Genomic DNA, 57,671 nt, shown 5'->3' with positions numbered 1-57,671 from the left:
ATAAAAGTGAGTAGAGTCATTTCTTTAACATATGAAACGGAATTTTTTCAAAAGTGCGGGTTTGATTTTGTGAATAGAGAGGCGTTACCGGAGAAAATATGGATTGATTGTAGACATTGTCCAAAAGTTGATCATTGTGATGAGGTGGCGATGATTCGATATGTTGGGTGAAATTTTCAGAGAGAAAAAAGTCCCACTATTATTTACGTAATAGTGGGCATCTATATTTTAGGGGAAATTAAGAACTTGAATTCGTTTTTCTTACTGCAAAATTAAAAATGGGGTTTTTAAGCTCATAGTTATAAGTATAACCATCGACAATCCCTACAACTTTATCACTGTCGTAAAGATCAAGCATAAATTGTGCCATTTGTTTTGCAGTGTGGAATTTCGGTACAACATTATCGTATTGGAACTCATCAATATCAAATGAGCGTTTCGCAAATTCTGTTTCAGTTGCAGCAGGTGCTAAAACCTTTGCTTGCAGTTTTGCACCTTGTTCTTTCAATTCGTGAGATAAGCCTTCTGTAAATGCACTTACATAGAATTTCGTAGCGCAATACGTAACAGCATCAGCAACGATCGTGTATCCACCGCCTGATGAAACGTTAATAAGTTGTGTGCCATCAACCATTGAATAATCTCGAACGAAAAGGGAAGAGAGTATTGTTAATGCTTCTATATTTACATGTAACATCGTTTCTATTTTATTTAAATTTTGTTCAGCAATTGAGGCAAAGTTACCAAACCCTGCGTTGTTAATCCACGTTTCAATTTGAAAAGATTGTAGGCCTTCATAAAGCTTATAAACATTTTCCGTTATAGATAAATCCGTTCTTCGAATGACAACATCCAATTCTGGATTCATTTCGTTAATTTTTAATTTTAATCCATCCAATTCTTCTTGTCTTCGAGCTACAAGTATTAAGTTCTTTCCGCGAGATGCAAAAGCTAAAGCTGATTCATAGCCAATTCCAGAACTTGCACCAGTAATAACAGTGTATTTCATATAAAATCCCCCTAAGTTCAAATGAATGTATTATGGTTAGATTGTATTTGTTAGAGTATACTCTAAGTCAAATGTTTTTTTATAAATTTGATAAGGCTATAAAATATATGAGGGTAAGCACGTGGAGGGAGTTAGAGTATGTATACAATTAGTGAGGTAGCTACATTATTAGGAGTGAGCACACATACACTACGTTATTATGAAAAGGAAAATATATTAATTGCAAATCGCGATACAAATGGGAATCGACTGTATGAAGAGTCACATATAAAGTGGTTGCAGTTTGTCATGAAATTAAAACAAACGCAAATGCCAATAGCGAAAATAAGAGAATACGCTAGGTTATATTTAGAAGGAGAGCATACGACTGAAGCTCGTTTACAGCTCCTAGAAGATCATAGGAGATCTATTCAGATTCAAAGAGAAAACTTAGTAATTACAGAAAAGATGCTTGAGAATAAAATTATTGCATATAAGGCCTCTTTGGAAAATAAATAGAAAACATAATCTGCTCCTTAGTTATATGATAAAAATGGATTTAATCTCACAGTGTGCTGGAAAATAAAAAAGAGCAGTTAGCAAAAGCTAACTGCTCGGTAAATTGGATGTGAAGATTTAGTGTTTATATTTTCATAGTAGATAAATTATGATTTCTTGAATGTAATTTTTTACTGAAAATCGCATCTTAATACAAGGTACATAAACGAAGAAGAGCCTGATATGGCTCTCAGGCTCTTCCCTCAATAGCAAAGAGTAAGTCTTTTAATTACTCTTCTCCTACATAATACACAAGATGTATTTGGATGTGTAGAACAAGAAATTCCAATATAATTATCTGAATATAGTGTTTAAAAATGAAAACTAGCTGATTTAAATAAGGAATTAAATTACAAATGTTGATTTATCGCATAATAGGAACCCATTTATATAAAATGAAGGTTAATAAAGTGATATTGCGATAATAAAATATGAAATATTGCATATCGAATTGTAGAACAAAAAAGTGAAATGGTAATTGAATAAATTAAACAGCTCATTACCGATTTAGAACGAAGAAAATCAGATCTAAAACGAATCTGAAATGACTTTTCGGGAATTCATGGCGAAGAATATCGTGATAGTATTGCATAAGCAAATATTTATTTTGGATCAAGTGAACATGCGATTGAATTGGATTATGAAAGATGAAAAATAAAAAGAGCAGCTAGCAAAAGCTAACTGCTCTATTAAAGGGATCTCTCCAAGGGGGAGTGGAGAAAATATTATGTTACTAGCAGTATTAACAGATTATTAGGAAATATACAAATCGGATGAAAGAAATTTTAAATAATCTTTTTGCATTGACAGTTCTTAAAATATTCATGTACAATATTTATGAATGACATTCAGTCATTTTTTCTGTGGAAGGATGTAGTTAGCTTGGAAATGGAAAGAATATAATGATAAATGAGGATGATAGCTGTTTTTATATAGTAGTGATTAAGGAGTATATTTTTTTAAAACAAAAATGACTGATAGTCAGTCATAAGAGGTGAGAGGTATGAAAAATAGAGCTTGGTTATATGTCATATTAACATGTATCTTTGAAATTTTTTGGGTGTTTGGTTTTAATACAGCCCATACTTGGTGGCATTGGATTATTATTTTAGGAGTTATCGCTGTTGATTTTCACTTTCTTTCTAAAGCGTGTGAACATCTTGCGACAGGGACTGTATATGCCATTTTTGCCGGAGCTGGTACGGTAGGTACTTTCTTAATGGATGTATTCCTTTTCGGCGGAAGTTTCAGCGTCGGAAAACTATTTTTTATCGTGATGGTTGTAGCTGGCGTTATCGGTTTAAAGCTAGCTGATAATAAAGAAGAAACTGTGGAAGGAGCTGCTTAAAGATGGGTTGGTTTTTCGTATTTTGTGCCGCAATTAGTGAAATAGTCGGTGTGATTGGTCTTAAAATGTATAGCAAAGATAAAACGTTAGCAAATGGAGCGCTTTATATAGGTGGATTTGCTACATCCTTCGCATTCTTGTATACATCTTTCTTATTCTTACAAGTAAGCGTCGCGTATGCGGTTTGGATTGGTATTGGAACAGCAGGTGCCGTTTTATTAAATATGTTCCTGTTTGGTGAGTCGAAAAGTAAAACACGTATCATTAGTGTGGCTCTTATTGTATGCGGCGTGACAGGATTAAAGGCTCTGTCATAAAGGTATACTGCATCTCCTAACAAGTCGTTAGGAGATTTTTATTATAAAAAGTGCACGATAATTGACAGTATAGCTAGTTATTTTATAAAATGAGTGACAGTCATTCAATACGCGTGTGAAAGGGTTTAGATGATGAATAAAAAAGAGAAAATTGTCTATGCAGCTATTGAAGTGTTTCAGGAAAAGGGCGTTGAAAAAACGAAGATTTCTGATATCGTGAAATTGGCGGGCATTGCACAAGGAACTTTCTATTTATATTTTCCTTCTAAGTTATCTGTTATGCCTGCAATAGCAGAAGTGATGGTTGAAAAGATGATACTTGCAGTAAAGGAAAAAGTGCAAAATGATGCGCCTTTCTCAAGTAAAGTGACGCAAGTAATAGATGCGGTATTTCACTTTATAGAGGAATATCGTGAAATACAAGCTTTAATGTATGCGGGGCTTGCATCTACAGAACATATAAAAGAATGGGAAGCTGTGTATGAGCCTCTTTATAAGTGGCTAAGCGAGTTTTTAAATGAGGCAAAAGAAGCTGGTGAAATTCGTGATTCGGTTCATGCAGAGCGAACAGCGAAGTTATTTATTGCTCTTGTTGAATCAGCAGCGGAACAAGTTTATTTATATGATCATAAAGATGATGAGCAAGTCGAGCTACAAAAGGCAGAAGTACTAGATTTTTTAACACATGCACTACATATAAAGAAATAGTGGGATGAACCTGTCTGAAAAGGTAGGTTCATTTTTGAGGAAAACTGAATGATAGTCATTCACCTAATGCTTATGTATGTGTGGAAGGATAGAGTGAAATTCTAATGGGTGGAGGCATTTCTACTCATGATTAGCCCACAAATAGCAGGATAAAGAAAAAGCTTCTTAGGCATTTTTTTGAGAGGAACTTACGGGAAGAGGTGTTAAAAGTGAAGAAACCGATAAAAGAACAAAAGATGGTATTGGTCATTCTTTTGAGTAATATATTTATCGCTTTTTTAGGGATTGGATTAATCATTCCGGTTATGCCGTCCTTTATGAATGATATGGGTTTAACAGGGAAGACGATGGGATATCTCGTTGCAGTGTTTGCAATGGCTCAGCTTATTGCTTCACCTATTACAGGCCGGTGGGTCGACCTTTATGGTAGGAAGAAAATGATCATCATTGGATTATTTATTTTTGGTGTTTCAGAGCTTCTTTTTGGTTTAGGAACAGATGTATGGATGCTCTATGCAGCGAGGGTGTTAGGCGGAATTAGTGCTGCGTTTATTATGCCTGGTGTTACGGCATATGTTGCGGATATTACATCTATGCAGGAACGTCCAAAGGCGATGGGATATTTATCTGCTGCGATTAGTACCGGCTTTATTATAGGACCTGGAATTGGCGGATTTATTGCAGAATACGGTATACGTGTGCCGTTCTTTGTAGCTGCAGCAATTGCTTTTATAGCATGTGTAATTTCTATCTTTATTTTAAAAGAACCGTTAACAAAAGAAGAGCTTGCAGAGATTTCTGCTAATACGAAAGAATCAAGTTTTATTGGTGATTTAAAGAAATCATTACATCCAATGTATGCAATTGCATTTATTATCGTATTTGTACTTGCTTTCGGTTTATCGGCGTATGAAACTGTGTTTAGCCTGTTTTCTGATCATAAGTTTGGTTTTACACCGAAAGATATTGCGGCAATTATTACAATTAGTTCAATCTTTGGGGTAGTTGTGCAAGTATTTATGTTTGGCAAATTAGTCGACATGTTCGGTGAAAAAGTGTTGATTCAAATATGTTTAATTGTAGGTGCGGTATTAGCGTTCGTTTCAACTATAGTCTTTAATTATTGGATTGTACTTCTTGTTACTTGTTTTATTTTCCTAGCATTCGATTTACTGCGTCCAGCTTTAACGACGTTTTTATCAAAAGCAGCTGGAAAAGAGCAAGGATTCGTTGCTGGTATGAACTCGACTTATACGAGTTTAGGAAATATCGCAGGGCCAGCGATGGGTGGAATATTATTTGATATGAATATTCATTATCCATATGCATTTTCAGGAGTTGTTTTAATAGTTGGTCTCGGTATTACATTTATGTGGAGAGAGAAGCAACTAGCTGAAAGTTTTGCGAAGTAATCAAACCCCTTACGACGGTAAGGGGTTTTTGTTTTATAAATTTAATCCAAACCGTTTTAATTCAATAAAAATCCCCTCTAATTGCTTTCCTTTATCCGTTAATGTGTACTCTACACGAGGCGGAACTTCTGGATATACTTTTCTCGTTATAATGCCTTGAGATTCTAATTCTTTTAGTCGAAGCGATAATGTTTTCGGACTAATCCCGTCCATTGATTTTTGCAAATCACTAAAGCGTAATGTTCCTTCGATAAGAAGGTCACGAATAATTAAAAACGTCCATTTTGTACGAATTACATCAAGTGTTTTAGCGATAGGACAAGGTATGCCAGGTAAACCTTTCGTTAATTCAACTGGATCTATATTGTTCATGGAACTAGCCTCCATAAAATTTTTTTGAATGAATTTGCTTTATAGTATCACAAAACTATACTTTTGGTAACTATATGAAAAAAATATCACTACTTCCATAAAGGAAGTTAGTACATATACAATAGCAATAAGAAATATAAAGGGTTTGTATGAGGGGGAGGTGATTTTCATGGAGATAAAAAAGTTGTTTGGGTTCCTTAGTTTGTTTGTTATTTGTATTGTACTTGTAGCATGCGGCGGGGAGCAAAAAACTGAAGTCCAGTTATTAAAAGAAATGCCACAGCCAAAAGCAATGACAATTGATCCTTCAATCAGTAAAAAGGAAGCGACCGAAATGGTTCATGCCGCGCAGCGTTTTTACGCATTTTGGGATACAGGTAAAGAGGAGCTTATTCCGCAGACTGTTGCTGAAAATTTTTTCGATAATACATTGCCGAAAGGGCGACCACAAGGCACGGAAGGATTAAAGTTTGCGGCACAAAATTTTCGTAAAGTTGTGCCTGATATACATTGCGAGATTGAGGATTTATTAGTCGTTGGAGATAAAGTAACAGCTCGTCTTTCTTTTACAGGAACGCATAATGATAAGAAAATCAATTTTTTTGCAATTGATATTTTACATGTGAAAGACGGAAAGATAACAGAAGACTGGCATTTAGAAGATAATCTTACGCTGAAACAGCAACTTGGGTTAATAGCTGAGGAATAAAATAAGGGAGAGAAAAGCGATGGAAAATATATTGATTATAAATGGACATGAAAAATACGGTACGAAAGAAGGGCGATTAAATAGAACGTTAGTGGATCATATGGTAACGGTATTAAGCGAGAATCATCATGTGAAAACAACAACGATTCAAGATGGCTACAATATGAAAGAAGAACAAGAGAAGTTTTTATGGGCGGATGTTGTAATTTATCAAACACCGATTTACTGGTTTAGTGTACCGGGCTTATTTAAAACGTATATGGATGAAGTATATGAATACGGTTTGTTCTTTAAAGGTGCTGATGAATATGGAACAGGTGGTTTATTAAAAGAGAAGAAATATATGTTCTCTACAACTTGGAATGCACCTGAGAAAGCATTTGGAGATAAGACGAAGTTCTTTGAAGGAGAAAGTTTAGAATCAGTGCTTAGTCATTTACATCGCGTGCAAAAGTTTCTCGGTATGAGTCCGTTAAAGAGTTTTGCTTGTTATGATGTGGTGAAGAATCCAAATATTGAGCAATATTTATTGAACTTGAAAGATCACTTAGATGGAGTAATGAAATAATAGTTTGGATCTGTATGTGAAGAAGGTACTACTAAGGATGTAGTACCTTCTCTTTCATGAAATACGTTGAAAATCTTTACTTATACAGGACTGTTTTAGTTTTTTTGATTTGATTAAATGTTTTATATCAGAGATGTTATCGTATGAAAGCTGAGTATGATAATAGTTAATGTACTCAAGTAATGCAAAAATATAAACAAATAGAGTGAATGATAGCCCGCCTAAAGGTAAGTGGGGATACCAAATTACAAAATCAATAGTAAACGTAATAAATCCCGTGATAATGAATGCTATATTTATCTTTTTAAGTACTTTTAAATATTGAATCATTCTAATAGGCGTAACAGATGTTTTCTCTTTCTTTAGTCGTTTCCACTTTACGTACCAGTAAATTGTTCCTTGTAATAAGATAAACTCTAAAAGAAGAAATGAGACCCAAAAAGAATATAGGGAATATAAATGTAACGTAGGATAAGCATAATTAAGTAAGTAACTTGTGAAAATAAAAGTAATGACTGAAAATAATTCACCTGTGTATAGATAGGAAAGTCTTTTTTCTAGGTTGCGTTTCATGGTTCTTCTCCTTTTATCCCGCATTAACGGGCAGTAAGACCCCCACCTCAAAATTCAGCGGAAGCAAAGAAGTTAGGTGGGGGTCGGGGGCTGCCCGTAAAAGCCCGATTGGTGAAGGCTAATAATCAGTGGGGATGAACAAAACCCCCACTGATTAAAGTTTCACTTTATAAAAACTCACATTTTAATACGTGGATGGCTGTATCCATAACTTCGCAAAATTTGCCCAGCCGAATGAATCAATTGTTACGTTTTTCAAAGAAGAAGGGTATGTTTTTCTTTTTAAAACGTGATAGTTAAATAAAATGATGTGTTCTGCTTGTAAAAATTCTTCGATCTCATACATAAGCTTATAGCGCTTCTCTTTATTTTCTTCTAATAAAAAGGTATCAAGTAAACAGTTAATTTGGTTTCCATAGTGTGAGTCCATGAACCGATTTACGAAGCAACTTTTATTTTTAAATACATTTAAGAATGCAAGTTCATGATCAGCAGCAAACACTTCTCCCATGAAAATAATATCGGCATGTTTATCAATAGAACGATCCATATAATCTGAAACGAGAAATGGATGAAGTTCTACGTGTACTCCTAATTGTTCACACCGTTCTTTTAGGAAATATGCGTCATTTGCACTATCTTTAAATGCGAAGAAGTAAATATGTATCGTTTCTCCATTATAGGTGCTCTTGTTTACATACTCTTTCGCTTTTTCTAAAGAGTAGGACCTTTTAGAAGCTTGGCGACTCCTTTCAGGGAAAAAGCTTGATGCAGAAATTGTTCGTCTACCCTCTATGTTACGAAGTATCGTTTCAACATCATATAGTTCTCTCCAAGCTTTTCGAAAGTAAATGTCGTGATGAGGGCCAGGTTTTGTAAAGTTGAAGCTAGCATAAATACAACCTATTTCCTCTATTTGTATATCATGCCTTTCATTTTGCTCTTCATTTGGTAGTTCATAATCAGCATCTATTTGTACATGATCAGGAATACCCCAAAATTCAATACGGTCTAATAACGCACGCTCTTTAAAATAATGAGTGAACGCTTCTAGTACGATATTATCTTCAGAGTAATAAGCAAGTTTGAAAGGTCCAGTACCTATATAATGATGATTTTGAATACTCGCATCACGCGGCAAAATTGCTAGTTGCATGGAACTAACATAGTGTAAGAAAAAAAAGTTGGTTTTTGCTAAATGAAATCGAATTTGCAGTGGTGATGGTGTTTCAATTTGAACAATTTCTTCTGTTAACCATTCGAAAGGAGATTGAACTTGTTTTAGTCTTTCAAATGAAAATTGTACATCTTTAGAAGTTAAAATTGTTTCGTTATGAAAATATATATCTTTTCGTAAATAAAAGGTCCACGTCAGCCCGTCTTCACTTAATTCCCACGTATGCGCAATGTGTGGTTCCATTTTTTCAGTAACATCGTTATAAACGACTAACGTGTCAAAAATTTGACTCGTAAGATGGCTCTCCGTAGTTACAGCCACAAAGGCCGGATCTAATGGGAATATCTTTCTCGATATAGGAATCTTTAATATATCGTACATATCGTTTGAAGGTTCGTATCCAAAATGATGATGCAGTTTATTTTCTATCTTTTTTTGAAGTGCAAGAGGTAGGGGTTCTTTTAAAAGAAGAAAAATATCCTTTAACTTTTCTTGCGTTAACAGTTCATCTGTATAGGATTCAATCGCTTCTAGGAAACTATGCGCAAATTTAATTTCCGTTTTATTCCCGCGGCCTCGCCCTGGAGTCCAGTGAATTAATTGTTCCTCGCTCATTTTCTTTAATAAAATCTTTACGTTTTTCGTACTGCAATATAAAACATCCGCTAATTCTTGTAAGCTATTTCGGATATGTTGTTGATCTTGTGCGTGTAATCTTAACCGAATGTAATAGTCCATAATCTTCATGCATATACACTTCCTTTTATAAAAGGGGAAACTCTTTAGAATATTCTAACCTTTTTCTTCCTCTTTTTCAAAGTAAAATAAGTAAGCATAAGGAGGGGGAACAATGGGATTTTGGAGTATGCATCGAAATATCAAAATTAGAATTATAACTTCGTTTTTAACACGTACTGTGTCCACGATGATTTTTCCATTTATGGCGATTTATTTTTCCATAAAGTTAGGTAGTGCGATTGCTGGTGCTTTACTACTCATTAATGTCATAGCTTCATTAGTAATAGGTTTATATGGTGGATATGTTGGAGATCGGCTCGGTCGTAAAAAAGTGATGATTATTGGCCAAAGTATACAAGTCATTTCCATTGCTTGTATGGGAGTTGCGAATTCAGATTATGTAGACTCACCGTGGTTAACGTTCGTATTTATGTTAGTGAATAGCTTAGGATCTGGACTTATGAATCCAGCGACTGAAGCGATGTTAATTGATGTGAGTACACCTGAGAATCGAAAAGTGATGTACAGCATTAACTATTGGGCTATTAATTTATCAATTGCAATTGGAGCAATATTTGGCGGATTACTATTTGAAAACTATAGATTACGACTGTTTATCGTATTAACGCTTGTTGCAGCCATTACTTTATATGTGATGGCTGTATATATGGAAGAAGTGTATGTAGCACGAAAAACGCTGGAGAAGAAAAATGTATTAAAAGATATGGCGGATAGTTATAAAGTCGTGATGAAAGATAGAGCGTTTTTAATTTTTTGTGCAGCAAGTATATGTACATTATCTTTAGAGTTTCAAATAAATAATTATTTAGGAGTGCGTTTGCAGAAGGAATTTGAAACGGTGCACTTTTTATTTGGGAATGGTTTTACGTTTGATTTAACAGGTATTCGCATGCTGAGCTGGATTTCAGCAGAGAATACAATTTTAGTTGTGTTATGTTCAGCACTTCTTATTAAAATGCTGAAAAGCTTCAACGATTTGAAAATTTTATATGTAGGCTTATTCATTTACACGATTGGCTTTACAATACTCGGAACGAGCAATACTTTATGGATTTTATTAATTGCAGGGCTTTTCCAAACGGTAGGCGAGATGATGTATGTGCCAGTGCGCCAATCTATTATGGCAGATAGGGTGCCAAATGAGGCGAGAGGTTCATATATGGCGATTAACGGAATGGTCTTTCAAGTGGCAAAAATGAACGGGGCATTAGGTGTTATGCTAGGTTCATTTCTTGCATCTTGGGGCATGAGTGCCCTGTACTTTATTGTTGGTATGAGCAGTATTGTATTATTTATGAAGGCGATAGGGAAAGAGAAGTATGAGGATGAGAGAAATGTTTCTCAGATTGGATGAAACTATATAAAAGCGAACCAGTTATACTGGGACTCGCTTTTTATATAATTTTTAAAACGGATCAACTTCAGCTAAATTTGGAGTAGTGCTAGGCTGTAGCAAAAGATTTTTTAACGTTCCTACTTCAGAAAGAGCTACTAATATGTAGCCGCTAATCAGTACAATAAGTCCAATGACGCGTAACGTTTGCAAGCTTACTTCACGATTATTTGTTTCTGTAGGATTTGGGGGCGTTGAAGGTGGATTGTTATTCATAAATAAGGCTCCCATCTTTTGTATTTATATATGTGCAAAATGATTATTTAAATTATGGATTGGAATGGTATAGTCATTTTCACTATATGAGAACTGCCTATGAATAGTGATTAGAAATTTTGGGACGAAAAAAGGAGGGATCCAAAAAATTATTAAAACTGAACTTTTAGATTCCCTTCTTTTTATTTATTCCGCTGTTTGTGGAGGTCTGTTTGCCTGTAAACGACCAGTTGGTGAGGGCTAATAATCAGTGGGGGATGAATGAAACCCCACTGATTAAATTTTTTCATATAAATAAAAGGAGGTTAATCAAAGTAGCTATCCTAATATACGCAACGATTCTTCAATAAACGCTGGGATGTCCTCTGGTTGTCTACTTGTTACTAGCTGATTTTGGCATACGACAACCTCTTTGTCATGAAAATTTCCACCGGCATTTTTCAAATCGACTTCAATAGATTTATATCCAGTCACATCACGTCCTTCAAGTGTTTGTGCAGTGATGAGTAGCTGAGGTCCATGACAAATAGCAAAAACAGGTTTATCCGCATTCATAAATGCTTTACTAAAGCGAACAAACCGTTCATCTGCACGAAGTATATCTGGGGAAAACCCGCCTGGTATGAAGAGGGCATCAAAGTCCTCTGGAGAAACATCATCAATACTTTTATCAATCACGACTTCACTTTTTCCTTGTTTACCGTGTACCGTTTTCCCTTTTTCCGTTTCAATAGTTGTTAATTCATATCCCTTTTGATTAAAAGCTTCTACTGGCTCTGTGTATTCTGTATCCTCGAAATAATCCGTTATTAAAATAGCAATTTTTTTACTCATTGCAGTCAGCTCCTTACATTATAGTATCGGTTCCAGAATCTTCTTTGAGCAATGCCTTTTATAAAGTGAAACTTTAATTCATGTTTTTTCATTCCCTCCAGTTCCTTTGCCCTGTTAATTTAATACATACCCTTTTTATTAGGACGTAAACATGTATTATCGTTTTTGTATGTAAAAATCATAATTAAGCTATAAAACACCGGAGGGGAAGGCGGGGTGTCTAGCACTCTATGCTTAAGAAAAAACAGGACGAACCTACCGGGATTTTTGATAGGTGTAGAATTAAAAATAAAAAGCCAAGGAGAAAATTTATTCGCTCCTTGGCTTTTAAGATATTTCTTTTCGTTAAAACGAAGAAATACGTTGCTTCGTTTTTGGTACAATAATAAATTTGATCCAGATTACCCCGATCACCATAATAATCAAAGCATGCAGTAATTGTCCCGTAGCAATGAGTATAACAATTGAAAATACAATGAGTTGAATACTTAACAATATAAAGATTAAGCGAAGAAATTGATGCATTCGTTTTTCAGTATCAATTGGATATAATGCTACAATAATATTTCCTGAAAAATATTTCCATAGAGAACGAAGCTGCATAGAAATCATATATAGGACGATGTAAGCAATAGCACCTTTTACGTATATATTTGGAATAAAGTATAGGGCGAAAGCACCGATTAACCCTAAGCGAATATATATACCAAAATAATCATTTCCACGTAAAAATGCTAGTGTATGTAAATAGAAGAAAGTTGCTCTTTTTTTATGTAATAAAGGTTCAATCCAATTTGTAAGCCATTTTCTTTTATTTACTTGCTTATTCAGTTGCGGAACATCGGTGAAAATGCTAGCAAATTGATAAAAACGAACGTCCATTTTCTCTTCTTGTTCGATTATGTAATCCCACGGTATTCGTTTTGTAGGCTGTTTTTTCGTGTATAGAAGCAGGAAAGCAAGTAGCAAGAGCAATCCGCCTAATATGAGAACATTTGCCGAATAAAACAGCATGTAAATGAGTAAGGCGTTACAAGTAATACGGATGATCAGCCATATATTTTTTTCATAACCATCACGCCACATCCAATGTATGTACATGTTCCAAGCTTTCGTAATCATTAAAACGATAAAGATTGTACATAAGAAAGGTACAGTTAATTGTAATGATTGCAGTGCAAGTGGTACGAGAATAAGGAACGTAAATAATAATGGGAAAAGCTGAATGATGTAATTATATAGAAGAGATTTTTTAAAATAAGATGTTAATTTCTCTTCTAGTGCGAGTAAATAGACAGCATCAGGTTTCTGAATAAATGTACGGATAGGGCATCTCGTTATAATGAATGTAAGTACAATCGTGATGAGTAGTAAAGATAGTCCTTTAGAAGGAGCTGTCTTAAGAAACTTTGCGTAATAGTAAGCACCTATACAGGCAACGAAGATAAAGCTATATAGTAAACCGTTAATCATACGTGCAAAGTATGTAATGATATTTTGAATATGTTGTTGGAAGCGACTGCTCCATAACGATTCAATTGACATGTTTTCACCTCTTTGTTCTATTATATATGTTTTACAAAAGAAAAAACGAGCAAATTGCGTTATGCAACTTGCTCGTTTTTCTTTTCGTTATTTTTTTTCTGATCACGATTCATTAATGGATAGAAAGCAAAGCCGATTACGAATAAACCAATTCCGAGAAGGAACGTTTTTATATCGGATGCTCCTGTTTTAATAACCCATAGTGCGTAGCAAAGTGCGATTACTGCGACTATACCATCTGTAATTCTTGCCCGCATTTCATTTTTATATGTTTCACCAGTTGCGACTAGTTTTAACTGGAAGATTGGTGAAACGAGATATGGAATGAGGTAGGCCAGTGTTGATACGGTAATAACGAATGTATAAGCTTCCGCAATAGTTCCTGATAACGTTGAGAATAAGAACACTTGCGACATAATGTTTGTTAATCGTAATGAGTAAATTGGACTTCCTTTTTTATTTGTTTTTGTGAAGAAGGAAGGGAAGAAACCTTCTTTTGCTGCTTGATACGGTACTTCTGAGCTTAATAAAATCCAGCCTAATATAGAACCGAATAGGGAAGTAAGAGCAAGTAATGCCATCAGTTTCCCGCCGCCATGACCCATTGCAGCGTTTAATGCATCTGCTAATGGACGTTCAGAAGCTTGTAATGTATCAACGTGAAGTACACCCATTGTTAAAATTGTAATTCCTAAGTAAATCGCAACTGTAATAAGTAATCCTGCAACTGTTGCGCGTTTTACTGTTTTAGGAGAGGTAGCACGGTTTGATAAAAGTACTGCCGATTCAATTCCGATAAATGCCCAAAGCGTTGTAAGAGCAGCTAAGTTTACTTGTGAAAGAAGGCCGTGTGATACACCTGATTTATCGATCATCGGTGTGTACCATTGTCCAAACTTAGAAGCTTCGAATGCAAATAACGTAACGACGATGAATAAAAGGAATCCAGTTACTTTCGTTGTTGTTGCTAAGAAGTTTAGCTTTCCAGCTCCGCTTACACCGTTTGTTAATATAATATGAGTTCCCCAAAGTAAGATGGAACAAATCGTAAATGTAATTAGTTTTCCGACTTCTATATCGAACGAGCCGATTGAAAAGAGTAGTCGTGTATCTTTCATAATTGGGAAGAAGAGTGATAAATATCCCGCGAAAGATGTAATGATGGCAACGTTACTTGCCCAGTTTGCAACCCAATATCCCCATACCATACTGAAACCAGCCATTTTTTTCTTTTTTGGTGTTGAGAATAAAGCATATGCATGACTTTGTGGTCCTGTCGTTAAATCAGGACGACGAATTGCTAAATTACCGAAAACAAGAGCTAGCATTAAAACACCAAACCCTGTTGTTAACCAAGCTAAAGTGACACCGAGAGGGCTTGCTGTTTGTGCCAACGTACTTGGCACCATGAAAATCCCAGCGCCAACCATGTTACCGACAACGAAAGCTGTTAGTACCCAAAAGCCCCATTTTTTTTGTTGCATAGAAAATACCTCCAAAGTTAGTATAACCAAGTCAAGCGAGGAGATATGTATGTCTTCTTAGTAGAGAAGAGAAGTCCCAAACAAAACAAAAAAAGCACGTAATTTGCCGCTACATGCTTTCTATCTTATAAGAAACCCACGACATACCTCTCGATAGCTCTCCACAAACGAAACGTTTCGTTTGTGACAGTTCTGCACTTATTAAATGCAGACCCAGCAAGCGTGCATGGTGGACACGGGCTTACTTCGGCAATCATTCCTTTCTCATTCCTTCATCAATGCCACTACATCTCCAGAAATGATACTCTTAATGACTGCAACCTCTACCTCACCGAGATACGAATGAGGATTTAAATATTAAATTAACGTCTTTAAGAGTAACAAATGAATTTTTATACGTCAATGGATATAGAAATAATCAGATTATAGGGAAGAGTTTGTGATTAAAAGGGAGAGGGATTGTTATGTAATATTGAATTTTCATAATATAATAAATGTTATTGGCGCTAGAAGATTGAGAAGGGGATGAAGTATATGTCTGTATGTCATAAACATTCAGTAATAGGTGTATTAGATTCGGGAGTTGGGGGATTAACAGTTGCGAGCGAAATTATAAGACAATTGCCTAAAGAGAGCATTTACTATATTGGTGATAATGATCGTTGTCCGTATGGGCCGAGAAGTGTAGAGGAGGTACAATCTTTCATATTTGAAATGGTTGAGTTCCTCAAGCAGTTTCCATTAAAAGCTCTAGTTGTAGCATGTAATACTGGTGCAGCTGCAGCATTGACCGCGTTGCAAGAAGCACTTCCCATCCCGGTTATTGGTGTTATACATCCGGGAGCAAGAGCTGCAATTAAAGTGACAAAGAAAGGGAGAATTGGAGTAATTGGAACTGTAGGTACGATAAAATCTAATATGTACGAACAAGCATTACACGAGCTGGATACATATTTGGAAGTGCATAGTCATGCATGTCCGACTTTAGCTACAGTTGTAGAAAATCAATTAGAAGACACAGCATATGTCATGCAGCAAGTGAAACAAGCTTTACTGCCATTAACGAAGGAAGATATAGATACGTTAATTCTTGGGTGTACGCATTATCCACTTTTAGAGTCCTATATAAAAAAGGAGTTAGGAGAGGCTGTAACGATTATTAGTTCTGCAGAAGAAACAGCGATAGAGTTAAGCACAATTTTACAGCACAAAGGAATTCTGTCTGACAATCTTAATCCGAAGCATCGATTTTTTACAACAGGCTCAGTTTCATCATTTGAACATATTGCTGAGCGATGGCTAGGGTATCAAATTTCTGTAGAAGGTGTGAATTTACCTATGGAAAAACAAATCGTGAAATAAAAAGAAGCTGATCTAAAACTAGATCAGCTTCTACATATAAGATTAAACTAAGTTTAATACAGTTACTTTTTCACGTGTCATAGACTCAAGGCTCTTACGAATACCTTGTGCGCCCATACCTGAACCTTTTACACCGATGAATGGGAAGTGGTCAGGGCCGCGCTCTGTGCGTCCGTTAATTTGAACAGAACCAGTTTCGATTTTGTTAGCAATTGCAAATGCTTTGTTAATGTCTTTTGTGAAGACACTTGCTTGCAAGCCGAACTCTGATTTGTTAGCAATTTCAATTGCTTGCTCATCTGAAGAAACACGGATGATTGGAAGGATTGGGCCGAATGGCTCTTCCCAAGCAACTTTCATTTCTTCTGTTACGTGGTCGATTAATGTTGGGTAAATTAAGTTACGCTCACGTTTGTTACCGATAACGATTGTTGCACCCTTTTCAACAGCGTCGTCAACTAAGCTTTGGACGAAGTCAGCAGACTTGTCGTCGATTAATGGAACGATTGTGCTGTCTTGTTCTGGAGATCCAACTGATAGTTCAGCTACTTGCGCTTTTAATAAGCCAACAAGCTCATCCGCTACGTTTTCGTGTACAAGTACACGTTTAATAGCTGTACAACGTTGACCAGAGTAAGAGAATGCACCACTTACGATATGGTTTGCAGCATCTTGTAAGTCAGCATCTTCGCGAACGATACCAGGGTCTTTACCACCAAGTTCTAATACAAGTGGAATCATTGCAGCTTTTTTCGCTAAATGTTTACCTGTGTTTGTACCACCTGTGAACGATACCATATTGATGCCATCATGTTCTACTAAGTAGTCACCAATTACAGAACCACGTCCTGTCGCTACGTTTACAAGACCTTTTGGAAGGCCAGCTTTATGAAGTGCTTCAACCATTTTAATACCACTAATTGCACCTTGAGTTGCTGGTTTGAAAATAACAGCGTTACCCATAATTAATGCTGGTGCAAGTTTTGCAGCAGATAAGTTTACTGGGTAGTTAAATGGTGCGATTGCTAATACAACACCAAGTGGTGCGCGTTGGATGATCGCAAGTTTAGACTTCGTTCCGCCAGGGAAGCTATCGCCCATCATGCTTTCTCCGTGCATATGTAAAGCTTCTTCGATTGTGTAACGAATGAAGTCAGCTGTACGAACAACTTCTTTTTTCGCATCTTTATATCCTTTACCGACTTCTTTCATAATGATATCGGCAATTTCATCTTGCATATTTACGAGCTCATCAGCCCATTTATATAAATATTTTGCGCGATCTTGTAGAGAAGCTTCCGCCCATGATTTTTGAGCTTCTTTTGCAGATGCAATTGCTTCATCTACTTCTCCGCGAGTAATTGCTTGTACTTGTCCAATTACTTCGTGTAAGTATGGAGATGGAATTTCGATTGTTTCTCCTGAAGAGCTTTCTCTCCATTCTCCGTCTAAATAAAATTTGTACGTATTGCTAGTTGTCATGATTAGTCCTCCTAAAATAGCAACTTGTAAGAGTGAGTATAAGGTGATTGTAGGGGGTTTGATAACATTTTTCAAATGAAATGTTTGTGAAAACGATTTCTTATTCTTTTTTTGTTGTGTATGCCCTTTCTTACAGAAGATTCTCTTATTTCAAACGGATGTATCGTATTATGAACCTCCTTCATTTTTGGTGATAAAAAATTATTTTATTCTATAGCTAAAAAAATAATTGACAGAATACTCAATAAAGTTGTAAGATTATAAATGGAAAATAAATGAAGGGGGTGTGCGTAATGATTGTAATCGTAAATGTAATGAGTTTAGCTCTGTTAAATGGCAGAAAACATTCATATCATTACGCAACCCGTACGGATATATAGGGCATCTTTGTCTTATAAAAAGCGTACGTTGCGTATATCGTAACGTACGCTTTTATGCATTTTTGTGCATATCGTCAAGCGGCGGTATGCTTTTTTTTGTCTAATTTGCTTGTTTCCATACTTTGTATGGTTACGATAAAACAAACTTTGGAAGGTGGAAAAATGTGATGAGATTGTATGGGTTACGAAATGTAAATATGATGGGTCTGGATAGTGGATAAAGACATGAGAGTGAAACGAGAACGAGAAGGGAGAGGTTACATTGTTATCAGTATTACTAAAGTTAAAATGGTTTTTTCAAGAGCATTGGAAGAGATATAGTATCGCCATTGGAGCTCTTTTAATTGTGAATATAGTTGAGGTTATTCCCCCGAAAGTGTTAGGGGTTACGATTGATAATATAAAAACAGGAACGTTAACGAACGAAGCAATTATGCAATCTATTCTTATTTTAATAGGGGTTACGATAGTTGGATATGGCCTCACATTCGTTTGGCAACATCAATTGTTTGGCGGTGCATTCGTACTGGAGAAGACGATGCGCTCTAAATTTATGGGGCATTTACTTAAAATGACACCGACGTTTTATCAAAAAAATCGTACTGGCGATTTAATGGCGAGAGCAACGAATGATTTAAAAGCAATTGCTATGACGGCTGGTTTCGGTATATTAACGCTCGTGGATTCGAGTTTATATATGCTTACGATTGTCTTTATGATGGGATTTACAATTAGTTGGGAGCTTACATTTGCGGCACTTATACCGCTTCCAATTATGGCGTATGCGATGAATATATATGGAAAGAAATTGCATGAAAGATTTACAGTTGCGCAAGATGCGTTCGGTGATATGAACGATAAAGTATTAGAATCAATCGCTGGTGTGCGCGTTATTCGTGCATACGTACAAGAAAATGCAGATCAAGAAAGATTTCATCAGTTAGGAGATGACGTCTACGAAAAAAATATGAAGGTAGCCAGAATTGATGCATTATTCCAGCCAACTGTGAAAATGCTTGTTGGCCTTAGTTATTTAATTGGTTTAGTGTATGGCGCATATCTTGTATTTCAATCGAAGGTGACACTTGGTGAACTCGTCTCTTTTAACGTGTATTTAGGGATGATGATTTGGCCGATGTTTGCAATTGGCGAATTAATTAATGTTATGCAAAGAGGAAACGCTTCGTTAGACCGAGTAAATGAAACGTTAGCGTACGAACCGGATGTAAAGAATCCAAAAAATCCAAAGCTTGTACAAGAGCCGAATTATATTCAGTTTGATGAAGTTACCTTTTCATATCCCTCATCAACTGAAACAAATTTAAAGAAGGTTTCGTTTACCTTAAAACAAGGAGAAACGCTTGGGGTTGTTGGAAAAACAGGAAGCGGAAAAACGACGCTTGTACGTCAGCTTCTTCGTCAATATCCGCTTGGAGATGGGGATATTGCAGTCTCTGATGTGACGTTAGATAAAATGACGAATGAAAATGTACTCGGCTGGATTGGGTATGTACCTCAGGAACATATTTTGTTCTCAAAAACGGCGAGAGAAAATATTTTATTTGGAAATAGGAAAGCGACGGAAGAAGAACTCGAGAAAGCAATTGAAATTGCGGCGTTTAAAAAGGATTTAGAGTTTTTACCAGAAGGGTTAGAAACGCTCGTTGGAGAGAAGGGTGTTTCTTTATCAGGAGGGCAAAAACAAAGGATTTCGATTGCGCGAGCGGTTATTCAAAATCCGGAAATTTTAATTTTGGACGATTCTTTATCAGCTGTTGATGCTCGTACTGAAGCAGCGATTATTGAGAATATAAGAACAGAGAGAAGCGGAAAGACGACAATTATTACGACGCACCGTTTATCTGCCGTACAACATGCGGATTGGATTCTCGTTATGGATGAAGGCGAAGTTATGGAAGAAGGTACGCATGATCAGCTTATTAAAAGCGGAGGCTGGTATGCGGAGCAGTTTGAAAGACAACAAGGGGAAAGTGAAAGTGCGGATAGTGGGGTGAAAATATGAGTGTTTCAAAACGATTGTTTCAATATGCGATGAAAGTGAAAGGGGCAATTTTTGCAGCGATGCTAATGTTATTTATTTTCGTCATCGCAGAGCTTGCGGGTCCTCTCGTCGCGAAAACGATGATTGACGATCATATCGTCGGGATAGAGAAACCTTGGTATGAAACAGAAAAGAGTGCAGAGGCTGTTTCGTATAATGGCACCTTTTATAAGCGAAGTGATCGCTTTGAGGAAGGTGAGAAAAAAGGAAAAGAAGTACGCGTGATGCAAGTCGGTTTTCAATACTACTTTGTACCGAATAAAGTGAATGTTGAAGGGTCACGTTCTGTAAAAGGTGATATGATTACCGTTCAAAATGGTAAGGCGGTGCAAGTGTATAAAGCGAAAGCATTAACGAAAGAAGAAGTGTTTGCTTTTTATAAACCAGAAATAAACCCCCTATTATTACTTGGTGGTGGTTATTTCGCTTTATTAGTAGTTGTCTCATTATTTGCATACGGAAAGCAATTTTTCTTACAGAAAGCAGCGAACAAAATTATTCAAATTATGAGGGAAGATGTCTTTTCTCATATTCAAACATTGCCGATTCGTTATTTCGATCATTTACCAGCAGGAAAAATTGTATCGCGTGTAACGAATGATACGGAAGCCATTCGTGATTTATATGTAACGGTACTCGCGACATTCGTTTCTAGTATCATCTATATTATTGGAATATTTGCTGCGCTATTTTTACTAGATGTGAAGCTTGCGTCGTTATGTTTATTAATTATCCCGATTTTAATTGTTTGGGCGATTCTTTATAGAAAATATGCGTCTGTATACAATCATAAAATGCGTTCACGTTTATCTGATATTAACGGAACAGTGAATGAATCCATTCAAGGGATGCCAATAATTCAAGCGTTCCGTCAAGAGCGTGAAACGAAAAAAGAGTTTGAAGAATTAAATGGCGATTATTTTAAGTATCAAAATAAAATTTTGAATTTAAATGCAGCAACTTCGCATAACTTAGTGTCTGTATTAAGAAATATCGCTTTCACAGGTGTGATTTGGTATTTCGGTGGTGCTTCATTAAGTGCTTCAGGCGTCATTTCTCTAGGGATACTGTATGCGTTCGTTGATTATTTAACACGATTGTTCTCACCTATTACAAATATGGTAAATCAGCTTGCAAACTTAGAACAATCGCGTGTTGCATCAGAGCGCGTTTTTGAACTGTTAGAGGAAAAAGGGGAAGCAGTAGAAGAAGAACGTATGCCTCGCTTACAAGGAAATGTGAAGTTTGATAATGTGTCATTTTCTTACAATGGAAAAGATGAAGTGCTAAAAAATATTTCTTTTGAAGCGAAACAAGGAGAGACAGTGGCACTTGTCGGTCATACTGGATCAGGAAAAAGTTCGATTATGAATGTACTCTTTCAGTTTTATGAGTTTGAAAAAGGAAAGCTTACAATTGATGGACACGATATAAAAGAGATGCCGAAACAAGCAACGCGTGAGCATATGGGAATCGTACTGCAAGATCCGTTTTTATTTAGCGGGACAGTTGCTTCTAATGTAAGCTTAGAGAACGAAAAAATTTCAAAAGAGCGTATCGTAAAAGCATTGCGTGATGTTGGTGCTGAACGGTTTGCAAACAATATAAATGAAGAAATTACAGAGAAAGGAAGTACACTTTCAACCGGAGAACGTCAGCTGATATCGTTTGCTAGAGCGCTCGCTTTTGACCCGGCCATTTTAATTTTAGATGAAGCAACGTCTAGTATTGATACAGAAACAGAGGCGATGATTCAACAAGCGCTAGAAGTTGTGAAAAAAGGAAGAACGACATTTATTATCGCTCACCGTCTTTCAACCATTAAAAGCGCGGATCAAATTATTGTGCTTGATAGAGGAACGATTTTAGAAAAAGGCTCTCATGAAGAGCTAATGAAAAAGCGCGGGCGTTATTACGATATGTACAAAACGCAAATGGAAGGTAATCAGAGTGCTTAATAGGTAGAGGAGAACTTGTGATTTTCACAAGTTCTTTTTTTAGTGAATCAGGGCAGTTAAATAAGAAGTATTGTTTTACCTTTTTCTTTATAAATGCTATATTAAAAAATGTTACTTATTTTTTGTATGTAGCGTTATTTTTCCATTTTGTTTGATTATGAAGAAAAAGGATAAACTAAATAAGAACATTTTCATTGAAAAATTGTTCAAGATTGCATACAATCAATATAGTTTTTAAATTCCTATCAGAATACTTGGAGGATTACCATTATGAAAAAATTATTTTCAGTACTTGCAGTAACTACATTAGCGATCGGGATTGTAGCGGGCTGCGGTAAAGAAGAGAAAAAAGATACAGCTAATCAAGATGCGTTACAAAAGATAAAACAAAGTGGTGAACTTGTAATTGGAACAGAAGGTACATATCCACCGTTCACATTCCACGATTCAAGTAATAAATTAACTGGATTTGACGTTGAATTAGCAGAAGAAGTTTCAAAACGTTTAGGAGTAAAACCTGTATTTAAAGAAACACAATGGGATAGCTTACTTGCTGGTTTAGATGCAAAACGTTTCGACATGGTTGCGAATGAAGTTGGTATTCGTGAAGATCGTCAAAAGAAATATGATTTCTCTAGTCCATACGTTTCATCTTCAGCGGTATTAGTTATTGCGAAGGATAAAGATAAACCTGCTACATTTGCTGATGTAAAAGGGTTAAAAGCAGCACAATCTTTAACAAGTAACTATGCAGATATTGCTAAGAAAAATGGTGCGGAAATCACGAATGTAGAAGGCTTTAGCCAAGCGGCAGAATTATTAAATACTGGCCGTGTTGATTTCACAATTAATGATAAATTATCAGTGTTAAACTATTTAGAAACGAAAAAAGATGCAAAAATTAAAATTGTAGATACAGAAAAAGAAGCGTCACAAAGTGGATTCTTATTCCGTAAAGGTAGCGACAAGCTAGTACAAGAAGTAAACAAAGCGTTAGAAGATATGAAAAAAGACGGTACGTACGACAAAATAGCGAAAAAATGGTTCGGTGAAAATGTATCTAAGTAGTGCATTGGTTTCAGATCGATTGTCTACTTGGATAGATATTATGCAGTCTTCCTTCATGCCTATGCTGAAGGAAGCTGTGTTTACGACAATTCCATTAACGCTTATTACATTTATTATCGGGATTATACTTGCGACGTTAACTGCGCTTGCACGTATTTCAGGTAGTCGTATTTTACAATGGATTGCTCGTATCTATGTATCTATCATTCGCGGAACGCCACTTCTTGTACAATTATTTATTATTTTCTATGGTCTTCCAACTCTTAATATTGAAGTTGAGCCATATACAGCAGCAGTTATTGGATTTTCATTAAATGTCGGTGCATATGCATCAGAAATTATTCGTGCTTCTATCCTTTCTATTCCGAAAGGGCAGTGGGAAGCAGCTTACACAATTGGGATGACATACCCGCAAGCGTTAAAACGTGTTATTTTACCGCAAGCAACGCGTGTATCCATTCCGCCGCTTTCCAATACATTTATTAGCTTAGTGAAGGATACTTCGTTAGCATCGTTAATTTTATTAACAGAAATGTTCCGAAAAGCGCAGGAAATTGCGGCAATGAACTACGAGTTTTTAATTGTTTATTTCGAAGCAGGTCTTATTTATTGGGTAATTTGCTTCTTATTATCTATCGTGCAACAAATATTAGAAAAACGTTCAGAACGTTACACTCTAAAATAACCCTTTCATAAAAGGAGTTTTTGTTTTTATGATTTCAATTCAACATTTACAGAAAAGTTTCGGAGATAATACCGTACTAAAGCATATAGATTTATCAGTTGAGAAGGGGGAAGTTGTTGTTATTATCGGGCCATCGGGATCTGGTAAAACGACATTCCTGCGTTGTCTCAACGTGCTAGAAACGCCGAACGCTGGTAGTATTCGTATCGGTAATAAAGAGCTCGACTTCGCTCAAAAAGTATCGAAGAAAGATATTGTCAATCTTCGTACACAAACAGGTATGGTATTCCAGCACCATAATCTATTTCCGCATTTAACAGCACTTCAAAATGTAATGGAAGGGCTCGTTACAGTGAAAAAGATGGGGAAAGAAGAAGCGAAGAAAAAAGCAAACTATTTCCTTGAAAAAGTTGGTCTTGCGGATAAAATAGACTTATATCCGTTCCAATTATCAGGCGGACAACAACAGCGCGTTGGAATTGCTCGCGCGCTTGCGATGGAGCCGGAAGTATTACTATTTGATGAGCCGACGTCAGCGCTTGATCCTGAACTCGTTCAAGAAGTTCTGAAAGTAATGAAAGAACTTGCTAAAGAAGGCATGACGATGGTTATTGTAACGCACGAAATGCGTTTTGCGCATCAAATTGCGAACCGCGTTATTTTCATGGATGGCGGTGTCGTTGTCGAACAAGGTACACCAGAAGAGGTATTTACAAATCCAAAAGAAGAACGTACGAAAAAGTTTTTACAAATGTTGCAATAAATGAAGGAAGGTCTCAAGGCATATGCCTTGAGACCTTTTTGCCATATATATTTATTTTTGGAATCCGCCAAGGCTTTGCTCAGCCATTGCAACTAGACGTTTTGTAATTTCTCCACCAACAGAACCGTTAGCACGAGCCGTAGAATCTGCTCCTAATTGTACACCAAATTCTTGAGCGATTTCGTACTTCATTTGATCGATTGCAGCTGTTGCTCCTGGTACTACTAATTGATTGTAAGAACTTTGGTTTGCCATAGGAATATATCCTCCTTAGAGTTATAAAAATTTTTTTTGGTTGGACTAGCTGGATTTGAACCAGATTATCGCCCCGTTTGGCGCTAATCCATCGGTAATTAAGTTTGTACTCATAGTATGGATGTTACCTAGAAAGATATACGAAATAATAATTTGTAAATTTTGTAAAAAAATCTTAGTGATTTCGTAAATTATGAAATAAGAGTAATCGTTGTATTTTTTAGAAAGAAGGCTAAACTAAGAGCGATATGAAATATGTTTTTCTTTTTGTATCCTGTTATTTGGGGGCAAATCATTAACTTCTTATTTATGACTTATTACAATTAAATCGATAGCAATTTCATAGTTCTATTTTTAAGTAGGGATGGGGCAGAAAAAGGAACTGGCCGCCGCTATACGTGGCTAGATACTCTCTTCGATCTGCTTGTAAATGATAACGTATGGAGGAATCATGATGGGAATTTGCCCGCTTTGCAACGCATTAGAATCACAAACATATTCTTGTCAAAATTGCCAAAGTATACTCCAAGATTATGGGAAGGCTGTAGATTACATAGACGATTATAGTGCGTATATGGATCAAGAATTATTAAGTGCAGTAGATGGATTCACACATAATAATTCAAATGAATACTGCAATCATGTTTTTTATTGCGGGGTGTGTAATGTGGAAACAGAGGTTGTAGTGAAACTGGTATAAATAGAAAACTTCCACCTTATGAATGAGGTGGAAGTTTTTGTTTTCGTATTTGTGAGTGAATCATAGGGGACGGGATATGCTCGTTGTTTGAGGAAGTCTCTGATTTTATTTGAGACATTTTTTCTTTTGCATCGCGCAAAGAATGTTCAGTTAAGTAGATGGCATATTCGTAAAATAATTGGCGCGTCAGTTCACTTTGTTCTTTTAACTTTTCATCTTGGAATACAGTTCGCCCAGGTTTAGAGTTTGCTTCAAAGAGCCACGGATTTTCCTGCGTGTCTAAGCCGATATCAAAACCAATTTCTCCAATATTTCCGGTTACTTGTTCATCGAGCGCGTAACTGATTTGTAAGGCTGTATGTTTTAATTTATTTTCAATTTGAACTTGTTTCGTTGAGTCTGGAAAAAGTTCTTGCAGTAATTTTGTATCACCACCGCTATTTACATGCGTTGTTAAGCTACCTTTGCCAGCAATTTTTGCAACGATTGCACTGACCATCCATTGACCGAAATGATTTTTATTTGTATGAATGCGGAAATCAACAGGTTGCCCATCGAAGCGAAGTAAGGGAATACCTTGTTGTACGATAAACTTTTTTAAATCGTGTCCTTTCAACACATGGTTCAGAAGCGTTTCTAATGATTGGTACTTTCTTAGTTTATTTTCTTCATTTTCGCGATAACGACAGTAGTAGCAATTCTCTGCTTGAGAATAAAATAGTTGATGAATATTTCTACCGAAGCTGCCGTGAATCGGTTTCATGTAAATGGATTTATACGTACCGAGAAATCGTTCTACTTGTTCGAAGTGTTGAAATGTTTCTGTGTTTGGTAATAATGGCATGATTGAATCGTCTTTCATAAGAAGTTGATGCACTTCCCATTTATTAAAAAATCCTGGATTAAACCATGGAATAGCATAGTCATGCTCTAATTTTCTTTTTGCTCTTACGATTGGTTTATAATTTTCGGCTTTACGATTTGGTAATCGGTCATAAATGACATTCGGTAAAGGGACTTTTTTCTTTATCCACTGCTGCTCTTGAAAGAAATATCCTTCAATTGTTTCGTCTTCCCAGTCTATATGTTGCACACCAAAAACGAATACAAATGGTCGCAAAGTGAATGGCGGCGTTAGTAACTCGCCAAGAGAAGTTGAACGGTTTCCTAAAGGGTTAGAAGCGTCATCGTTAAAACCAGTTGTAAAAATCCCGATTAATGGTCCAAAAATAATGGTTTCATTTTGAGTGAATGCATGGATAGTAGTGGAATGAGGCAGTAAAAGCTTTTCTGCAATTTGTTGTCCGATACTGATTTCGCGAGTAAAGGAATAATGAATTTTTACATCTTCACTTGCAACATGGCGTACGCCGAAGGAAAGGGATGTAATCGGTGGTGTAATGGAAAAAATATAAGGTAAAGTAATACTATTTGGATGCTCATCTGAAATATTTAATGTATATATGTGCTCTTTCAAAATGGGTTTCCCCCCTTTCATTATGGTGTGAAGCGACTAAACTGTAGTGGTCCGTGATATATTTTTTCAGCTAATGAATCACTATGACGAATGTAATGTTCGTACGGGGGAATCGTGTTGACATACATAAGCCAAATTGCCCCTTTTTGATCCATAATGGTGGAAAGCTCTAGCTCGAATAACGAAGAATAAGATGCATCTAGTGTTTGAAACACTTCATTTATAATGTCTTGTAAAGCGTCTTGTAGTAGTTGTACACCGGTACTAGATAGTACGTATTTAATTTTTGAAAATGAATGCAGAGAGGAATCATCCGTTGCCGAAAGTAAAAGTTGATTTGGAAATGAGCTTTTTTGTATAAATTGACCGATAACGTTCCACTCGCGTTCTTTATTTTTTTGCAAAATGGTTCGAATATGGAGTGGGTATGTTAATTGATTTGGTGGTTGCAGCATGGTATGCGTGATGTAACGTGCTGAGCGTATGTTACGTTTGTACCAAGATATAAATTCATCTGTCCGTTTGATTGGAGTAGAAGTATGATAGGCGTCATTTATTGTATCGATATGAAACGTTTTATTTTTATAAGCGACCCGATACAGGCTTTCAGTGGAATGTGTATGAGTAGGACGTATAATAATATCTTTTGTTTTTAATAACAGTTTGAAAATATTTTGTATCGTTGCTATTTCAAATTTTGGTATATAAGGAGATAATTTTTTATTCGTGAGAAATACATCATGTAGTTCGCTTAAGTCAATGAGTGTGTTATTTAAAAAAGTAGTGGAAGGACGGTTGTGTAATGAGTGAATAATTGACTTTGCTTTTTCGAAGTCTGTTTCCTCGTTAAAAGAAGAACGATCGTATATATAAGAAGGAATAGGGAATGTTTGCTCTTTCCATTTCCCTGTATCTGTATCATAAATCAGACCAGAAATAAGATCTGTTTTAGGATCAATACCAAATGGCGTAAACTGGGCAACGACATTATGATAAAGTCGAGCGCGTTTAGCGATTTCGGTGTAATACGTTTGCTCATAATGAGGCCAGCAAGTTAAAATACCGAGAACCAACGAAATCACTCCTTTACTAACAAAATGTTGACATAATAGGCGAAGCTATATATTGCAAATACGTTTTTATACCATTATACTTTTGTCCGTATGATGATATGCTATAGTTTTGGAGAAGCGAAAGGTTGATTGTAATGAATATATGGTTAAGTATGTTAACGACGACAGGGCTCGGAGCAATTATTGGAGGATTTACAAATCATTTAGCGATAAAAATGTTATTTCGTCCGCATCGCCCTATTTATATTGGGAAGTTTCAAGTGCCATTTACCCCAGGATTAATTCCGAAGCGCCGTGATGAGCTTGCTGTTCAATTAGGGAAAATGGTTGTCGAGCATTTATTAACGCCAGAAGGAATCGGAAAGAAGTTAACAAATGCAGAGTTTCAAAAAGGTTTAATCCAATGGGCACAAGTAGAAGTGGATAAAGTAATGACGAATGAACAGTCGTTAAGACAAATGTTAGAAAAATGGAATGTAGCGCATGTAGAAAAAGAAGCAATCAGCAAAATCGAGCATGTGATTACAGAAAAAATAGAGGCATTTTTAGCGGAGTACTATACATATACATGGGAACAAGCTTTACCTCATTCTGTTCATGAAAAAATAGAGAATGCGATCCCAAATGTCTCGGCGTTTATTTTAGAGCGAGGAAGTAGGTTTTTTGAAAGTGAAGAAGGGAAAGCACGTCTTTCAAAAATGGTTGATGATTTCTTTGCTTCTAGGGGAACTCTACTTAACTTAGTCGGAATGTTTTTAGGGAATGTAAGTGTAGTGGATCGTGTGCAGCCAGAAGTCATTAAGTTTTTAGGGCAAGATGGCACAAAGCAGCTTTTAACTGATGTACTGCAAAAAGAGTGGGAAAAGTTAAAAGGAAGAGATGTAAAAGAATTAGAAACGTTTGTAGAAAAAGAAATGATTGTAAGCTCCATATTGTCAGCAGTTAAAGTTGAGGAAACAGTGAGTAAGTTTTTAAACCAATCTGTGCAGCAAGTATGTGAGCCGGTTCGAGAAACAATCATGGAAAAGGTAGTCCCAAGTGCAGTAACGAAAGGCTTGAAGTGGGGGGCAGAAAACGTAGCGAGTATATTAAATAATCTCCATCTTGCGGAAATTGTCCAGCAAGAAGTCTCCACATTTTCAACGGAGAGACTAGAAGATTTAGTCCTGTCCATTACAAAAAATGAATTGAAAATGATTACGTATTTAGGAGCATTATTAGGCGGAATGATCGGACTCGTGCAAGGACTGTTATTGTTATTTCTTAGATAATAAGGTGAGTACATAGAAATAAAAGTGAAATTTCTTCACATCTCTTGCATAGTTTGATATGGTAAGAAGAGGTGCGTATGTAAATGCACGTAAAAGGCAGTGCGAGAGAAAAGCGCTAGCCTTCTAAAGGAGGAAAAATAAAATGACAAAAAACATTCATGATGTAGCATATGAATTACAAAAAGCAATCGCTGAAAACGAAGATTTCAAAACGTTAAAAGAGAGCTACGCAGCAGTTCAAGCTGATGCAGCTTCAAAGAACTTATTCGATGAGTTCCGCACAATGCAACTTGGTCTACAACAAAAAATGATGCAAGGTCAAGAAATCACTGAAGAAGACAACCAACAAGCACAAGAAGTTGTAGTTCGCATTCAACAAGATGCTAAAATTACAAAGTTAATGGAAACTGAACAACGCCTAAACATCGTTATCACTGACGTTAACAAAATTATCATGAAGCCACTTGAAGATTTATATAACGCGCAACAACAAGCGTAATAGTGAAAGACGCCCCTTGTATGGGGCGTCTTTTTTGTGGTTTCTATTTGTATATATCATTATTTCTTGAAATACTCAGTATCAATGTTCTTTTCCTTCAAAAACTTTTCAATTTCTTTTTGTTTCCTGCCATTAACTTGTTCAAAGCGTTTTGTAAAAGAAAAATCAGTTTTGAACAAGTTACCATCTTGAGCGAGTTTTTCTAATTCTTGCTCTAGTTCTACTGAAAGTGCCGTGGACGCTGAAATATAATCATGGATTTCCTTTGAAGGCTGTTTGTAATCATCAGGGATCGTATTGTTACTAATAAAATTATGGAAGTTCGCATCATTTTGTTGCGCTAAATCGATTAGTTTTTGTAATTTCTCTCGGTCGGATTCGGTGATATTCTCGTCAGACATGGCTGACGAAAGTGGAACGGTGTTTTCGTATAATTCTCCGCTATAATCTAAATAAGTTTTTATATTTTGTTTCATTTCATCTTCATTAATAGTTTCATTCTTTTTTGAGGAAGTGAATATAGTTTCCGGAATTTTAATCGTAACATCTTTAATAGATTGTATATCGTTTTCTTCCTTAGGTTGTGCACTGTTTGAACAAGCTGATAGAAATAAAATTGTAAGTAACATGAGTGGATATAAAATATACTTTTTCATATTAATCTCCTTGTACATTCATTATTATCTTTGTAAAATAGCTACATTCCATTTTAAATACTTTACTAAAGTTGCGTATAGATGTTTTACCATTTGATAAGATATGACGGATATGAGCAAACCGCTGCAAAAAGCGATGAACACGTTGTAAACATCGGAATAACTAATTTGATGAAACCCTTTAAAAAATCCTAATCCTATTAATAAAATAGGTGAAATAATTAATAATGGAGTGGCAATGATAAGTGCTAGAAGAATCGGTAATAGAAAGAGTAGTACGAAAAAGGCGATAATGATAAAGGTAAAGTTTAAAACACTTAAGCCCATAACAGAAAATAGTGCGGTTATCATATTTTTAAAGCTTCGTTTATTGTCAGCGTTATGTATTGCATATGAAACATTAAGTTCTTTAGCAATCGTTTTAGGGTTTCCTAGTTTTTTAGAAATTTCCTCTTCAGATATTCCATCTCGTTTACCACTAATAAAATGAGTTTCGTACTCTGAAATAATATCTTTCTTTTCTACATTAGGCATATTCCGCAGGGAAGAACTAAGTTGTTCCAAAAATTCACTTTTGTTCATAATAATCACTTTCCTTTATAAAATGATGAATTATAGCTGAGAATCCTCTCTTTTTTGAAAGAGGGATATACGAATCGTAAATGGCATTCCAATTAATGGGTGTTCCAATATTTACAAATATATCATTTGCTAGTGTTCTTTGCAAGGTACTGTAAAATTTTTGATACTGTGATGAGATAGAAGTTTTTTGTCCATTTTTAGAGGAGATATAAAAATATTATTTTAGGATAAATAAAGGGTTGTAAGCGCATTCTCTAATGGTTGTCAAAATAATGTCATATTCATATTCTTGGAAAAATAATGCATTTGTAATATAATAATAAATAATACTTCACCACATTAATTAACTAGGTGAAATTTAAAATCTTTATTACACACATTATGAAATAAAGGAATGATTAGTTTGAGTACAGGTGTAAAAGCAAACGACGTGAAGACAAAAACAAAAGGAGCAGATCTTGTTGTTGATTGTTTAATTAAACAAGGTGTTACACATGTTTTCGGTATTCCAGGAGCGAAGATTGACTCTGTATTTGATGTACTGCAAGAAAGAGGACCAGAGTTAATTGTTTGTCGTCATGAACAAAACGCAGCATTTATGGCAGCTGCGATTGGTAGATTAACAGGGAAACCGGGCGTATGTCTTGTAACTTCAGGACCAGGGACATCAAATTTAGCGACAGGTCTTGTTACTGCGAATGCAGAGAGTGATCCCGTTGTTGCTTTAGCTGGTGCAGTTCCGCGTACGGATCGATTAAAACGTACGCATCAATCGATGGATAATGCTGCACTATTCGAACCAATCACAAAATATAGCGTAGAAGTAGAGCATCCTGATAATGTGCCAGAAGCACTATCGAATGCATTCCGAAGTGCGACTTCTACAAATCCAGGCGCTACTTTAGTAAGTCTTCCGCAAGACGTTATGACTGCGGAAACGACTGTAGGGTCTATCGGTGCGCTTTCTAAGCCACAGCTTGGAATCGCTCCCACACATGATGTTACATATGTAGTAGACAAAATAAAATCAGCAAAATTACCGGTCATTTTACTCGGCATGAGAGCGAGCACAAATGAAGTGACGAAAGCCGTTCGTGAATTAATTGCGGATACAGAACTCCCTGTCGTTGAAACATATCAAGCAGCTGGCGCCATTTCACGTGAGTTAGAAGATCATTTCTTTGGCCGCGTTGGCTTATTCCGTAACCAACCAGGTGATATTTTACTAGAAGAGGCAGACCTTGTGATTTCTATCGGTTATGACCCAATTGAGTATGATCCGAAATTCTGGAATAAACTTGGAGACAGAACGATTATTCATCTTGATGACCATCAAGCAGATATCGACCATGATTACCAACCAGAACGTGAATTAATTGGTGATATTGCCTTAACTGTAAATAGTATCGCGGAGAAATTACCGAAATTTGTATTAAGTACGAAATCAGAAGCAGTGTTAGAACGATTACGCTCGAAATTATCAGAGCAAGCAGAAGTTCCAAATCGTGCTTCAGAAGGTGTTACGCATCCGCTTCAAGTGATTCGTACACTTCGTTCTTTAATTGATGACGATACAACTGTTACATGTGATATCGGTTCCCATTACATTTGGATGGCAAGATGTTTCCGTTCTTATGAACCACGTAGACTATTATTTAGTAACGGTATGCAAACGTTAGGTGTTGCACTTCCTTGGGCAATTGCTGCTACTTTAGTAGAACCAGGTAAGAAAGTAGTTTCCGTATCAGGTGACGGTGGTTTCTTATTCTCAGCGATGGAGTTAGAAACAGCGGTACGTTTAAATTCTCCGATCGTACATCTTGTATGGAGAGACGGTACGTATGATATGGTTGCGTTCCAACAAATGATGAAATACGGTAGAACATCAGCTACAGAGTTCGGCGATGTTGATATTGTAAAATATGCAGAAAGTTTCGGTGCGACAGGTCTTCGTGTTAACACGCCAGATGAATTAGAGGGCGTATTAAAAGCCGCATTAGTAGCAGATGGTCCTGTCATTATTGATATTCCAATCGATTACCGTGACAACATTAAATTAAGCGAAAAATTATTACCAAACCAATTAAACTAATGGAGGCATGGTTGAGATGACTGTTGCGCAATTAATTGATATTGATGCAAAAAGAACGAAAACGAATAACGAAGTATATCAAACATCTACAATGCTTGCGCTATTAGATGGTATATATGATGGTGTGATTAGCTTTGAGGAATTGAAAGAACGCGGTGATTTCGGCATCGGCACATTTGATCAATTAGATGGTGAAATGATCGCATTTGATAACGAATTTTATCATTTACGTTCAGACGGTTCAGCAGAAAAAGTAGAACCGGAAGAAACAACACCATTTGCGACTGTAACGTTTTTTGAAAAAGAAATGAGTTATACGATAGAGCGTCCGATGAATCGTGAAGAAGTGGAAGCTTTATTACATGAATTGATGCCTAGTAAAAACCTATTTTATGCGATTAGAATGGATGGTACGTTCCGTGAAGTAAGAACGAGAACTGTTCCAAGACAAGAAAAACCGTATACACCGCTCGTTGAAGTGACGAAATCACAACCAATCTTCTCATTTGAAAATACAGAAGGTACGCTAGCTGGCTTTTGGACACCAGATTATGCGCAAGGTATTGGTGTAGCTGGTTTCCACTTACATTATATTGATGATGAAAGAAGCGGGGGCGGACATGTTTTCGATTATGTTGTTGAAAACTGTACGATCCAAATTTGTCAAAAAGCTCATATGCATTTAGCACTTCCAGAAACAGCTGATTTTATGGCGGCTGAATTATCTAGAGAAAATTTAGAGGATAACATTGCGACTGCGGAAGGCGCGGAGTAATAAGGGAGAGACTGTTCCATTGTGGAACAGTCTTCTTTTATTCGTAATGTCATTATTTATCGGTAATTCGATATTCCTTTTCGAACCGTTGATATATTTTGAGTTATGATAGATATATTTGAAAAATCGTTGATATCGTTTATTTCTTTGACACAAACGGATGCCCCTCGTAATAAAAACGCCACGGATAATGTACAGCTTCTTCTGCATAGTCGATGTTAATACGAGGTCCTGCTGTTATTTTATATTTTGATGATATGTGTTCTTCTTCTGGGACGAGTTCAATATGTAATGTGTCACTTTGTAAGGATACGCCTCGTTCTTCTAACGTAATTCCGAGGGCACGGCATAGTTTGCCAGGGCCGTTCGTTAAATTTTTATACTGCGCCTTTGTAATGTCGGTTTTGTTGTAGCGCGCTAGTTTTATTTCTTCTATTCCATCTACCGGTTCAAGGGCTCGAATGAGAACGCCTTGCGGGGTGCCAACTGGCGCTGTAATGACGTTAAAACAATGATACATACCGTAAATTAAATATACGTAAGCATGCCCCGGTGCGCCAAACATGACTTCTGTGCGATCCGTTCGTCTGCCGCCGTAACTATGTGCGGCTTTATCATCGGGACCTTTATATGCTTCTACTTCTACAATCGTTCCGCTTCTTTTTATTCCATCTACAATATGTACAAGTTTGTGTCCAAGTAACTTCTTTGCAACTTCTAACGTATCGCCTTCAAAAAAGGAAGGTGGTGCCTGCATTGTACTATCTCCTTTACTGAGTGTATATGTATATAGTAAACCAAATTTTCAGTAGTAATTCTAACTCGTTCTATTTGCTACATTTATTTCATAAATTATGGATAGAGTACAACAGCGAAGAGGGGGAGTGCGACATGATTTATCGCTTACTAGCTCTTAATATAGATGGGACACTACTATACAACAACGGAAAAATTGCAAAAGGATTAAGAGAAACAATTGAATTTGTGAAAAGAAAAGATGTATACGTTACATTATTTACGAGCCGTAATTTTCAGTCCGCTCATAAAGTAGCGAAGGCTTTAAAATTAGATTCTATATTAGTGACACACGGCGGTGCTTTCGTTTCAGCAACGTTAGATAAGCCGTACGTTCAAAGAAGATTATCGGAAGAGAAGACGTTTAACATTGTGCAAGTATTAGAGCACTTTGATTGTAACGTACGTATTTCTCATGAACGGTTTTCAATCGGAAATCGTGAGAGAAATACACCAAACTTAATTGCGCGTACTGTATTATCAAGCGCAGATCCGTTGTTTTATCCAGTTCAATTTGTAGATTCGTTAGGTGATGCGCTTCGTGATCATCCAGTAGCGGCGCCAAAAATTGATGTTATTTTCCAAAGTAAAGGTGAAAAAGAACGAGGGATAAATACATTAAGAAAAGCATTCCAAGATATCGAGTATGTTGAGTGTGATTCGAAACGAATAGAAATTTTGCCGCAAAATGTATCGAAATTACGCGGATTACAATTGCTTGGAGAGCATTTAAATATTTCACTAAACGAAATGGTTGCGATTGGAGATAGCATGGAAGATCTAGAGATAATTGAAAATGTAGGGCTCGGGGTAGCAATGGGGAACTCGCCTGTAGAGTTAAAACAGGCAGCCGACTGGATTACACGTTCAAATAGTGAGAACGGCGTAGAGTATATGATTAAAGAACATTTCCGTAAGCAATTCCCGCTTCCGTTTTTGAAAAATCATAAAAATACACCGAAATGATGAAAGAAAAACGTAGCTTTTGGCTACGTTTTTTGATTGGTTTTATTTTAGAGATGAAAGCGTTTCATAAAGATGAATTGTGTCTAAAATCCATACAATTCACTTGAATCATTTAGAAAACTGTTGTAAAGTGGAGGATGTTACCAAAAAAGTTACACCACGTGAAATATTCTTTAGATTAATTTTATTGAGCTTTCGTAAGTAAAAACATTTCCGCATGTTAGTTTAGTGCACGTATTATTTCAAAAATGAATTGTAGTAATGTTATTAATTCGTTGTAGAGTTTCTTTGTTTTATTTAAATGGATTATTTTAAGTTAATGTGAGTAAGATTTGGTATATATGAAATGAGCTTCTTTTCATAAATCTAGGAATTATAAAAGGGGGAATGAATTTTTTGAGGAAATCATTTAATCAAAAAATAAAAAAATTAAGTAGTAGTTTTATAGTCTTATTATTAGTATGTACGAATTTTTTAATCCATTTACCATATAAAGCAGAGGCAGCTACAACAGAATTAAAAGGCTTAGGTGATGTATCTTATTACAATGCAATCATTTTTGGAGATCATAGTGCAACGAGTGCGGATATTGAGGGTGCAATGGCCATTCAAAAAAATATGAATGCATCAGGTTACACAGTCTTAGCAGCTGCATTTGGAGAATGGAACATAGCTGGAGCACCCTGGGTAGATGAAGGATATCCATCATTATTACTAGGTGGTCAATTTACGAAAGCGGGAACAGGACAAGTAATTATTCAAGATGGAACAGTGGCAATGACAAAAGATGGTGACCCAGAAGGTGCAATGAAATCATCATATGACCGTATTTCTTATAAAGAGCAAGCGGAGATTGATGCTAAATTTAAAGAGTTTAGAAAAGACGTTGATAGTGTAATTGAGGATGCGGGCCAATTACATACTGATAAGCCAAAACCGGGTATGACTTTTGGAATCGGTGAAGATGTAAATAACCCTAATATTTACGTTTCTTCAGGCCAAAATGGAGAGAAAACATTTAATGTAAGTGATGTTTATCTTCCGAATGTAAGTAATAAAGACTTTATTGTTATTTATTCAGATGCAGAAGAAGTGAATTTTGGTGGCGGCGCAATTTTGTATGATACAAAAAACACTGGGATGGCAACAGACCTAATTGATACATCGCATAAATATGTTCCTGATTCACCGTTTACTGAGTTAGCTAGTAAAGTCATTTGGGTGTTTCCAAATGCTAAAAACATAACAACTAAAGGATATGGTGTAATAGGAAGTGTATTTGCGCCTAATGCAGTTGTAGATACAAAGGGTGGCTCAATTAACGGACAAGTCTTTCTTGGTGGATTACACCAAAGAGATGGCTTTGAGGTTCATAATTTTAAATTTAATTGGCCGAAATGGAATAAGCCATCAGTTGAAAAAGTAACAGGTCAATTTGAAATTGTAAAAGTAGACGCAAGTGATGAAACAAAATTATTACCAGGTGCCGAATTTAAAGTGTATAAAGATGGTAAACAAATAGATACATTACGAACAGATGAGACAGGTAAAGTAATCTCTAAAAAATTAGAACCAGGTAAATATACATTAAAAGAAACGAAAGCACCAGAAGGATATAAATTACTAAAAGAAGAAATTGAAGTTACTGTGGAAGAGAACAAAGTAGTACCGGTAATAGTTAAAAATGTGAAAGAGTTGGGAAGTTTACAGGTAGTCAAAAAGGATGCTGAGAGCAAAAATGTGCTAAAAGGCGCGGAATTTAGACTAAAAAACGAAAATGGTCAAATAGTTGGAGGGGCGAAAACAACAAATAAAGATGGTGTTGTTACATTCGAAAACTTAGTGCCAGGTAAGTATACATTAGAAGAAACGAAAGCGCCAGAAGGCTACAAAGCGATAGAAGTTACAGTAGAAGTAAACGTTGTAGCAAATAAAGTAGCGAAACGAGAAGTATTGAATGAAAAAATGAAAGAAGAAATTACAGGTCAATTAGAAATTACAAAAGTAGATGCTAATGATACAGGTAAAACATTAGCTGGCGCAGTGTTTGAAATTTGGAAAGATGGATCAAAAATAGACACATTAACAACAAATAAGAATGGTAAAGCAATTTCTAAGAAGTTAGAACCTGGAGATTACATTTTAAAAGAAGTTCATGCACCAGAAGGATATAAATTATCTGATAAGGAAACTAAATTTAAGATTTCTAATGAAAAAGTAGAAGTTAAAAATCTTGAAATTACAAATGAAAAAGAACAAGACAAAGGTCCAGAAAAACCAGGTGAGGGAACAGAAAAGCCAGGTGAAGAAACAGAAAAACCAGGTGAAGAAACAGAAAAACCAGGTGAAGAGACAGAGAAACCAGGTGAAGAAACAGAAAAACCGGGCGAAGAGACAGAAAAACCAGGTGAAGAGACAGAGAAGCCAGGTGAAGAAACAGAAAGACCAGGTGAAGAAACAGAAAAACCAGGTGAAGAAACAGAAAAACCAGGTGAAGAAATAGAAAAACCAGGTGAAGAGACAGAGAAACCAGGTGAAGAAACAGAGAAACCAGGTGAAGAAACAGAGAAGCCGGGTGGAGAAACAGAAAAGCCGGGTGAAGGTCCAGAAAAACCAGGTGAGGGAACAGAGAAACCAGGTGGAGAAACAGAGAAGCCGGGTGAAGGAACAGAAAAACCGGGTGAGGGAACAGAGAAACCAGGTGGAGAAACAGAGAAGCCGGGTGAAGGAACAGAAAAACCGGGTGAGGGAACAGAGAAACCAGGCGAAGAAACAGAAAAGCCGGGTGGAGAAACAGAGAAATCAGGTGAAGAAACAGAAAAGCCAGGTGAAGGAATACAGAAGCCGGGTCAGGGAACAGAAACTTCAAGTGAAGAAGTAGGAAAGCCTAACTTACCAGAAAAAGAACAAGGCAGTTCCAATGATCAAAAACTTCCAGCTACAGGGCATAATACAAATTACCTTCCGTTTATAGGTGTAATTCTTGTGTTATTGGGAATACGTTTAAGATTTATGACTAAGAATAGCTAATGTTTATAAAAGGCAGAAGAGAAATGTCATCTCTTCTGCCTTTAAGTTTTTAAATAGAAGAAATAAGGTAAAAGCTTCTGTATTGACCTGCAAACGCCCTTCAAGTAAACTAAAGAGAGTTTGCAAATGAAAAGGTGATAATGTTGTTAATTTCAATTAAAACGTTACAAGATGATCGTTTTTTACGTCCGCTGCAAAATATTGGCGGCTTATTTTTTGAAGATAGTACGATTGGATTTGAACAAGAGGAAGCAAATCTTATCGTTGATATACACATTGAGGATAATGTGAAAGCATCTGCTTGTTTAACAGATGTTGCTACTGGAAATGTGTATGAAGAAACATTCGCAAAAGATTTATCTGCTTTCACAGATGAAAAAGAGCGTATGAAGCAAGTGAAGCACGTTGTTTCTTATGTATATCTTTCTGTTCTTCAGCAGTTAACTGGTCTTGAACAAAGCTGGGGCATTTTAACGGGAGTTCGTCCGACAAAACTTCTTCATAAAATGCTTCAAAATGGTATGTCAAAAGAAGAAGCACACCAAGAACTTCGTGAAAGTTATTTAATTCATGAAGAGAAAATTGAACTTCTTCAGCGCATTGTTGATTGCCAATTAGCGGTTGTTCCGGATTTATACCGTTTGAAAGAGGAAGTAAGTATTTATATCGGTATTCCGTTCTGCCCAACGAAATGTGCATACTGTACATTCCCTGCGTATGCAATTAACGGACGTCAAGGCTCTGTTGATTCGTTCTTAGGTGGTTTACATTATGAAGTTCGTGAAATTGGTAAGTTTTTAAAAGAAAAAGGTGTAAAAGTTACGACGATTTATTACGGCGGCGGTACACCGACAAGTATTACAGCAGAAGAGATGGATATGCTGTATGAAGAAATGTATGAAGCGTTCCCAGATGTGAAAAATGTGCGTGAAGTAACAGTTGAGGCAGGTCGCCCAGATACAATTACGCCAGCGAAGCTAGAAGTGTTAAATAAATGGAACATTGACCGTATTAGTATTAATCCGCAGTCATACCATCAAGAGACACTAAAAGCAATTGGACGTCATCATACTGTAGAAGAAACAATTGAGAAGTATCATTTAGCTCGTGAAATGGGAATGAACAATATTAATATGGATTTAATTATTGGTCTTCCTGGTGAAGGGTTAGATATCTTTAAGCATACGTTAGATGAAACAGAAAAGTTAATGCCAGAATCATTAACAGTTCATACGTTATCATTTAAACGTGCTTCTGAAATGACGCAAAACAAACGTAAATATAAAGTAGCAGGTCGCGAAGAAATTACAGCGATGATGCACGAAGCAGAAGAGTGGACGCAAAAGCATAATTACGTACCATATTACCTATATCGTCAAAAGAATATTTTAGGTAACTTAGAGAACGTTGGATATGCAATGCCGACGCAAGAAAGTATTTACAACATTGTCATTATGGAAGAAGTACAATCGATTATCGGACTTGGCTGTGGTGCATCAAGTAAATTTGTTCATCCGAAGACGGGAGCAATTACGCACTTCGCAAATCCGAAAGATCCAAAATCATATAACGATGGCTTCGTAAAATATACAGAAGACAAACTGAAAATTTTAGAAGAGCTATTTGTATAAGAAGAAGGAGGTTGTTCCGATTTGGGATAGCCTCTTTTTTATGTTGTTAGCTTTTGTCGGTAAGTCGATATGTTTGAAAAATCGCTGATATAATTTGAGTTGCGGTCGATATAATTTCACTTACCGTCAAGCGGCACTGTTTGTAAAACTATGTCGATAATAATCAGAAAAATTAGTCAAATCATTAGAGGACAATGTCTACTTATGGACGAAATGATAGATTTATGAAAGAGAAAAGGGGGAAATTGTTGGCATGTACATGACGATAGGGAGAATTTTTGATTTAGCAGTTGGTAAGTATCCGAATAAAGAGGCGTTAGTAGAGCCTGAAAAAAATATTCGCTGGACATATAAACAGTGGGATGAGCAAATAAATAAAACGGCGCAAGCTCTATTGAAAGAAGGGGTAAGAAAGGGAGATACTGTATCTGTTTACTTATATAATTGCCGTGAATTTGTAAACGTTTACTTAGCCTGTGCGAAAATTGGGGCGATCTTTAACCCGGTTAATTTCCGCTTAAAGGCAAAAGAATTATCGTATATCCTCCAAGATGCAGCCTCGAAAGTAGTAGTCTTTGAAAAAGCAGTTGAATCAACTGTTGCTATTATTGAACGAGATTTTCCAAATTCGTCATTTTGGTATGTAGAAGATAATACACCATCCTATGCTAGTTCTTACCATGAAAAAGTAAATGAAGCACCAGCTGAAAAAGTAGATATTGTAGTCGATGAAATGGATTATTGTTCTATGCTTTATACGAGTGGTACGACTGGTCATCCGAAAGGCGTACTGCATCGCCATCGTGATATGGCTGAGCATAGTATGATTTGTACGTATTTCATAAAATATAATAGAAATAGCGCCGGGCTTGTAGTTGCGCCTTTATATCACTGCGGTGAGTTAAATGCGGGGATTATTCCGCGCATTCAAGTTGGCGGAAAGAATGTTATTTTACATCACTTTGATACGGATAGAGTATTACATACGATTCAAGAAGAGAAGATTACGACGTTTTTTGCAGCACCGACGATGTGGAATATGTTACTGCAAAAAGATTTAACGCAGTACGATTTAACTTCGCTGAAGATTGGTGTATATGGTGGGGCAGCGATGGCTCCAGCACTAGTGAAGGAATGTAAAGAACGTCTTTATATTGATCTTGTACAAATTTACGGAATGACAGAAATGGGACCAGTTGTTGCGTTTCTAGTAGAAGAAGATCAAATGACGAAAGCAGGCTCAGCGGGAACACCATGCTTTAGTCATGAAATTCGCATTGTAAAACCAAGCGATGATGTACCAGCAGAGCCAGATGACGTATTGCCTCCTTATGAAGTTGGGGAGATTATTTTGCGCGGCCCAACTATGATGGCTGGTTATCATAACCGAGAAGAAGCAAATGCAAAATCGATGTATAAAGGATGGTATCACTCTGGTGATTTAGGTTACTTCGATAATGATGGCTATTTATTCGTCGCAGATCGTGTGGATGATATGGTAATTAGTGGTGGCGTTAATATTTATCCACGTGAAATTGAAGATTTCCTTCATAGTCATCCTGGTGTATTAGATGTTGCAGTGCTTGGAGAGCCAGATGAATTATGGGGAGAACGTGTTGTGGCTGTCGTTGTAAAGAAGGATGAAACGATTACAGAAGGTGATTTAGAAACATATTGTAAAGAAAGTGATGAATTAGCAGACTATAAACGTCCGCGTCATTATTTATTTGTGGATGAACTTCCTCGTAATGCGAGTGGGAAATTACAAAAATTTGTGCTGAGAGAGTCGTTGAAGGGTGCGAAACAATAGGGAGTAGAGCAGTCGTCTATACAGATAAAGCTATCTTTTTTAATAAGAAAAGATAGCTTTATTTTTTTGAAAACGATTGAAGAAATGGTATATATCTTCTATTTAAATCCTCTTTTATTATTATATAAAATATTTTTTGTAGCAGTACACTTTGATTGTAAATGCATGTATACCGCTTTAAATAAAGGTTTAGTAAATTGCTCAGGTGGATTTTATAGATGTTGAAATAATAATTTTAGTGTGAGTGGAATAAAGGTATTGGAGGAGTATATTCGAGGGATAAAGATAGTTAATCATCAGATGACCTTATGGATAAAATGGTCATTTGGTTCGAAAAGGTTACTACTATAATAGTAACAAAATAAATGGTGGATGAACAGTCTTGTAATGCACTTTTATAAGGACTAATATTTATTGTTGGCTGCCCAAAAGATAAGAAAGATAGTTTGATGCTGCAAATAATCTTTATTTTAAAGTGTGGTTTAGGGTAGAAGAATGAAGTAATCAAAGATGGAGGGTTTATGAGTACATATTTAAAAAGAATATCTGTAATTTGTTTTATTTTTACTGTTATCATTGGACAAGTTTTTACACCTATCGTAGGTCATGCACAAGAATTAAACACAACTGGATTTGTTGATAGTTTTGCATTTGAAAAGACGAAATTAAATTATGGGGAAAAGACTAGCATACATGTAAACTTTAGTGAAAAGCCTGGAAAGAAGATGAAGTCTGGGGATACATTAACGTTAACACTACCTCCAGAATTAAAGGGCTATAGTGGAACTATCGCATTAAAAGATGAATCAGGACGCGTTTTTGGTACGTGCCAGATTAATACAAATAATGTAGTTTGTACATTTAATGATACAGTAGAACAGCTTCAAAATATTCGAGGGAATTTTAATTTTGCTGTTCAAGGTACGAATGTAGAAGCAGGAAAAACGAAAGATGTACAAACGAATTTAGGAACAAGTTTAGAAAAGCAAACGGTAAGTATTACGCATCCAAAAGGCGAAGGTACAGAACCGGGAATCTTTTTCTATAAGTCTGGTGATATTCAGCCAGACAAAAGTAATGAAGTACGTTGGTTTTTAAATATAAATTTAAAGAAACAACATTTACATGACAACATCATTTTGAAAGATACTTTACAAGAAGGACAAATGCTTAATAAAGATAGTTTTAAGATAACTATTAATAATAGAGAATATTTGTCTCTTGAGCAATTTCAAAAGCGAGGTTATGGATATATTAAGTTTACTAGCGATAACTCATTTGAAGTTGTAGTTTATAGACATATGGGGAGCGCTAATTCCTTTACGGTTTTCTACACGTCAACTATTACTGATAGCGGGAAAAAATTAAAATATTTACAGAATGACTATAAACTTGATTATCAAATTTTATATGAAAAGCCTATTTCTGAATCTAATAATGTAAAGGTTGAAAATATATCGTTTGGCGGCGGAGCTGAGGGGGATTTACCTGCGAAAGGAACGCTGCAAATTGTGAAACATATTGAAGGAAACGAAGGAAAAGTTATTCCAGGTGTTTCTTTTAAATTGTATAAAGAATCAGGTCAGCAAATTGGTGATTCTTATACAACAAATAAAGATGGAGTAGTTGAAGCACCAAACCTTACTCCAGGTAATTACTACGTGCAAGAAATTTCTGCTCCGAATTACGTAGAGTTTGATCCAAAAGCAAAGATTCCTTTTACAATTAAGAAGGATGATGTACAGGGAATAAAACTTATGGTTCCAAATAAGTTAAAAACTACATCAGTTACGGGAACGAAAACGTGGGAAGGCGATAAAGTAAACGATCGCCCAAAAACGATTAAAGTAGATTTACTGCAAAACGGTAAAGTCATTACAACGAAAGAAGTTACGGCAGAAAATGGTTGGAAATATGAGTTTGGAAAGTTACCAGCAGTTGATAGTGAAGGAAAAGCTCATACGTATGAAGTGAAAGAACAACCAGTATCAGGATATCAATCGAAAGTTAACGGATATGATATTACAAATATAAAAATCCACGAAGTAACAGAAGTGGAAGAACAAGGTAAAGAAGAATCAATAGAAGAACTGGAAGCTCCAACTAACCCAGAAGCACCAAATGTGACAGAAGAGCCGAAAGAGCTAGAGAAGCCAGAAGTTACGGAGAAGCCGGAAATTCATGTAACACCAGAAGAAGAAAAAGTTGAAGAAGAAACAACAGAAGAAATAAAAGAAGAAAAACCGGAAGAACCGAAAGTAACAGAAGAGCAAAAAGAGTTAGAGAAGCCAGAAGTTACGGAGAAGCCGGAAATTCATGTAACACCAGAAGAAGAACAAACTAAAGAAGAAACAACAGAAGAGATAAAAGAAGAAAAGCCGGAAACACCAAAAGTAACAGAAGAGCAAAAAGAGTTAGAGAAGCCAGAAGTTACGGAGAAGCCGGAAATTCATGTAACACCAGAAGAAGAACAAACTAAAGAAGAAACAACAGAAGAGATAAAAGAAGAAAAGCCGGAAACACCAAAAGTAACAGAAGAGCAAAAAGAGTTAGAGAAGCCAGAAGTTACGGAGAAGCCGGAAATTCATGTAACACCAGAAGAAGAGCAAGCTGAAGAAGGAACAACAGAAGAAATAAAAGAAGAAAAACCGGAAACACCAAAGGTAACAGAAGAGCCGAAAGAGTTAGAGAAGCCAGAAGTTACGGAGAAGCCGGAAATTCATGTAACACCAGAAGAAGAACAAGTTGAAGAAGAAACAACAGAAGAAATAAAAGAAGAAAAACCGGAAACGCCAAAGGTGACAGAAGAGCCGAAAGAGTTAGAGAAGCCAGAAGTTACGGAGAAGCCGGAAATTCATGTAACACCAGAGCCGAAAGAGCTAGAGAATCCAGAGGCAACAGAAAAACCGGAAATGCATGTAACACCGAAAGAAGAACAAACTAAAGAAGAAACAATAGAAAAAATAAAAGAAGAAAGCCCAGAAGTATTAAACAAACAAAGTGTACAAGAAAAAGTAGAAGTACAAAACAAGCAAGAGGTACAGAGTAAAGTACAAAATAAGTCTGAGGTATCATCAAGTGAAGAAAATAATAAGAAAACAAAACTTCTTCCTCAAACAGGTGGAGTATCAACAGAAGCTACTTCTGTTATGGCAGGTATGTTCTTATTACTTTTCGGAGCGATGTTGTTTAGACGTCAGAAAAACTAATGAATATGAGAGTTCGTTCGGAAACAAAATGTATGTAAAAAAAGCGGAGACTATAGTCTTCGCTTTTTTATTTTCGTACGTAGTTAAGCTGAATTTTATTGTTTTAATTGATACGCTTTAAAATCATATGCTTTATATTTTTACGAAATCGAGTGATTAGTGTAATGATAATCATACCGAAGAGAATTTGCCATATGTGTTGTCCAAGTATTTGGAAGATCTCTTCTAAATTTTCACCTAACCAATAACCGCCGATCAAGAAGAATGATACCCAAAATAGAGCCCCTGAATAAATTGTCATCGCAAAACGGCGAAATGGTAAGTTAATAATTCCTGCAAAGTATCCTGTGAAATGACGGACGCCTGGGATGAAAAAGGCGATAAAGATTAGAAAGTAGCCGTATGTATCGAACCACATTTTTGTTACATCAATTTTTTTTTGTGTTAAAAATACATATTTTCCGTACTTCTGAATGAAGGGCATGCCTAGTTTATTTCCTAAAAAGTATTGGAATGTCATACCTACACTTGTCCCAATAAAAGATAACATAATTAAAATTGGTAGGTTCAAATCACCTTGGTGTGATAAAAATCCTGCATAGGCTAATGTAGGCTCTCCTGGAAACGGAAGCGCAATATATTCTAAAAGTAAACCGACAAGTACTACATAATATCCATATTGCTGAAATAACTCGTGAATCCATTCCATGTTGTGCGCTCCTTTTAAAGTGAGTTCCGTCTATTTGAATTGACTTGAACGAATAATAGCGGAAGTTTTTTATTTAATCATACTTAATATAGCTCTTTGCTAATTAGCAAAGAGCGCTGAAGTGTATATATTACGATTAGTTAAAGTTATAGCGGTACAAAAATACGTTGAAATCTTCTTCTTTTGGTCCAAAATTAACTGCTTTTTCTTGTATGCGCTGGAAGTTTTGTCTGTCATAAAATTCATAGTTGCATTCATTATCTGTATATAAATATAAAGATGTTACATCTTCTTTTTTCATGTATTGGAATAAATGACTTAGTAAAGACTTCCCAACTCCAAGACCTCTCGATTCTTCGGATACGATAAATAATTGTATACAGCCTTGAAATTGATCTTCTTTTCCTTGAATGAGTTCTTTATAGGTTTTTTGTACTTGTATAAATGCTTTTAAAAATTCTCTATTCTCTTTATTCGTTATGAATAGCTTTAGCGTATGAAAGGCAAAGCTAACGGTATTATGGAATCTCTTTAAACGGTTTTTATCTTTTTCAGAATCGCCTAAAATGACACCGATCACTTTATTATCTTTTTCAGCTACTTTACTGAAGGAACTTTCTAAAATACAACTGTGTAGATAAAAGTTTAATATTGAGTTTAAAAATTTTTTATCGGCAATGAATTTGTTAAACCCAAATGCTTCACCAATTAAATGTTTTATAGGCTCATAGTCTTCTTTAACAAGATTTCTATATTTTACTGTGTTCATAATTGTATACTCCCTTTATCAATGTAAATGACTTATTATAAATAGTAAGGTCTCCTCTTAGGGGAGAGTCAATGGTTGCATACGAAAAAAATATAAGGGAAGAGATGCAAATGAAAAAATTATTTTCTATTGGAGAAGTTGCAAAAATAAAGGATATTACGATAAAAGCGCTAAGATACTATCATAAGATGGGGATTCTTATTCCAAAACATGTTGATGAATCAACGGGGTATAGATATTATTCTATAGATCAATTTATTCACATTGATATTATAAAAAGCTGTAGGGAGTTGAACACCAGCATAGTAGAGCTCCAAGAGATTTTTAAGGAATGTAATACGGATAAATTGCTGCGATTTTTACAAGTGAAAAGAGAAGAAGCGGAAGAGCATATAAAGAAAATGGAAGAGGTAATGGAAACGATTGATGACTTACATACGAAAGTAGTGAGTTCACAGGAAATATTAAAGAATGATGAAATCTCTATTGAATTTTTTGAACAGCGTTATGTAGTTGTTGCGCCTTGTAAAGAAGTAGGGAGTTTACAGGAGTTACTGTATTATTCCGATTTAGAGAAAATCGTGCAAGATTATGAAGAGAAAATGACAATGGAGATGGGGATTCTCTACAATGTAAATGAAAATTGGAATGTAGAACCGAAGTATGTTTTTAATAAAATACGAGATGATGTACATATGGAAGAGATGCAAAATATAAAAGTATTACCAGGCGGGAAATATATAACGTTAGCGTATAGTAAAGAGAATGAAGAGGAACGTAGAAATACTATGATTAAATATATAAAAGAAACTAATATAGAAGTAGAGAGTTTTATTGAAGTGGAGTTAGTTAGTGATATTTTTAATACGGAGACATACAGTTGTCAAATTCAAATTTTTATAGGGGATAGTGAAAATAAGAAATTTTGATGCCATAAATTTAGGAGTGGGACTATCCAAAAAGCCTAACTCTAAATACATCGACTTAACTGGGTTGCCTACTTATTAATAAGAGAGGCCATCCCAAAAAATGGGATGGCCTCATTGGATCGTATTATTTACGTGAAAATCCTTCTTCATCAAGGTATTCCGCAGCTTCTGGATAAGAGTTGAATGTACCGTCTAAGTTTACACCAGCGTACACGTTCCACATATCATCTTCTGAGATAAGAGTAAGGATATGACCGTCTTCATTATGCCATTCTTCTTCTTTCGCAGGTTCTGCAGGAATTACTATTTCTTCTTGTGAAAGTAATTCAATTGATTGCTCGATTACTGAGCGTAATTCATCTGCTGAAAATTCGCGGATGTTAACCATACCTTTATCATCCGTTTTGTAACCTTTAATACCACTTGCATATACAAAGCCGTTTCCATTTGGATGTAAGTGATAAACAACGTTCTTTTTATCTAAACGACTTTCTTCAAAGTGAAAGTTCACGCGTTTTAATGATACGTTTTTTCTTTCTAATTCAGGGAAAGATTCAATAATCGATAATTTTTCTTCAAAAGTTAGCATAGTGCCTCCAAATATATAATAAAAGATTTAATTTATCTATTATAGCATAGTTATAATGGTTTCCAAAGATGGGGGGTAGCTTGAAATTGAATGCGTTTACGTCACGATACTGTAAAAAGTGGACTAACGAATGTATCTTTTTAGGTGTACAATGGAAAATGGACTTTATCCCGCATTAACGGGCAGTAAAACTCCCACCTCAAATTTCGGTGAATGCGAGGAAGTTAGGTGGGAGATCAACTGCCTGTAAAAGCCCGATTGGCTCAACTAATAATCAGTGGGGAGGAACAAAACTCCACTGATTAAAGTTTCACTTTATACGAAGGTGGTTTTTTTATGTTTCAAAAAATAGCAAAGGAATGTTTAGCAGGTTTTACGGTTGCGATCGTTGCGTTGCCACTGGCCATTGCATTTGGTATTGCTGCAACGGGAACGTCTGAGGGAGCATTAGTCGGATTGTATGGTGCGATTTTTGCAGGTTTATTTGCGGCGTTGTTTGGTGGTACACCGGGTCAGGTTACCGGGCCAACGGGGCCGATTACGGTTATCGCAACAGGAGTTATTGCGACGCACGGATTAGAGGCGAGTTTTATAGCCTTTATGATGGCCGGACTGTTCCAAATTTTATTCGGTGTATGTAAGCTTGGTTCTTACGTGAGGTACATTCCGTATCCTGTCGTTTCAGGATTTATGAACGGGATTGCATTAATTATTATTTTAGGTGAAGTGAAGCATGTGCAAAATAGTTTTCTACTCGTAGTATTAACGATTATTGTGATGATTGTTTCTGGAAAGTGGATTAAGGCCATTCCATCTAGTTTAGTTGCATTAGTTGGTGTGACAGCTATGCTTCCTTTATTTTCTTCGGCGTTAGAGGGGCTTACAGTGAAGTTACCGGTTATCGGAAACCTGTCATTAAATAAGGTGATTGAAAAGATTGGAACGATTCCAGAAGCAATGCCGACGCTTCATATTCCATCTTTAAGTGGAACAGGCATCGCAGAACTTATTTTACCAGCGCTTAGTATTGCTTTATTAGGATCGATTGACTCGTTGTTAACATCGGTCGTAATGGATAATGTGACGGGTACACGTCATAAAAGTAATAAAGAACTGGTCGGACAAGGTATTGGTAATATGGTGAGCGGATTGTTTGGCGGATTAGCAGGGGCAGGAGCGACTGTACGGTCTATCGTTAATATAAGAAGTGGTGGTAAAACGGCGCTTTCAGCAAGTATGCATAGTATTATATTATTTATTTTCATTATGGGACTTGGATCAGTCGTACAATACATTCCACTTGCTGTATTATCAGGTATTTTAATTTTAACTGGTATTGGCATGTTTGATTGGGAAAGTATGAAGAAAATGCATGTAGCACCAAAAGGTGATGTCATTGTTATGCTCGTAACGATGGTTGTCACAGTGAAGTTTGATTTAATGATCGCTGTTGCGTTCGGTATTATTCTTTCGTTCATTATATACATGGTGAAATGTAAAGAACGTAAAGCTTCTATTGTAAAAGAAAAGGAAGCGACGTATAAAATTAAAGGCCCACTTTCATTCCTAACAGTGGATCGTGTTTTTTATACTCTACAAGACGTAAAGTCTCCGGTCGTTTTACGTATGAAAGATGTGCGTTATATGGATGTATCAGGAGCTATGGGATTGTTGAACTTTGTTGAGCAGTCGGGTAAAGTAGGTGCGAGTGTGACACTTGAACAATTGCATCCGAGTATTGAACAAATAATCGTGACGATGGCAAGTGATGAGCAAAGGGAACAATTACAATTCTTAAAGGCCAAAATAAGTTAGAGATAAGAACCCTCACGTGATAAAGTGTGAGGGTTTCTGATTATTCGCATATGTATGTATTGAATTTGAATATCTGGATGTTATACGTCTGTTGACAATTGCCACACTTAGCAGTATAGTAACATTTTAGATTAGCAGTATGCTATCGTAATAAGTGTAAGAATTTTAAGATTTCTTTACGCTGAAAAGAAATCGCTTTAAGCTGGAGGGAATATTTGATGTACAAACAGTTACCACATGGAGTAAAAGTCGGGATTACACGTTCAATCGTTGCTTCTTTTGAGAAGTATATGAAGGAAATTGAATGGAACGAAGAAAAGTTTGACATACAACAATTTGTTGAACAGTGGAAACAATATTTATATACAAAATCAACTTGGATTAATAAAGTAGATGACAAGTTGAAAGAACATCCAGATTTCCATCAAGCGTTAGCAGTAAAAGTGAATGAAAAAATTAACGAGCTTATTAATGAAGAGCCGACTGAAGAGCAATTGAAAATTTTAAAAGATCATGAAGTAAACAATATAGATGATTTTTGTAAGTTGGAAGCAGCGTATTATATTGAACGCATTTAATTGAATTACATAATAGTTTACATAGGAAAACACGTCGTATTCATAAAAGAATACGACGTGTTTTTGATTACTCACTTAGCGAGTAATGAAGGTTATTGCGGGATAAACGCTTTCCACTTAGATAAATCGATTGGTTCTTTTGATACTGAATCAGCAGGGAATGTAAAGGTCCAAGGCTTCGTAGAATTGGCCTTAATTTGAAAGTCTTTTAATGCAAATGTTTTTTCCGCAACGGTAGATTCAGAGCGATCTGAAATATGCAATGGAAGTTGCTCAAGGGTTATATTTTGATTATAGCCATTACGAATTAAAATAGTTGCGTTCAAATCTCCGTTTTCTTCTACAACTGCGTTTAGCCCTCGGAAGTTAATTTCATCTTCTGCAGGTGGATTTAAGTTAGCAACAATTTCTTGTAATTTCATTATTGCACTTTCAGGTAGCTTTTCTTGCCATATAGGATCTAAATCTAATGAATGTTTTCCTTTTAATTCAAATACTAGTTGCCAGTCTTCAGGTGATAGGGTTGCTTCCGTAATTGAATTTTCTTCAAAGACGAAAGTCCAAGGCATATTTACATTTGATGGGATTTCTTCTAAGTGTGATAAATCAAATGCTTGGCGTGCACATGTTTCTCCATTTTTATTTAATAAAGATAGAGTAAGAGTTTCAAATTGAATTGGATGCTTTACACTACTACGAATGAATGTAGTAATATAATAAGCATTTTCATGTTTTTTACTTTCAATTCCGGCTAGCGAAATTTGATTTTCTTGTAAGGTAGGCAAAGATTTATGTAAAAATTGATAAATATACTTCTGTTCTTGAGAAACCTCATTCCAAGAAGGATGGAAGTATAAGTTAGGTTTTACGTTTTTTGTATTATTGCTGTTTTCTTCGCTTCCTAATAATTGAGAACTCGAAATTACAGAGTCTCTACCTTTTTTTCTTGCCTTCTTTAAAAATGATAGCATGCAATTCACCTCATTATATATTTTGTGGGACAGTTATATATTTTGCTAAATATAAAGCAACCTCTTTTTCAAAATGGCTAAATGTGTGTAAAAAGATTTCAAAACCTTCTTTTTGATAAAGGCGTGCTGGGTCCTCTTGTTGGTATTGTCTTAAGCCAATACCTTCTTTTAAATGCTGCATTGCACTTAAATGGTTTGTCCAACCAGAATCAAGGAAGTGCAAGCTAATTTGACGTAATACTTCTTGTGCATCTTCATTACTTTCTAAGTCGTTAACACGCTCTATATAACTTGTAAGAGTATCTTTTAATAGCTCTTGTAAGTCCTCAGCAGAATGAACGTTATTAGCGGATAATGCTGGAATTTCTTCGGTAGATAAAACTTCTTTTAAATCTTCTACTAGTCTAGTGAAATCCCATTCTTCAGGAAGCATGCCTTCTAATAAATGATCTTTAGCAATAACAGTTAGTGTATTTTTGATCATTGGAATGACAATCTCTATCATATTTACTTCTTCGTTTAAAAGGTTATTACGAAGTTTATAAACTACATTTCGTTGGTCGTTTATGACATCATCTAATTTCAAGTTGTATTCACGCATTGAAAAATGACTACCCTCACAAATTAATTGTGTACGGTTAATTAAATCATAAATTTTAGTGTTTAAAATTAAACCGTTTTCATCAGTTTTAAGTGGTTTTTTTAGCTTCTCTATATCTTCACCTGCGTAGCGTTGCATCATTTCATCTTCTAATGAAAGGAAGAATTGAGAACTTCCAGGGTCACCTTGTCGACCAGCTCGCCCTTTTAATTGATTATCAACGCGGCGAGATTCATGTCTTTCTGTTCCGATTACATGTAAACCGCCAAGCTCATGGACGCCTTTTTCTAATAAAATATCTGTTCCGCGTCCGGCCATGTTTGTAGCAATTGTAATTTTTCCTTTTTTCCCAGCTAATGCAATTAAATCAGCTTCTTGCTCAGCGCTTTTGGCATTTAATAGTTGATAAGTTAAATTAGCTTCATCTAAATAACGTGCAACTGTTTCAGATTGAAGGATGGACATCGTACCAATTAAAATAGGACGTTCTTTTTTATGTATATTTATTACTTCTGCACAGACAGCTTTATATTTAGCGTCGGCTGTTACATATACGACGTCTTTTTTATCTTCACGAAGTATAGGACGATTCGTTGGAATTGAGATAACTTCCATATTGTATACGCGGTTAAATTCTTTTTCCTCTGTTTTTGCTGTACCTGTCATACCAGATAAGGCTGGATACATGCGGAAGAAGTTTTGAATAGTAATAGATGCTTGCGTTTGATTCTCATCTGTAATCGGTAAGCCTTCTTTCGCTTCAAGTGCCTGATGCAATCCGTCACTTAAAGAGCGGCCATCCATAATACGTCCTGTGAAAATATCAACAAGCATAATTTTTTCGTCTTCGACAATATAATCAACGTCTAGTTGGAAAGCTACGTGTGCACGTAATGCTTGAATCATATAATGATATAAAGTTTGGTGCTCTAGATCATATAAGTTATCGATATCAAATAACTCTTCAATTTTTGTAATTCCATCTTCTGTAAAATTACATGCTTTTGTTTCCGCATCATAAGTGTAGTGCAAAGTGTCTTGGAATGATTTCATTACTTTTGCACATAAATGGTGGAAATCGGAACTGCTTGACTTTTTCCCAGCGATAATAAGTGGAGTTTTAGCCTCATCAATTAAAACACTGTCAATCTCATCTATAATTGCAAAGTGATAGGGGCGCTGTACTTGTTGCGCCTTAGATGATGCCATGTTATCACGAAGATAATCGAAACCAAACTCAGTACCAATTCCGTATGTAATATCAGCTTCATAAGCGTTTTTTTTATCGATAGATTCCATTTGTGCCATATTTAATCCAACTGTTAATCCAAGAAATTCATGAACTTGTCCAATCAATTCCTTATCACGCTTTGCTAAATAATCATTTACTGTAATAACGTGAACGCCTTTTTTCTCAAGAGCACGTACGTAAGTAGGTAAAGAAGAAACGAGAGTTTTTCCTTCTCCTGTAGGCATTTCAGCGATGTTTCCTTCTAGTAACACAAGGCCACCGATTAACTGAACGTCGTAGTGACGAAGACCAAGTACTCGTTTTGCCGCCTCTCGAACGACAGCAAATGCTTCTACTTTTATATCGTCAACTGTTTTTCCATTTTGTAACATGTTTCGGAAAGTGACAGTTTTTTGGCGTAATTCATCATCTGATAATGTTTCCATTACAGATTCTAATTGATTAATATCATTCACAAGTTGTTCATAATTTTTAATCTTTCTTTTTTGTGAATCTCCCAACAACTTCTTGACCGAATTCAGCATTCTTGTAACACTCCTCTTACTGACAATAGATACATTATAGTATAGTTATACTAGAAAAAAGTAGAAATGGAAAGTGGTAGGAAGTTTGAGTGAACTCGTTTTTTGAGTAAGAATACTTTCATTTTGCTATAAAAAAGAAAGTATTCAATATATAAGAAATTTGGTATGATAATTTAATGAGATAAAACCAGTCTCTATATTTAGTAATAATTCGTTTGAGAATATATGTATAAAAGAAAAGAGAAGGAACATGAATAAGAAGTTTGTAAAAGGTGCAGCAATTTTAACAATTACAACTTTTTTGTCGAAATTGCTTGGAAGTTTCTTTCAAATTCCGTTACAAAATATTGCAGGAGATGAAGTGCTTGGTATTTTTCGCCTCGTGTTTCCTGTATATATGATTGCCCTTACCTTATCAGTAGCTGGTGTCCCATTGGCAATTTCAAAATTGATTGCAGAATTGAATGAAAAAAATAAGCATAAAGAAATTGCGAAATTATTTAAATCAGCATCGATTATAGGGATAGCATTTGGAATATTCGGGTGTTTAGTAATCGTGTTATTTTCTACTGAAATTGCAAGTATGCTTGGTGGACAAGAAACGAGGGCGCCCTTACTGGTTACGTCATTAGCGTTACTCGTTGCACCATATATGGCGGTTTATCGTGGGTATTTTCAAGGATTCGGTGATATGAAACCGACGGGGATATCACAAGTCATTGAGCAATTTGTACGAGTATTTTTTATGTTAATCATCGCTTATATATTAGTATATTGGAATAAAAGTAGTGCTATCATTACTAGTGGGGCAATGGTTGGATCTTTTCTTGGGGTAATAAGTTCGCTTATATATTTACGTATGACATACAATAAAAGTTCATATCAATATAAGAGCAACTCGTATTCACTACAAGATTTGAAAAAAGATGGAAAGAAAATATTGCAAGTATCTATTCCGATTGCTATTGGAGCTTTATCCATGCCGCTTTTAAATTTGGTGGATTCGCTAACAGTGCCGCACGTGCTGCAAGGATCGTCGGCCGAAATTCAAGCGCAATTTGGTATATATAGCCGCGGTTCGGCATTTACACAATTAATTGTTGTTTTCGCCAGTGCAATTGTATTTCCATTAATACCATTATTAACGTCTGCACTAGCAAAAAAAGATATGAATTTAGCAAAAGCGACAGTTCAAAATACGAACTCACTTATGCATGTGTTAACAGCGCCATTAACGATATGGTTAATGGCATTAACGGTTCCGTTAAATGTGGGATTGTTTACAGATGCGAAAGGAAGCAGTATGTTAGCTGTTATGATTGGTAGTTCGTATTTCACATCAGTTATGGTATTATCAATAGGAGTTTTACAAGGAATTAACCGCTCTGCCCAAGCTGCGTGGATTGTTATTGGCGCAAGTTTTGTGAAATGTTTCTTAAACATAGTATTAACAAAAAAGTTTGGCATAGATGGTGCGGCGTATAGTACATTGATTATATATGTGTTAATCTGTATCATAAATCATCTGTACATTCGAAAATATCTTTCCTATTCTGTTCATATAGGGAGATTTTTTATTGTAATAGGTGTATCTTGTATTTTAGGATTAGGACTATATGAACTATCTACTATGATAGATGTTACATCTTCAAGAATGATTGCGTTATTATATAGTGGCGTAGCACTTGCTATTGCAATAATTTTGTATGCGGTATGTGCTTTGAGATTAAACTGGATATCAAAAAAACAAATACCATTTTTGAAAAAATAAATATAGAACTACGAAATGTAAGGATTGGAATTCGGACGGGTTTATTGTGATGATGCTTTTTTAGGTAAGGAGTTGGTGCCAGTTATGACATGTGAAACGATTGGTTACCAAATGTTGGAGGAGATTAAGAGTGCGGTTAGTTTTATCAGGATATTATGGTTTTTATAACGTTGGAGACGAAGCTATTCTACAATCGATTATTGAATCGTTACATAAAGAGAATCCGAATATTGAACTCGTTGTGCTGTCAAATGATCCTGACTATACAAGGAAAATGTACGGAGTAGAAGCGGTGGATCGTTGGAGTATCAAATCGGTTTATGATGCAATAAAAAAAAGTGACGGGCTTATTAGTGGCGGAGGGAGCCTCCTCCAAGATAAAACGAGTATAAAAAGTATTTTATACTATACGGGTATTATGGGGTTTGCTCGTATGTTAAAAAAACCGTATTACATTTATTCACAAGGAATAGGTCCGATTACAAAAAGGCATAATCGACTATTAGTGAAATGGCATTTGTCGAAAGCTGCATATATATCAGTTCGCGATGAGGATTCATTTTTATACTTAAAAGAACTTGGCATGAAAAGGGATATTGAACTTGTTCCAGATCCAGTTTTAACATGGAAACAAAAAAAACAATCAGATTGGCTACAAAAACATGCTCTGCATGGGAAAATAATTGCAGTGAGTGTGCGTCACTGGAATGCAAAAGAAGATTATATAAAAAAGTTAGCGATTGCTTTAAAAAAATTAAAGCAAGAAGGGTACCAAATTTTATTCGTCCCGATGCATGGTCCGTTTGATCAAAATGCTTCGCGTGACGTAGTGGATTTAATGGGAGAAGAGACGTATATGCTTCCATATAAAATGGATATTGATGAGAAAATATCTATTTTATCAGAATGTACCCTTTTAATTGGTATGCGTCTTCACGCTCTTATTTTTTCGGCTGTCGCGAAAACACCGATGGTTGGAATTTCATACGATCCAAAAATCGATTCATTTTTAAGACAAGTGAATCAACCGGTTATAGGGAGTGTGGATGGAGACTGGAGTGCAGACGATTTATATAAAATTGCGAAGAAGCAAGTGACGCAGCATGAAGAGATACAGCAATCTCTGCAAAGAAGAGTAGATGAGCTGCAACTGCAAGGAGAACAAGCGGCTAAGAAAATTATTTATCATATAGAAAAAAACACTCTACAGAAAAAGTAGAGTGTTTTTTTGTTAGTGTATTTCTTTACGTTGGAATCTTTCTTTTATATATTGTGTAATGAGATAGACACCGTAACCTTGTATGATCATAAACGTCGGGATGATAAAGTAGCGATAGCGCGATTGAATTTCAATGAAGAAGTGCACGCCTACGTACCCTAAAATTAATAATGAGAAGAACAGTAACGTTTTATTTCGTTGTTCTTTTATCGTTTTGATAGAAGCTATGCAAGCGAATATACAAATGCTTACATAACATAATTTTTCTAACGTCCACAGTAATCTTGATAATTCGGGTCTTGGATGTCCTTCTAATCCCCAATAAATGGCTGCGTCATAATCTCCCCACATAATTTTAAATTTATCTTTGAATAACAATAATAGTTGTCCTTTATCGGCAGT

The 57,671-nt window shown here is 35.9% G+C and carries 51 protein-coding genes and 1 riboswitch (2 of these 52 running past the window's edge); of the genes, 30 read left to right on the top strand and 21 right to left on the bottom strand.

Annotation, left to right across the window (positions count from 1 at the left end; translation table 11 throughout):
• A protein-coding gene (locus QCI44_RS23990) for an N-acetyltransferase (RefSeq protein ID WP_016133695.1) crosses the window boundary here: on the top strand, nt 1-171 show its final stretch. 285 nt of this gene lie to the left of the window's left edge; only the last 171 of its 456 coding nucleotides appear in the window; its start codon lies off the left edge, out of view; the stop codon is at nt 169-171.
• 67 nt (nt 172-238) lie between these two features.
• Here the strand turns inward: QCI44_RS23990 and QCI44_RS23985 are convergent, their stop codons facing one another.
• Nucleotides 239-1,009 (bottom strand): SDR family NAD(P)-dependent oxidoreductase, encoded by a 771-nt coding sequence (locus QCI44_RS23985; protein ID WP_098986827.1) that lies wholly within the window; start codon nt 1,007-1,009, stop codon nt 239-241.
• Nucleotides 1,010-1,147: 138 nt separating this feature from the next.
• Here QCI44_RS23985 and QCI44_RS23980 point away from each other — a divergent pair, with 138 nt between their 5' ends.
• The 5 genes from QCI44_RS23980 (at nt 1,148) to QCI44_RS23960 (ending at nt 5,331) form a co-directional block, all read left to right on the top strand.
• On the top strand, nt 1,148-1,507 hold the full coding sequence (locus tag QCI44_RS23980; RefSeq protein ID WP_016133697.1) for a MerR family transcriptional regulator: 360 nt from the start codon (nt 1,148-1,150) through the stop codon (nt 1,505-1,507).
• Between the two features lie 1,042 nt (nt 1,508-2,549).
• Entirely contained in the window at nt 2,550-2,894 is a 345-nt protein-coding gene (locus QCI44_RS23975; RefSeq protein WP_016089184.1) for a DMT family transporter, read from the top strand.
• 2 nt (nt 2,895-2,896) lie between these two features.
• Entirely contained in the window at nt 2,897-3,211 is a 315-nt protein-coding gene (locus QCI44_RS23970; RefSeq protein WP_353811477.1) for a DMT family transporter, read from the top strand.
• 129 nt (nt 3,212-3,340) lie between these two features.
• Entirely contained in the window at nt 3,341-3,919 is a 579-nt protein-coding gene (locus QCI44_RS23965) for a TetR/AcrR family transcriptional regulator (RefSeq protein ID WP_016133698.1), read from the top strand.
• A 209-nt stretch (nt 3,920-4,128) separates the two neighbouring features.
• Nucleotides 4,129-5,331, top strand: coding sequence for an MFS transporter (locus QCI44_RS23960; protein ID WP_016089182.1), 1,203 nt, complete (start codon nt 4,129-4,131; stop codon nt 5,329-5,331).
• 33 nt (nt 5,332-5,364) lie between these two features.
• On the opposite strand, the gene QCI44_RS23955 is transcribed toward QCI44_RS23960, so the two are convergent.
• Nucleotides 5,365-5,703, bottom strand: coding sequence for a winged helix-turn-helix transcriptional regulator (locus QCI44_RS23955; protein ID WP_016089181.1), 339 nt, complete (start codon nt 5,701-5,703; stop codon nt 5,365-5,367).
• A gap of 169 nt (nt 5,704-5,872) precedes the next feature.
• Between QCI44_RS23955 and QCI44_RS23950 the strand changes: the two genes are divergently transcribed.
• Nucleotides 5,873-6,412: an ester cyclase gene (locus QCI44_RS23950; protein ID WP_016089180.1), complete on the top strand. Its 540-nt coding sequence runs from the start codon at nt 5,873-5,875 to the stop codon at nt 6,410-6,412.
• Nucleotides 6,413-6,431: 19 nt separating this feature from the next.
• The gene (locus tag QCI44_RS23945) at nt 6,432-6,980 is read left to right on the top strand and encodes an NAD(P)H-dependent oxidoreductase (protein WP_016089179.1); all 549 of its coding nucleotides are present in this window, start codon (nt 6,432-6,434) and stop codon (nt 6,978-6,980) included.
• Between the two features lie 54 nt (nt 6,981-7,034).
• Here the strand turns inward: QCI44_RS23945 and QCI44_RS23940 are convergent, their stop codons facing one another.
• Together QCI44_RS23940 and QCI44_RS23935 are read right to left on the bottom strand one after the other, a co-directional pair.
• Nucleotides 7,035-7,553, bottom strand: a complete 519-nt coding sequence (locus QCI44_RS23940; protein WP_016133699.1) for a hypothetical protein — start codon at nt 7,551-7,553, stop codon at nt 7,035-7,037.
• Nucleotides 7,554-7,737: 184 nt separating this feature from the next.
• Nucleotides 7,738-9,477, bottom strand: coding sequence for an SgrR family transcriptional regulator (locus QCI44_RS23935; protein ID WP_353811476.1), 1,740 nt, complete (start codon nt 9,475-9,477; stop codon nt 7,738-7,740).
• Between the two features lie 103 nt (nt 9,478-9,580).
• On the opposite strand from QCI44_RS23935, the gene QCI44_RS23930 reads away from it, so the two are divergent.
• Complete coding sequence (locus QCI44_RS23930) at nt 9,581-10,843, top strand: MDR family MFS transporter (protein WP_353811475.1); 1,263 nt, start codon at nt 9,581-9,583, stop codon at nt 10,841-10,843.
• A 51-nt stretch (nt 10,844-10,894) separates the two neighbouring features.
• Here QCI44_RS23930 and QCI44_RS23925 read toward each other — a convergent pair whose 3' ends face one another.
• The 4 genes from QCI44_RS23925 to QCI44_RS23910 form a co-directional block, all read right to left on the bottom strand.
• Entirely contained in the window at nt 10,895-11,098 is a 204-nt protein-coding gene (locus QCI44_RS23925; protein ID WP_016089175.1) for a hypothetical protein, read from the bottom strand.
• A 318-nt stretch (nt 11,099-11,416) separates the two neighbouring features.
• Nucleotides 11,417-11,932 carry a type 1 glutamine amidotransferase domain-containing protein gene (locus tag QCI44_RS23920; protein ID WP_016133702.1) on the bottom strand — a complete coding sequence of 172 codons (516 nt, stop codon included), beginning with the start codon at nt 11,930-11,932 and terminating at the stop codon, nt 11,417-11,419.
• A 345-nt stretch (nt 11,933-12,277) separates the two neighbouring features.
• Nucleotides 12,278-13,477, bottom strand: coding sequence for an ABC transporter permease (locus QCI44_RS23915; RefSeq protein WP_016089173.1), 1,200 nt, complete (start codon nt 13,475-13,477; stop codon nt 12,278-12,280).
• A 59-nt stretch (nt 13,478-13,536) separates the two neighbouring features.
• A complete protein-coding gene (locus QCI44_RS23910) occupies nt 13,537-14,961 on the bottom strand; it encodes an amino acid permease (RefSeq protein ID WP_353811474.1) in 1,425 nt (474 codons plus the stop codon).
• A gap of 146 nt (nt 14,962-15,107) precedes the next feature.
• Nucleotides 15,108-15,295, bottom strand: a riboswitch (Lysine riboswitch).
• A gap of 200 nt (nt 15,296-15,495) precedes the next feature.
• Between QCI44_RS23910 and racE the strand changes: the two genes are divergently transcribed.
• Nucleotides 15,496-16,323 (top strand): glutamate racemase, encoded by an 828-nt coding sequence (gene racE, locus QCI44_RS23905; RefSeq protein ID WP_353811473.1) that lies wholly within the window; start codon nt 15,496-15,498, stop codon nt 16,321-16,323.
• A gap of 42 nt (nt 16,324-16,365) precedes the next feature.
• Here the strand turns inward: racE and gapN are convergent, their stop codons facing one another.
• A complete protein-coding gene (gene gapN / locus QCI44_RS23900; RefSeq protein ID WP_016133705.1) occupies nt 16,366-17,805 on the bottom strand; it encodes an NADP-dependent glyceraldehyde-3-phosphate dehydrogenase in 1,440 nt (479 codons plus the stop codon).
• Between the two features lie 642 nt (nt 17,806-18,447).
• On the opposite strand from gapN, the gene QCI44_RS23895 reads away from it, so the two are divergent.
• The 5 genes from QCI44_RS23895 (at nt 18,448) to QCI44_RS23875 (ending at nt 24,721) form a co-directional block, all read left to right on the top strand.
• Nucleotides 18,448-20,208 carry an ABC transporter ATP-binding protein gene (locus QCI44_RS23895; protein WP_098506233.1) on the top strand — a complete coding sequence of 587 codons (1,761 nt, stop codon included), beginning with the start codon at nt 18,448-18,450 and terminating at the stop codon, nt 20,206-20,208.
• Entirely contained in the window at nt 20,205-22,205 is a 2,001-nt protein-coding gene (locus tag QCI44_RS23890) for an ABC transporter ATP-binding protein (protein WP_016089168.1), read from the top strand. Before QCI44_RS23895 ends, QCI44_RS23890 begins: the two co-directional genes overlap by 4 nt.
• Nucleotides 22,206-22,475: 270 nt before the next feature.
• On the top strand, nt 22,476-23,273 hold the full coding sequence (locus tag QCI44_RS23885) for an amino acid ABC transporter substrate-binding protein (RefSeq protein ID WP_016089167.1): 798 nt from the start codon (nt 22,476-22,478) through the stop codon (nt 23,271-23,273).
• Complete coding sequence (locus QCI44_RS23880; RefSeq protein ID WP_353811472.1) at nt 23,260-23,958, top strand: amino acid ABC transporter permease; 699 nt, start codon at nt 23,260-23,262, stop codon at nt 23,956-23,958. Before QCI44_RS23885 ends, QCI44_RS23880 begins: the two co-directional genes overlap by 14 nt.
• Nucleotides 23,959-23,986: 28 nt before the next feature.
• Nucleotides 23,987-24,721 (top strand): amino acid ABC transporter ATP-binding protein, encoded by a 735-nt coding sequence (locus tag QCI44_RS23875; protein ID WP_098412912.1) that lies wholly within the window; start codon nt 23,987-23,989, stop codon nt 24,719-24,721.
• 51 nt (nt 24,722-24,772) lie between these two features.
• On the opposite strand, the gene sasP is transcribed toward QCI44_RS23875, so the two are convergent.
• Nucleotides 24,773-24,976, bottom strand: coding sequence for a small acid-soluble spore protein, SasP family (gene sasP, locus QCI44_RS23870; RefSeq protein WP_000013349.1), 204 nt, complete (start codon nt 24,974-24,976; stop codon nt 24,773-24,775).
• Nucleotides 24,977-25,430: 454 nt separating this feature from the next.
• On the opposite strand from sasP, the gene QCI44_RS23865 reads away from it, so the two are divergent.
• Nucleotides 25,431-25,676 (top strand): hypothetical protein, encoded by a 246-nt coding sequence (locus QCI44_RS23865; protein ID WP_088083255.1) that lies wholly within the window; start codon nt 25,431-25,433, stop codon nt 25,674-25,676.
• Between the two features lie 16 nt (nt 25,677-25,692).
• On the opposite strand, the gene QCI44_RS23860 is transcribed toward QCI44_RS23865, so the two are convergent.
• On the bottom strand, nt 25,693-27,153 hold the full coding sequence (locus tag QCI44_RS23860; RefSeq protein ID WP_353811471.1) for a YheC/YheD family endospore coat-associated protein: 1,461 nt from the start codon (nt 27,151-27,153) through the stop codon (nt 25,693-25,695).
• A 20-nt stretch (nt 27,154-27,173) separates the two neighbouring features.
• Complete coding sequence (locus QCI44_RS23855) at nt 27,174-28,226, bottom strand: YheC/YheD family protein (RefSeq protein WP_016089164.1); 1,053 nt, start codon at nt 28,224-28,226, stop codon at nt 27,174-27,176.
• A 134-nt stretch (nt 28,227-28,360) separates the two neighbouring features.
• Here QCI44_RS23855 and QCI44_RS23850 point away from each other — a divergent pair, with 134 nt between their 5' ends.
• Together QCI44_RS23850 and QCI44_RS23845 are read left to right on the top strand one after the other, a co-directional pair.
• Complete coding sequence (locus QCI44_RS23850; protein WP_353811470.1) at nt 28,361-29,497, top strand: DUF445 domain-containing protein; 1,137 nt, start codon at nt 28,361-28,363, stop codon at nt 29,495-29,497.
• Nucleotides 29,498-29,639: 142 nt separating this feature from the next.
• Entirely contained in the window at nt 29,640-29,996 is a 357-nt protein-coding gene (locus tag QCI44_RS23845) for a YlbF/YmcA family competence regulator (RefSeq protein WP_016089162.1), read from the top strand.
• 59 nt (nt 29,997-30,055) lie between these two features.
• Here QCI44_RS23845 and QCI44_RS23840 read toward each other — a convergent pair whose 3' ends face one another.
• Together QCI44_RS23840 and QCI44_RS23835 are read right to left on the bottom strand one after the other, a co-directional pair.
• The gene (locus tag QCI44_RS23840) at nt 30,056-30,652 is read right to left on the bottom strand and encodes an NDxxF motif lipoprotein (RefSeq protein WP_016133711.1); all 597 of its coding nucleotides are present in this window, start codon (nt 30,650-30,652) and stop codon (nt 30,056-30,058) included.
• A 24-nt stretch (nt 30,653-30,676) separates the two neighbouring features.
• A complete protein-coding gene (locus QCI44_RS23835; RefSeq protein WP_016133712.1) occupies nt 30,677-31,234 on the bottom strand; it encodes an HAAS signaling domain-containing protein in 558 nt (185 codons plus the stop codon).
• Between the two features lie 403 nt (nt 31,235-31,637).
• Between QCI44_RS23835 and alsS the strand changes: the two genes are divergently transcribed.
• Entirely contained in the window at nt 31,638-33,326 is a 1,689-nt protein-coding gene (gene alsS, locus QCI44_RS23830; RefSeq protein WP_353811469.1) for an acetolactate synthase AlsS, read from the top strand.
• Between the two features lie 16 nt (nt 33,327-33,342).
• Entirely contained in the window at nt 33,343-34,101 is a 759-nt protein-coding gene (gene alsD / locus QCI44_RS23825) for an alpha-acetolactate decarboxylase (protein WP_000215036.1), read from the top strand.
• A gap of 139 nt (nt 34,102-34,240) precedes the next feature.
• On the opposite strand, the gene QCI44_RS23820 is transcribed toward alsD, so the two are convergent.
• Nucleotides 34,241-34,858 (bottom strand): DNA-3-methyladenine glycosylase, encoded by a 618-nt coding sequence (locus QCI44_RS23820; RefSeq protein WP_016089156.1) that lies wholly within the window; start codon nt 34,856-34,858, stop codon nt 34,241-34,243.
• Nucleotides 34,859-34,992: 134 nt separating this feature from the next.
• On the opposite strand from QCI44_RS23820, the gene QCI44_RS23815 reads away from it, so the two are divergent.
• The 5 genes from QCI44_RS23815 to QCI44_RS23795 all read left to right on the top strand — a co-directional run bounded on the left by QCI44_RS23815 (nt 34,993) and on the right by QCI44_RS23795 (nt 45,542).
• Nucleotides 34,993-35,862, top strand: a complete 870-nt coding sequence (locus tag QCI44_RS23815; RefSeq protein WP_016089155.1) for a Cof-type HAD-IIB family hydrolase — start codon at nt 34,993-34,995, stop codon at nt 35,860-35,862.
• 396 nt (nt 35,863-36,258) lie between these two features.
• Entirely contained in the window at nt 36,259-38,892 is a 2,634-nt protein-coding gene (locus QCI44_RS23810) for an MSCRAMM family protein (protein WP_353811468.1), read from the top strand.
• Nucleotides 38,893-39,032: 140 nt separating this feature from the next.
• The gene (locus QCI44_RS23805) at nt 39,033-40,523 is read left to right on the top strand and encodes a coproporphyrinogen III oxidase (protein WP_016136536.1); all 1,491 of its coding nucleotides are present in this window, start codon (nt 39,033-39,035) and stop codon (nt 40,521-40,523) included.
• Between the two features lie 253 nt (nt 40,524-40,776).
• Nucleotides 40,777-42,333 carry a fatty acid--CoA ligase gene (locus QCI44_RS23800; protein WP_016133717.1) on the top strand — a complete coding sequence of 519 codons (1,557 nt, stop codon included), beginning with the start codon at nt 40,777-40,779 and terminating at the stop codon, nt 42,331-42,333.
• A 521-nt stretch (nt 42,334-42,854) separates the two neighbouring features.
• The gene (locus QCI44_RS23795; protein WP_353811467.1) at nt 42,855-45,542 is read left to right on the top strand and encodes a Cna B-type domain-containing protein; all 2,688 of its coding nucleotides are present in this window, start codon (nt 42,855-42,857) and stop codon (nt 45,540-45,542) included.
• A 103-nt stretch (nt 45,543-45,645) separates the two neighbouring features.
• Here the strand turns inward: QCI44_RS23795 and QCI44_RS23790 are convergent, their stop codons facing one another.
• Both QCI44_RS23790 and QCI44_RS23785 read right to left on the bottom strand, forming a co-directional pair.
• Nucleotides 45,646-46,251, bottom strand: a complete 606-nt coding sequence (locus tag QCI44_RS23790; protein WP_016133720.1) for a DedA family protein — start codon at nt 46,249-46,251, stop codon at nt 45,646-45,648.
• Nucleotides 46,252-46,387: 136 nt separating this feature from the next.
• A complete protein-coding gene (locus QCI44_RS23785; protein WP_016133721.1) occupies nt 46,388-47,020 on the bottom strand; it encodes a GNAT family N-acetyltransferase in 633 nt (210 codons plus the stop codon).
• Between the two features lie 110 nt (nt 47,021-47,130).
• On the opposite strand from QCI44_RS23785, the gene QCI44_RS23780 reads away from it, so the two are divergent.
• A complete protein-coding gene (locus QCI44_RS23780) occupies nt 47,131-47,949 on the top strand; it encodes a MerR family DNA-binding transcriptional regulator (RefSeq protein ID WP_033659800.1) in 819 nt (272 codons plus the stop codon).
• Nucleotides 47,950-48,073: 124 nt separating this feature from the next.
• Here the strand turns inward: QCI44_RS23780 and QCI44_RS23775 are convergent, their stop codons facing one another.
• On the bottom strand, nt 48,074-48,538 hold the full coding sequence (locus QCI44_RS23775; protein ID WP_016089146.1) for a hypothetical protein: 465 nt from the start codon (nt 48,536-48,538) through the stop codon (nt 48,074-48,076).
• Nucleotides 48,539-48,874: 336 nt separating this feature from the next.
• On the opposite strand from QCI44_RS23775, the gene QCI44_RS23770 reads away from it, so the two are divergent.
• A complete protein-coding gene (locus QCI44_RS23770; RefSeq protein WP_016133723.1) occupies nt 48,875-50,353 on the top strand; it encodes a SulP family inorganic anion transporter in 1,479 nt (492 codons plus the stop codon).
• A 218-nt stretch (nt 50,354-50,571) separates the two neighbouring features.
• Complete coding sequence (locus QCI44_RS23765; RefSeq protein WP_016133724.1) at nt 50,572-50,931, top strand: hypothetical protein; 360 nt, start codon at nt 50,572-50,574, stop codon at nt 50,929-50,931.
• 92 nt (nt 50,932-51,023) lie between these two features.
• Here QCI44_RS23765 and QCI44_RS23760 read toward each other — a convergent pair whose 3' ends face one another.
• The gene (locus tag QCI44_RS23760) at nt 51,024-51,902 is read right to left on the bottom strand and encodes an accessory Sec system S-layer assembly protein (protein WP_016089143.1); all 879 of its coding nucleotides are present in this window, start codon (nt 51,900-51,902) and stop codon (nt 51,024-51,026) included.
• A 13-nt stretch (nt 51,903-51,915) separates the two neighbouring features.
• Complete coding sequence (secA2, locus tag QCI44_RS23755; RefSeq protein ID WP_016133725.1) at nt 51,916-54,279, bottom strand: accessory Sec system translocase SecA2; 2,364 nt, start codon at nt 54,277-54,279, stop codon at nt 51,916-51,918.
• Between the two features lie 250 nt (nt 54,280-54,529).
• Between secA2 and QCI44_RS23750 the strand changes: the two genes are divergently transcribed.
• Both QCI44_RS23750 and csaB read left to right on the top strand, forming a co-directional pair.
• A complete protein-coding gene (locus tag QCI44_RS23750) occupies nt 54,530-56,050 on the top strand; it encodes a putative polysaccharide biosynthesis protein (RefSeq protein WP_016089141.1) in 1,521 nt (506 codons plus the stop codon).
• Nucleotides 56,051-56,180: 130 nt separating this feature from the next.
• On the top strand, nt 56,181-57,269 hold the full coding sequence (gene csaB, locus QCI44_RS23745; protein WP_016133726.1) for a polysaccharide pyruvyl transferase CsaB: 1,089 nt from the start codon (nt 56,181-56,183) through the stop codon (nt 57,267-57,269).
• Nucleotides 57,270-57,281: 12 nt separating this feature from the next.
• Here the strand turns inward: csaB and QCI44_RS23740 are convergent, their stop codons facing one another.
• Nucleotides 57,282-57,671, bottom strand: the 3' end of a protein-coding gene (locus QCI44_RS23740) for a glycosyltransferase family 39 protein (RefSeq protein ID WP_016089139.1). It continues 1,044 nt past the right edge of the window; 390 of the gene's 1,434 nt are visible here — the last part of the coding sequence; its start codon lies beyond the right edge, outside the window — the gene reads right to left on this strand; the stop codon is at nt 57,282-57,284.

The sequence above is a fragment of the Bacillus cereus group sp. RP37 genome (genome assembly GCF_040459695.1).
Taxonomy (GTDB): domain Bacteria; phylum Bacillota; class Bacilli; order Bacillales; family Bacillaceae_G; genus Bacillus_A.
Note: the sequence above shows the minus strand (reverse complement) of the source record. Positions and strands in the feature narration are given on the sequence as shown.

What these genes read in the sequence shown, in the direction of transcription:
- QCI44_RS23985 (WP_098986827.1), bottom strand. Translation starts at nt 1,009, where the DNA reads ATGAAATACACTGTTATTACTGGTGCAAGTTCTGGAATTGGCTATGAA.
- QCI44_RS23980 (WP_016133697.1), top strand. Translation starts at nt 1,148, where the DNA reads ATGTATACAATTAGTGAGGTAGCTACATTATTAGGAGTGAGCACACAT.
- QCI44_RS23975 (WP_016089184.1), top strand. Translation starts at nt 2,550, where the DNA reads ATGAAAAATAGAGCTTGGTTATATGTCATATTAACATGTATCTTTGAA.
- QCI44_RS23970 (WP_353811477.1), top strand. Translation starts at nt 2,897, where the DNA reads ATGGGTTGGTTTTTCGTATTTTGTGCCGCAATTAGTGAAATAGTCGGT.
- QCI44_RS23965 (WP_016133698.1), top strand. Translation starts at nt 3,341, where the DNA reads ATGATGAATAAAAAAGAGAAAATTGTCTATGCAGCTATTGAAGTGTTT.
- QCI44_RS23955 (WP_016089181.1), bottom strand. Translation starts at nt 5,703, where the DNA reads ATGAACAATATAGATCCAGTTGAATTAACGAAAGGTTTACCTGGCATA.
- QCI44_RS23950 (WP_016089180.1), top strand. Translation starts at nt 5,873, where the DNA reads ATGGAGATAAAAAAGTTGTTTGGGTTCCTTAGTTTGTTTGTTATTTGT.
- QCI44_RS23945 (WP_016089179.1), top strand. Translation starts at nt 6,432, where the DNA reads ATGGAAAATATATTGATTATAAATGGACATGAAAAATACGGTACGAAA.
- QCI44_RS23940 (WP_016133699.1), bottom strand. Translation starts at nt 7,553, where the DNA reads ATGAAACGCAACCTAGAAAAAAGACTTTCCTATCTATACACAGGTGAA.
- QCI44_RS23935 (WP_353811476.1), bottom strand. Translation starts at nt 9,477, where the DNA reads ATGAAGATTATGGACTATTACATTCGGTTAAGATTACACGCACAAGAT.
- QCI44_RS23930 (WP_353811475.1), top strand. Translation starts at nt 9,581, where the DNA reads ATGGGATTTTGGAGTATGCATCGAAATATCAAAATTAGAATTATAACT.
- QCI44_RS23925 (WP_016089175.1), bottom strand. Translation starts at nt 11,098, where the DNA reads ATGAATAACAATCCACCTTCAACGCCCCCAAATCCTACAGAAACAAAT.
- QCI44_RS23920 (WP_016133702.1), bottom strand. Translation starts at nt 11,932, where the DNA reads ATGAGTAAAAAAATTGCTATTTTAATAACGGATTATTTCGAGGATACA.
- QCI44_RS23915 (WP_016089173.1), bottom strand. Translation starts at nt 13,477, where the DNA reads ATGTCAATTGAATCGTTATGGAGCAGTCGCTTCCAACAACATATTCAA.
- QCI44_RS23910 (WP_353811474.1), bottom strand. Translation starts at nt 14,961, where the DNA reads ATGCAACAAAAAAAATGGGGCTTTTGGGTACTAACAGCTTTCGTTGTC.
- racE (WP_353811473.1), top strand. Translation starts at nt 15,496, where the DNA reads ATGTCTGTATGTCATAAACATTCAGTAATAGGTGTATTAGATTCGGGA.
- gapN (WP_016133705.1), bottom strand. Translation starts at nt 17,805, where the DNA reads ATGACAACTAGCAATACGTACAAATTTTATTTAGACGGAGAATGGAGA.
- QCI44_RS23890 (WP_016089168.1), top strand. Translation starts at nt 20,205, where the DNA reads ATGAGTGTTTCAAAACGATTGTTTCAATATGCGATGAAAGTGAAAGGG.
- QCI44_RS23885 (WP_016089167.1), top strand. Translation starts at nt 22,476, where the DNA reads ATGAAAAAATTATTTTCAGTACTTGCAGTAACTACATTAGCGATCGGG.
- QCI44_RS23880 (WP_353811472.1), top strand. Translation starts at nt 23,260, where the DNA reads ATGTATCTAAGTAGTGCATTGGTTTCAGATCGATTGTCTACTTGGATA.
- QCI44_RS23875 (WP_098412912.1), top strand. Translation starts at nt 23,987, where the DNA reads ATGATTTCAATTCAACATTTACAGAAAAGTTTCGGAGATAATACCGTA.
- sasP (WP_000013349.1), bottom strand. Translation starts at nt 24,976, where the DNA reads ATGGCAAACCAAAGTTCTTACAATCAATTAGTAGTACCAGGAGCAACA.
- QCI44_RS23865 (WP_088083255.1), top strand. Translation starts at nt 25,431, where the DNA reads ATGGGAATTTGCCCGCTTTGCAACGCATTAGAATCACAAACATATTCT.
- QCI44_RS23850 (WP_353811470.1), top strand. Translation starts at nt 28,361, where the DNA reads ATGAATATATGGTTAAGTATGTTAACGACGACAGGGCTCGGAGCAATT.
- QCI44_RS23845 (WP_016089162.1), top strand. Translation starts at nt 29,640, where the DNA reads ATGACAAAAAACATTCATGATGTAGCATATGAATTACAAAAAGCAATC.
- QCI44_RS23840 (WP_016133711.1), bottom strand. Translation starts at nt 30,652, where the DNA reads ATGAAAAAGTATATTTTATATCCACTCATGTTACTTACAATTTTATTT.
- QCI44_RS23835 (WP_016133712.1), bottom strand. Translation starts at nt 31,234, where the DNA reads ATGAACAAAAGTGAATTTTTGGAACAACTTAGTTCTTCCCTGCGGAAT.
- alsD (WP_000215036.1), top strand. Translation starts at nt 33,343, where the DNA reads ATGACTGTTGCGCAATTAATTGATATTGATGCAAAAAGAACGAAAACG.
- QCI44_RS23820 (WP_016089156.1), bottom strand. Translation starts at nt 34,858, where the DNA reads ATGCAGGCACCACCTTCCTTTTTTGAAGGCGATACGTTAGAAGTTGCA.
- QCI44_RS23815 (WP_016089155.1), top strand. Translation starts at nt 34,993, where the DNA reads ATGATTTATCGCTTACTAGCTCTTAATATAGATGGGACACTACTATAC.
- QCI44_RS23805 (WP_016136536.1), top strand. Translation starts at nt 39,033, where the DNA reads ATGTTGTTAATTTCAATTAAAACGTTACAAGATGATCGTTTTTTACGT.
- QCI44_RS23800 (WP_016133717.1), top strand. Translation starts at nt 40,777, where the DNA reads ATGTACATGACGATAGGGAGAATTTTTGATTTAGCAGTTGGTAAGTAT.
- QCI44_RS23795 (WP_353811467.1), top strand. Translation starts at nt 42,855, where the DNA reads ATGAGTACATATTTAAAAAGAATATCTGTAATTTGTTTTATTTTTACT.
- QCI44_RS23790 (WP_016133720.1), bottom strand. Translation starts at nt 46,251, where the DNA reads ATGGAATGGATTCACGAGTTATTTCAGCAATATGGATATTATGTAGTA.
- QCI44_RS23785 (WP_016133721.1), bottom strand. Translation starts at nt 47,020, where the DNA reads ATGAACACAGTAAAATATAGAAATCTTGTTAAAGAAGACTATGAGCCT.
- QCI44_RS23780 (WP_033659800.1), top strand. Translation starts at nt 47,131, where the DNA reads ATGAAAAAATTATTTTCTATTGGAGAAGTTGCAAAAATAAAGGATATT.
- QCI44_RS23775 (WP_016089146.1), bottom strand. Translation starts at nt 48,538, where the DNA reads ATGCTAACTTTTGAAGAAAAATTATCGATTATTGAATCTTTCCCTGAA.
- QCI44_RS23770 (WP_016133723.1), top strand. Translation starts at nt 48,875, where the DNA reads ATGTTTCAAAAAATAGCAAAGGAATGTTTAGCAGGTTTTACGGTTGCG.
- QCI44_RS23765 (WP_016133724.1), top strand. Translation starts at nt 50,572, where the DNA reads ATGTACAAACAGTTACCACATGGAGTAAAAGTCGGGATTACACGTTCA.
- QCI44_RS23760 (WP_016089143.1), bottom strand. Translation starts at nt 51,902, where the DNA reads ATGCTATCATTTTTAAAGAAGGCAAGAAAAAAAGGTAGAGACTCTGTA.
- secA2 (WP_016133725.1), bottom strand. Translation starts at nt 54,279, where the DNA reads ATGCTGAATTCGGTCAAGAAGTTGTTGGGAGATTCACAAAAAAGAAAG.
- QCI44_RS23750 (WP_016089141.1), top strand. Translation starts at nt 54,530, where the DNA reads ATGAATAAGAAGTTTGTAAAAGGTGCAGCAATTTTAACAATTACAACT.